Annotated in this window: 48 protein-coding genes and 1 pseudogene (1 of these 49 running past the window's edge); 24 read left to right on the top strand and 25 right to left on the bottom strand. The window is 41.7% G+C overall.

The features are described from left to right. A protein-coding gene (locus L4D78_RS23190; RefSeq protein ID WP_428469125.1) for a patatin-like phospholipase family protein crosses the window boundary here: on the bottom strand, positions 1 to 506 show its 5' portion. The gene continues 433 nt to the left of window position 1, outside the view; only the first 506 of its 939 coding nucleotides appear in the window; it begins with the start codon at positions 504 to 506; the stop codon falls past the left edge of the window. 244 nt (positions 507 to 750) lie between these two features. Between L4D78_RS23190 and L4D78_RS23185 the strand changes: the two genes are divergently transcribed. The 3 genes from L4D78_RS23185 to L4D78_RS23175 all read left to right on the top strand — a co-directional run bounded on the left by L4D78_RS23185 (position 751) and on the right by L4D78_RS23175 (position 7,337). Continuing rightward, positions 751 to 1,170, top strand: a complete 420-nt coding sequence (locus L4D78_RS23185; protein ID WP_428469124.1) for a hypothetical protein — start codon at positions 751 to 753, stop codon at positions 1,168 to 1,170. Between the two features lie 620 nt (positions 1,171 to 1,790). After that, positions 1,791 to 4,664 carry an Ig-like domain-containing protein gene (locus tag L4D78_RS23180; RefSeq protein WP_428469123.1) on the top strand — a complete coding sequence of 958 codons (2,874 nt, stop codon included), beginning with the start codon at positions 1,791 to 1,793 and terminating at the stop codon, positions 4,662 to 4,664. Positions 4,665 to 4,787: 123 nt separating this feature from the next. After that, the gene (locus L4D78_RS23175) at positions 4,788 to 7,337 is read left to right on the top strand and encodes an Ig-like domain-containing protein (RefSeq protein WP_428469122.1); all 2,550 of its coding nucleotides are present in this window, start codon (positions 4,788 to 4,790) and stop codon (positions 7,335 to 7,337) included. A gap of 246 nt (positions 7,338 to 7,583) precedes the next feature. Here L4D78_RS23175 and L4D78_RS23170 read toward each other — a convergent pair whose 3' ends face one another. After that, on the bottom strand, positions 7,584 to 7,913 hold the full coding sequence (locus L4D78_RS23170) for an SMR family transporter (protein WP_428469121.1): 330 nt from the start codon (positions 7,911 to 7,913) through the stop codon (positions 7,584 to 7,586). A 7-nt stretch (positions 7,914 to 7,920) separates the two neighbouring features. Beyond that, positions 7,921 to 8,856, bottom strand: coding sequence for a LysR substrate-binding domain-containing protein (locus L4D78_RS23165; RefSeq protein ID WP_428469120.1), 936 nt, complete (start codon positions 8,854 to 8,856; stop codon positions 7,921 to 7,923). A gap of 237 nt (positions 8,857 to 9,093) precedes the next feature. On the opposite strand from L4D78_RS23165, the gene L4D78_RS23160 reads away from it, so the two are divergent. From L4D78_RS23160 to tatA, 6 genes and pseudogenes are all read left to right on the top strand, one after another. Beyond that, positions 9,094 to 10,107: a putative 2-aminoethylphosphonate ABC transporter substrate-binding protein gene (locus L4D78_RS23160; RefSeq protein ID WP_428469119.1), complete on the top strand. Its 1,014-nt coding sequence runs from the start codon at positions 9,094 to 9,096 to the stop codon at positions 10,105 to 10,107. Between the two features lie 89 nt (positions 10,108 to 10,196). After that, a complete protein-coding gene (locus L4D78_RS23155; RefSeq protein ID WP_428469118.1) occupies positions 10,197 to 11,261 on the top strand; it encodes a putative 2-aminoethylphosphonate ABC transporter ATP-binding protein in 1,065 nt (354 codons plus the stop codon). After that, a complete protein-coding gene (locus L4D78_RS23150; protein ID WP_428469117.1) occupies positions 11,258 to 12,988 on the top strand; it encodes a putative 2-aminoethylphosphonate ABC transporter permease subunit in 1,731 nt (576 codons plus the stop codon). The genes L4D78_RS23155 and L4D78_RS23150 overlap by 4 nt, the downstream gene beginning before the upstream one ends. A gap of 105 nt (positions 12,989 to 13,093) precedes the next feature. Continuing rightward, positions 13,094 to 13,783: an HAD family hydrolase gene (locus tag L4D78_RS23145; RefSeq protein WP_428469116.1), complete on the top strand. Its 690-nt coding sequence runs from the start codon at positions 13,094 to 13,096 to the stop codon at positions 13,781 to 13,783. 167 nt (positions 13,784 to 13,950) lie between these two features. Beyond that, the gene (locus L4D78_RS23140) at positions 13,951 to 15,765 is read left to right on the top strand and encodes a metallophosphoesterase (RefSeq protein WP_428469115.1); all 1,815 of its coding nucleotides are present in this window, start codon (positions 13,951 to 13,953) and stop codon (positions 15,763 to 15,765) included. Positions 15,766 to 15,839: 74 nt separating this feature from the next. After that, positions 15,840 to 15,980, top strand: a pseudogene (tatA, locus tag L4D78_RS23135) (twin-arginine translocase TatA/TatE family subunit); the annotation flags it as partial. Between the two features lie 66 nt (positions 15,981 to 16,046). On the opposite strand, the gene L4D78_RS23130 reads toward tatA, so the two are convergent. Further along, on the bottom strand, positions 16,047 to 17,414 hold the full coding sequence (locus L4D78_RS23130; protein ID WP_428469114.1) for an FAD-binding oxidoreductase: 1,368 nt from the start codon (positions 17,412 to 17,414) through the stop codon (positions 16,047 to 16,049). Between the two features lie 162 nt (positions 17,415 to 17,576). After that, complete coding sequence (locus L4D78_RS23125; protein WP_428469113.1) at positions 17,577 to 17,978, bottom strand: cupin domain-containing protein; 402 nt, start codon at positions 17,976 to 17,978, stop codon at positions 17,577 to 17,579. 288 nt (positions 17,979 to 18,266) lie between these two features. Between L4D78_RS23125 and L4D78_RS23120 the strand changes: the two genes are divergently transcribed. Together L4D78_RS23120 and L4D78_RS23115 are read left to right on the top strand one after the other, a co-directional pair. Beyond that, a complete protein-coding gene (locus tag L4D78_RS23120) occupies positions 18,267 to 19,067 on the top strand; it encodes a PhzF family phenazine biosynthesis protein (RefSeq protein ID WP_428469112.1) in 801 nt (266 codons plus the stop codon). A gap of 104 nt (positions 19,068 to 19,171) precedes the next feature. Next, a complete protein-coding gene (locus L4D78_RS23115) occupies positions 19,172 to 19,768 on the top strand; it encodes a DJ-1/PfpI family protein (protein WP_428469111.1) in 597 nt (198 codons plus the stop codon). A 128-nt stretch (positions 19,769 to 19,896) separates the two neighbouring features. Here the strand turns inward: L4D78_RS23115 and L4D78_RS23110 are convergent, their stop codons facing one another. From L4D78_RS23110 to L4D78_RS23055, 12 genes are all read right to left on the bottom strand, one after another. Beyond that, positions 19,897 to 20,661, bottom strand: a complete 765-nt coding sequence (locus tag L4D78_RS23110) for an MBL fold metallo-hydrolase (RefSeq protein ID WP_428469110.1) — start codon at positions 20,659 to 20,661, stop codon at positions 19,897 to 19,899. A 262-nt stretch (positions 20,662 to 20,923) separates the two neighbouring features. Then, positions 20,924 to 21,529: an S-(hydroxymethyl)glutathione synthase gene (gfa, locus tag L4D78_RS23105; RefSeq protein WP_428469109.1), complete on the bottom strand. Its 606-nt coding sequence runs from the start codon at positions 21,527 to 21,529 to the stop codon at positions 20,924 to 20,926. A gap of 16 nt (positions 21,530 to 21,545) precedes the next feature. Continuing rightward, entirely contained in the window at positions 21,546 to 21,938 is a 393-nt protein-coding gene (locus L4D78_RS23100; RefSeq protein WP_428469108.1) for a hypothetical protein, read from the bottom strand. Between the two features lie 80 nt (positions 21,939 to 22,018). After that, the gene (locus L4D78_RS23095; RefSeq protein WP_428469107.1) at positions 22,019 to 22,330 is read right to left on the bottom strand and encodes a hypothetical protein; all 312 of its coding nucleotides are present in this window, start codon (positions 22,328 to 22,330) and stop codon (positions 22,019 to 22,021) included. A 561-nt stretch (positions 22,331 to 22,891) separates the two neighbouring features. Then, positions 22,892 to 24,343 (bottom strand): efflux transporter outer membrane subunit, encoded by a 1,452-nt coding sequence (locus tag L4D78_RS23090; RefSeq protein WP_428469106.1) that lies wholly within the window; start codon positions 24,341 to 24,343, stop codon positions 22,892 to 22,894. After that, complete coding sequence (locus tag L4D78_RS23085) at positions 24,330 to 27,410, bottom strand: efflux RND transporter permease subunit (protein WP_428469105.1); 3,081 nt, start codon at positions 27,408 to 27,410, stop codon at positions 24,330 to 24,332. Before L4D78_RS23085 ends, L4D78_RS23090 begins: the two co-directional genes overlap by 14 nt. Positions 27,411 to 27,419: 9 nt before the next feature. Beyond that, positions 27,420 to 28,589 (bottom strand): efflux RND transporter periplasmic adaptor subunit, encoded by a 1,170-nt coding sequence (locus L4D78_RS23080; RefSeq protein WP_428469104.1) that lies wholly within the window; start codon positions 28,587 to 28,589, stop codon positions 27,420 to 27,422. Between the two features lie 171 nt (positions 28,590 to 28,760). After that, positions 28,761 to 29,642, bottom strand: a complete 882-nt coding sequence (locus tag L4D78_RS23075; RefSeq protein ID WP_428469103.1) for a LysR family transcriptional regulator — start codon at positions 29,640 to 29,642, stop codon at positions 28,761 to 28,763. A 171-nt stretch (positions 29,643 to 29,813) separates the two neighbouring features. Continuing rightward, the gene (locus tag L4D78_RS23070) at positions 29,814 to 30,308 is read right to left on the bottom strand and encodes a copper chaperone PCu(A)C (RefSeq protein ID WP_428469102.1); all 495 of its coding nucleotides are present in this window, start codon (positions 30,306 to 30,308) and stop codon (positions 29,814 to 29,816) included. Between the two features lie 35 nt (positions 30,309 to 30,343). Further along, entirely contained in the window at positions 30,344 to 30,832 is a 489-nt protein-coding gene (locus L4D78_RS23065) for a hypothetical protein (protein WP_428469101.1), read from the bottom strand. Between the two features lie 292 nt (positions 30,833 to 31,124). After that, positions 31,125 to 31,913: a YMGG-like glycine zipper-containing protein gene (locus L4D78_RS23060; RefSeq protein WP_428469100.1), complete on the bottom strand. Its 789-nt coding sequence runs from the start codon at positions 31,911 to 31,913 to the stop codon at positions 31,125 to 31,127. Between the two features lie 254 nt (positions 31,914 to 32,167). Next, positions 32,168 to 32,746 carry a DUF3299 domain-containing protein gene (locus L4D78_RS23055; RefSeq protein WP_428469099.1) on the bottom strand — a complete coding sequence of 193 codons (579 nt, stop codon included), beginning with the start codon at positions 32,744 to 32,746 and terminating at the stop codon, positions 32,168 to 32,170. A 180-nt stretch (positions 32,747 to 32,926) separates the two neighbouring features. On the opposite strand from L4D78_RS23055, the gene L4D78_RS23050 reads away from it, so the two are divergent. Genes L4D78_RS23050 through L4D78_RS23040 form a run of 3 tightly spaced genes read left to right on the top strand, consistent with a single transcriptional unit; the run spans position 32,927 to position 37,468 of the window. Next, a complete protein-coding gene (locus tag L4D78_RS23050) occupies positions 32,927 to 35,146 on the top strand; it encodes a metallophosphoesterase (RefSeq protein ID WP_428469098.1) in 2,220 nt (739 codons plus the stop codon). A gap of 52 nt (positions 35,147 to 35,198) precedes the next feature. After that, a complete protein-coding gene (locus L4D78_RS23045; protein WP_428469097.1) occupies positions 35,199 to 35,771 on the top strand; it encodes a hypothetical protein in 573 nt (190 codons plus the stop codon). A gap of 20 nt (positions 35,772 to 35,791) precedes the next feature. Next, positions 35,792 to 37,468 (top strand): aryl-sulfate sulfotransferase, encoded by a 1,677-nt coding sequence (locus L4D78_RS23040; RefSeq protein WP_428469096.1) that lies wholly within the window; start codon positions 35,792 to 35,794, stop codon positions 37,466 to 37,468. An 88-nt stretch (positions 37,469 to 37,556) separates the two neighbouring features. Here the strand turns inward: L4D78_RS23040 and L4D78_RS23035 are convergent, their stop codons facing one another. From L4D78_RS23035 to L4D78_RS23025, 3 genes are all read right to left on the bottom strand, one after another. Continuing rightward, positions 37,557 to 38,543, bottom strand: coding sequence for a HupE/UreJ family protein (locus tag L4D78_RS23035; RefSeq protein ID WP_428469095.1), 987 nt, complete (start codon positions 38,541 to 38,543; stop codon positions 37,557 to 37,559). A gap of 10 nt (positions 38,544 to 38,553) precedes the next feature. Beyond that, positions 38,554 to 39,420, bottom strand: coding sequence for a peptidyl-prolyl cis-trans isomerase (locus L4D78_RS23030; RefSeq protein WP_428469094.1), 867 nt, complete (start codon positions 39,418 to 39,420; stop codon positions 38,554 to 38,556). Positions 39,421 to 39,646: 226 nt separating this feature from the next. Then, positions 39,647 to 40,531, bottom strand: coding sequence for an AraC family transcriptional regulator (locus tag L4D78_RS23025; protein WP_428469093.1), 885 nt, complete (start codon positions 40,529 to 40,531; stop codon positions 39,647 to 39,649). Between the two features lie 180 nt (positions 40,532 to 40,711). Between L4D78_RS23025 and L4D78_RS23020 the strand changes: the two genes are divergently transcribed. Then, on the top strand, positions 40,712 to 41,863 hold the full coding sequence (locus L4D78_RS23020; protein ID WP_428469092.1) for an iron-containing alcohol dehydrogenase: 1,152 nt from the start codon (positions 40,712 to 40,714) through the stop codon (positions 41,861 to 41,863). 119 nt (positions 41,864 to 41,982) lie between these two features. On the opposite strand, the gene L4D78_RS23015 is transcribed toward L4D78_RS23020, so the two are convergent. Then, positions 41,983 to 42,204, bottom strand: coding sequence for a hypothetical protein (locus tag L4D78_RS23015; RefSeq protein ID WP_428458388.1), 222 nt, complete (start codon positions 42,202 to 42,204; stop codon positions 41,983 to 41,985). Between the two features lie 17 nt (positions 42,205 to 42,221). Next, the gene (locus L4D78_RS23010; RefSeq protein ID WP_428458389.1) at positions 42,222 to 42,551 is read right to left on the bottom strand and encodes a DMT family transporter; all 330 of its coding nucleotides are present in this window, start codon (positions 42,549 to 42,551) and stop codon (positions 42,222 to 42,224) included. 323 nt (positions 42,552 to 42,874) lie between these two features. Here L4D78_RS23010 and L4D78_RS23005 point away from each other — a divergent pair, with 323 nt between their 5' ends. After that, entirely contained in the window at positions 42,875 to 43,801 is a 927-nt protein-coding gene (locus tag L4D78_RS23005) for a TAXI family TRAP transporter solute-binding subunit (protein ID WP_428469091.1), read from the top strand. A gap of 128 nt (positions 43,802 to 43,929) precedes the next feature. Next, positions 43,930 to 45,819 carry a TRAP transporter permease gene (locus L4D78_RS23000; protein ID WP_428469090.1) on the top strand — a complete coding sequence of 630 codons (1,890 nt, stop codon included), beginning with the start codon at positions 43,930 to 43,932 and terminating at the stop codon, positions 45,817 to 45,819. Positions 45,820 to 45,894: 75 nt separating this feature from the next. Here the strand turns inward: L4D78_RS23000 and L4D78_RS22995 are convergent, their stop codons facing one another. Further along, positions 45,895 to 46,605, bottom strand: a complete 711-nt coding sequence (locus L4D78_RS22995; RefSeq protein WP_428469089.1) for a response regulator — start codon at positions 46,603 to 46,605, stop codon at positions 45,895 to 45,897. Then, a complete protein-coding gene (locus L4D78_RS22990) occupies positions 46,605 to 48,242 on the bottom strand; it encodes an ATP-binding protein (RefSeq protein WP_428469088.1) in 1,638 nt (545 codons plus the stop codon). The genes L4D78_RS22995 and L4D78_RS22990 overlap by 1 nt, the downstream gene beginning before the upstream one ends. Positions 48,243 to 48,483: 241 nt before the next feature. On the opposite strand from L4D78_RS22990, the gene L4D78_RS22985 reads away from it, so the two are divergent. The 7 genes from L4D78_RS22985 (at position 48,484) to L4D78_RS22955 (ending at position 55,986) form a co-directional block, all read left to right on the top strand. Further along, positions 48,484 to 49,419, top strand: coding sequence for a tripartite tricarboxylate transporter substrate binding protein (locus L4D78_RS22985; protein WP_428469126.1), 936 nt, complete (start codon positions 48,484 to 48,486; stop codon positions 49,417 to 49,419). 121 nt (positions 49,420 to 49,540) lie between these two features. Continuing rightward, complete coding sequence (locus L4D78_RS22980; RefSeq protein ID WP_428469087.1) at positions 49,541 to 50,014, top strand: tripartite tricarboxylate transporter TctB family protein; 474 nt, start codon at positions 49,541 to 49,543, stop codon at positions 50,012 to 50,014. Between the two features lie 3 nt (positions 50,015 to 50,017). Beyond that, positions 50,018 to 51,541 (top strand): tripartite tricarboxylate transporter permease, encoded by a 1,524-nt coding sequence (locus tag L4D78_RS22975; RefSeq protein ID WP_428469086.1) that lies wholly within the window; start codon positions 50,018 to 50,020, stop codon positions 51,539 to 51,541. A 380-nt stretch (positions 51,542 to 51,921) separates the two neighbouring features. Further along, entirely contained in the window at positions 51,922 to 52,407 is a 486-nt protein-coding gene (locus L4D78_RS22970) for an ureidoglycolate lyase (RefSeq protein ID WP_428469085.1), read from the top strand. Positions 52,408 to 52,503: 96 nt separating this feature from the next. After that, positions 52,504 to 54,243, top strand: coding sequence for a glyoxylate carboligase (gene gcl / locus L4D78_RS22965; RefSeq protein WP_428469084.1), 1,740 nt, complete (start codon positions 52,504 to 52,506; stop codon positions 54,241 to 54,243). Positions 54,244 to 54,294: 51 nt separating this feature from the next. Beyond that, positions 54,295 to 55,077, top strand: coding sequence for a hydroxypyruvate isomerase (gene hyi / locus L4D78_RS22960; RefSeq protein ID WP_428469083.1), 783 nt, complete (start codon positions 54,295 to 54,297; stop codon positions 55,075 to 55,077). A 21-nt stretch (positions 55,078 to 55,098) separates the two neighbouring features. Continuing rightward, positions 55,099 to 55,986, top strand: a complete 888-nt coding sequence (locus L4D78_RS22955; RefSeq protein ID WP_428469082.1) for a 2-hydroxy-3-oxopropionate reductase — start codon at positions 55,099 to 55,101, stop codon at positions 55,984 to 55,986. A gap of 226 nt (positions 55,987 to 56,212) precedes the next feature. Here the strand turns inward: L4D78_RS22955 and L4D78_RS22950 are convergent, their stop codons facing one another. Continuing rightward, on the bottom strand, positions 56,213 to 57,433 hold the full coding sequence (locus tag L4D78_RS22950; RefSeq protein ID WP_428469081.1) for a pyridoxal-phosphate-dependent aminotransferase family protein: 1,221 nt from the start codon (positions 57,431 to 57,433) through the stop codon (positions 56,213 to 56,215). Positions 57,434 to 57,671: the final 238 nt, after the last annotated feature.

Raw genomic sequence — 57,671 nt, 5'->3', positions numbered from 1 at the left:
GTTTTAAAAGCGATAGGCAAGGCAGCAGTAGCAACCATTGCATTGTCGGCATTGTGCTCGTCAATACGGTAATAGTCCGCTTTCCCTGTTTCGATGTTGGTTACCGCAGCCCAGAAAGGGAGAGAGGTATAAAACTTATCTTTGTCTATTGGATAGCGCTGGTTTGATTGGTGCCATAGCCACTCGACATCAACCAGATCCCCACCTTTTAAAAAACGAGTCGGATTAAAAAACTCAGGGCTGGTGGCCAGTTTCGTGATCACGTCATAGCTGCGTTTAGGTGCACCGGCAATATAGCCGACCAAGTTGGAAGCACCTGCTGATACACCGATGGCAAAGTCATACGGTTTGAAATCATATTCCATAAATGCATCTAATACGCCACTGGCAAAGATCCCCCGCATCGCACCTCCTTCCACAATAAGCGCGCGTTGGTTATCTAAGGGGGGGGCTAAAAAATTGTTTTCTAAAAAATCGCTTTCTAAAGATTGGTTTTCAACAGACATATTTACCTCGAACTTGATTTACCAAGAGAGGATAACGCTCGTGGCCATTAAGCTGAAATGGGTAGTGCTAATTGATTTAGTAGGCGAAACCTATTGATAGAATTCGTCTCTTCTTTACACAAAATCAGCATATGTCGCAAAATGACCTATTTTGCTGTTGTTCTTTGATAGTAGCATTAAGCATTATTTTGCGTGGTGTCTTGCCTTACTTTCATTAAGACCCATATTGATTATCGGTTTGTGCATGTACATGCGATTATTTTTTAAGTTTGCGAAGGTCGCGAGTTATGTTTCTTTCATTTTGTTAATCGAAAAGACTGGAGGTGGCCATGCTTATAGCAACCAAGGTGACTGGTTGTCCCAGCCTGATGCTGTCGAACCTGTGGGGTTTGATGCGATAAACTCTCTGCAACCAGAGGTAAAAGAAATCGTAAAAGTCGAGAGTGTGTATTTAACTATTAAACTTGAGCAAACTTCTCAGCAGATAGTGAATACTGGTAGTTTACTTCATCAGCACATCCAGGATATTTCTAAATCTATTATAGATGAAATTTGTGAGCATCCTATTAATACACGTTTAGATAATCATAAGATAAATCGAACTTATCAAGTTAAGGCTAGTGATGATATAGCTTTGTTTGAGCTTAATATTGATTATTGCTAACAGTTAAAACATTCATTAAGAACAACTATCCCCATGTTACATATCATGTAATTATCATTCCTGCATCTAAGTAGTAGTTATTTTTATCGGTTTTATTTTCAAAACCTTGTCATTGCTTATCGTTATCTTCGTTAATTTTGTCAATTCCGTCAATATTGTCATTTTCATTCCTTTATTAGTTTTGAGATTTTTAAATATAACCAGTGATGTCGTATTGTGATCTTAGTATGTTGATTTCAAATGGTTTTTGTGTGTTTGGTGTAATATTTTAAACTAATGCGTGGTCTGACCTTTTGGGTGTTTAATTGATTTTTTCTTAGTGGATAGTATTTATTTTATATTATTTTTATTAAATGATATTTAATTTCTAATTGTGTGATCCTGATTCAACCATCTATACTTTAAATGTCTAGAAAGTTGGATATCATATATTTGCTTCTAAGGGGTTTTGAATATTATTTTCGAAGGGTAGAGAAATCGTTTAGTACGTGTACATTTAGTACCTTACTTACCTTTTGTATTAACCTTTTTCTCTGTTTAACGCTATTCGGATTATTTCAGTTGGTTTTCCCCTTAAGAGGTATTACTTAATCATAATAAAATAATAGTAGGGATAAACTATGCGTTTACCATTATTTAATAAACGTGTTAATAAAGTAACTGGCGCATTAATTGCAGCAGGATTAATGATTTCTCCAATGGGGATGGCAATTGCAAGTAATGTTGATATTGGTGTTACTCCACAAAGTGAAGGACAACACTGGAGTACGTACCAGATTAATGTCGAAAATGCTGATACCGATGGTGTAGAAGTAGATAAATCGACTTTAGAATTTGTATTAGATACCGCTGCATCGAGCATTAATTGGTCATCAACGGCATTGGCATATCCGGCATGGAGTTTGGTACATACGCCGACTTCAGATGGTAAAGTGCTTCATACGTTAACGTTTGACTTTCCTCAGCAAGATTGGGCAAATTCTGTTTTGTCGCAAGGGGATGACTTTGTCATTACGGTCAGCTTTGGCGGTATGATCGCCGATCTTGATGCATTTGAGCAGAGTGTGGAATTTAACGGTGAAGGTGGCGAGATACCGCCGTCCGGTGACGTTTCATTGTTGTCACCGCGAGATGGCGACCGACTAGAACTTGGCCTGCAAACAAATATTGTTGCTAACGTAGAGGGTGATGACGCCCATCAGATTGAGTTCTGGGCATTTAATCAAAAAGTGGGTATCCAGCAAGTTCAAGAAGACCAAGCAGAGTATGATATGGCTTGGACACCATCTCAGTTAGGCTCCGGATCCATAGAGGTTATCCTGTTTAATGAAGCTGGTACTCGCATAAAAGCCGATAATGCTTCAGTTGAAATTTACAATGATTCGAATGAGTTCCAACCACCGGAAGTCGAGTTTTTGAGCCCAGAAGAAGGGGGGGCATTCAAGCAGTCTGACACTGTTAACATTCAACTAAATGCCACTGATGCTGATGCTGATGATGATCTAGCCACGATTCAAGTGACAGCCAATAACCAAGAAGTGTGTGTGATTGATGCAACAACGACATCAGACTTTTCATGTGATTGGAACCCTGACGTTACTGGTAGCGTCGAGTTGAAAGCCGTTGCGACTGATGAGCAATCACTAACAGGTAATGCCAAAGTAAATATAACTGTGACCAAAGACTCTGGTAATCAGTGTGGTGATGTTCCGCTGTATCAAGATGGCACACCATATCAAGTGGGTGATCAGGTAACCAATGTTGGGTTTATCTATACCTGTAAAGTCTTTGGCTGGTGTGGTGACCCGGTATGGGCTCCAGGCACTGGTCATCCTAATTACCCTGATGCATGGAAAGATGCTTGGGATGTCGATGGTGAGTGCGATCCAACCCCAATTCCTCAAGTTGATCTTGTCTCTCCGGGCAACGGCGACCGATTCCGTCCGGGTGAAACTATTCCTGTTATTGTGAATGCTGCCGATGACGAAGCAAAAGTCACGCGAGTAGACGTTGAATTAAACGGTGAACTCGCAGGCTCGAGTACTGATCCGATCAATGGCGATGAGTACCATATCGTATTGCCAGCACAGAGCGAAGGTGTATATAACCTTACGGCTGTGGCGCACAATGATCAGGAAGGTTCGTCTGAAACTGCACCAATAACACTTGCAGTAACCGATCTTGATATCGTGGTAAGCCTAACTGCACCAACGAATGGCTCAACCTTCTATCAAGGGCGCAGTATCCGCTTGGCAGCTGAAGCTAAATCGTTTGAAGGTAATGTAACGAAAGTACAATTCCTTCTGAACGGCGATGTATTGGAAGAATTGACCCAAGCGCCATTTGAGTATCAATGGAATGGTGCGCAAGTTGGTGAGCATGTTATCACGGCGATAGCCTATAACTCTGAAGGACAGAAGCAAACCTCCGCACCGGCACAGATCGAAGTAAAGGAATCTGCGTCTGGACCTGAATTAGGCGATAACCCTGATCGTTCTATCACTTACCTCACTTCTTGGGGGTTATCAGATATTGAAGAGCTGCAAAACTCTAAAGGTGATGGTTACTTTTTGTCATTTGGTCAGTGGGATGCATCAGGTAAGGTGACAATCTCTGATGGTATGATCACGCCAGATTATGATTCTAGTTGGATTGCACCACAGTACCAGTCATGGACTCAGCTTAAACATGAACAGCCACACAAAGCAATGATGGTAGCAATGGGCGGTGCAGCGTATGACAGCATGTGGACTCACATGGGGACAGAAGGACAGCGTGAAGCGATTGCTGATGAGTTGGTATCTATCTTAAACACGCCATACCCAGTGTATAAAAAAGGTTTGAAGCCTGAAGAATTGGCTGGTGAGTGTTTGGCGTACGATTGGCAGGGTGACTGTGATTACAACGCATATCAATTAGCGGGTTACGCGACTATAGATGGTATCGATTTTGATTTTGAGCGTACTGTTCGTATTTCAGAACAAGATAACCGGAACCTAGAAGCATTGGTCGCTTTGCTGCGAGAGCGCATTGGTAATAGTAAGCTGTTGTCACTGACGACTTACCACGTAGGTGCTGATCCAGTCGAGTGTGCCAACCCATCGGTATACGAAGACTGTTCATTTGTAGAGCCTTCTCGCTCTGCACACCATGGTGAAGTGATCTCGTTACTTCAAAATACCCGCGATACGTTCGACTTCTTCAATGTGATGGCTTACGACGCAGGTCAAAACTTCAAATATGAAGTTGCAATGGCGAACTATGCACAGCATATCGGCGATAAGACCAAAGTTGTGCTTGGTAATACGATTAATAGCCAGTGGGGACCTGATGGCCGGTTTGTTGAAACTCGCGAGAATAATATCAAGCGTACCGAGTGGCAGAAGCTAAGTGGTTATGGTGGTTTCTTTATTTGGACCCTTGGTTCGAATACCGAAAGTTTGACTACCAAAGAGCAGGTTGAATACTTCAATGAGCTGATTGATAACAACTAATTGACTGTATTGATGTTATCACCAGTTGGTAACCAATGATGTTAAACCGAGAACTGGAAATCGTTCTCGGTTTTTCGGATGACTGCTGTCAATGGAAATAAAAATACATAAATAGGATCTTTAATGAGAAAGTTAACGCTTACAGGCATTATTGCCACATTAATTTCACCTCAGGTATTTGCTAGTGGGTATGACTGTACAGGGCTAGAAGTATGGAATAGCACTACAGTTTATAATGAAGGTGAGAGTATTCAGCACCTTGAGCATGCTTATCAAGCTAATTGGTGGTCTAAAGGTAATGCTCCTGACGAATTTTCAGGTCAGTGGCAGGAATGGAGCTTACTTGGTCAGTGTGATTCTGGCGAGCCACAACCACCTGCAATTACCATAACGTCCCCTCAAGATGGCGGCCAATTCGTTCTCGATAAACCCATTTTACTTGCGGCCCAAGTGAGCAGCCAAAACTCTGAGATAAAAGAAGTTGAGTTTATTGTAAATGGAGAGTCAGTAGCCATTATCCAACAAGAACCATTTTCTACGGAATGGACGCCAACTCAACTAGGCCAAACGGTAATTTCAGTAAAAGCTACCAACATCGACAACATGACTGAAACCAGTCAGGTGAATGTGGCTATTGTCGATGGTGATATTGCCTTACCGCCAGAAGTGACTCTAACTTCACCGAGTTCGGGCAGCACCTTCGATGAAGGTGACATCGTGACTATAGCTGCCGATGCCAGCAGCAACCATAGTAGCATTGACCGCGTAGATTTTTACCTTAACGATGCCCTTGTTGGCAGCGATAACAATGCACCATACGAACACCACTGGACTTCCACTGCAGGAAACCACGCTGTGTTTGCTCAAGCTATTGATAGCGAACAGCAGAGCACCAAAACAGAAGCGGTGAGTTTCACCGTTAACGGCAGTACACCTGGTGGTAGTTGTAAGGATCTCCCTGCCTATACAGAAGGCGAAAGCTATACCCAGGGCCAACTCGTTACTAACGTTGATAATCAATATAGCTGTCAGGTTGCTGGCTGGTGTGGTGGTGCCGCATGGGCATACGAACCAGGTGTTGGCCAACATTGGCAAGATGCTTGGAAGCATGAAGGCGACTGTGGTACAGCTCCTGAGCTTAGCTTTACCTCACCAACTGCTGGTGAAACGTTGTTAGCAGGTATTCCAACAAACCTCGTGGCGAATGCTACGGCAGGTGACTTTGCTATCACTAAAGTACAATTCTTCGCAGACAATCAGCTTATTGGTACTGGTATTGCTGATGGTAATAATTACCAGCTTGAATGGACTCCAGTAAATATCGGTAACACTTTGCTAAAAGCCATAGCAACTGATGAAGATAACGCTGAAGGTGAGACCACTCAGCAAGTGACTGTTACCGATCAAGCTCTAGTCGTTGACCTAACGAAGCCAACAGCCGGCTCACGCTTTAGCATTGGTACACCTGTTGCGATGCAGGCAGACGCGAAGTCGTTTACTTCAGATATTGATCGTGTTGAATTTCTTGTAAATGGTAAAGTTGTTGCTACGGTTCAACAAGCACCCTATAAAGCAACTTGGACTTCTGAAGCTGCGGGTGATTACCAGATCCAAGCAAAAGCAATTGATGGTAGTGGCGATGAAGAGTTTTCAAGTGCGGTACCAATCAGCGTGACATTGATTGAAGAAAGAAAGCACAAACTCGTTGGCTACTGGCATAATTTCGTAAACGGTTCTGTTTGCCCAATGAACCTAAGCGATATTCCTACCGAATGGGATGTGATCGACATTGCCTTTGCCGATACCAGCCACTCAGCACCAGGAAGTAACTACTTCAACCTATTCTCAGGTGATGGAGGCTGCCCAGCCATTGATGCAGAGCGTTTCAAGCAAGATATTCAGCTTTTACAAGCTGATGGTCGTAAGATTGTACTATCACTTGGTGGTGCTGAAGGCACGATTACCCTTAACAATGATGCTTCTGAGCAAGCCTTTGTTGAAAGTCTAACGGCAATTGTTCAAGAGTGGGGCTTTGATGGATTGGATGTGGACTACGAAAGTGGTTCGGGCCTAGTCAACGGTTCAGAAATTCAGAAACGTCTTCCTCGTGCGTTACGTAGTATTCAAGACAAACTTGGCAGGGATTTGTATCTCACCATGGCGCCAGAGCACCCGTATGTTCAAGGTGGTTATGTAAGCGTGGCAGATGGTAGCGTCTGGGGGGCTTACTTGCCGGTGATTAACGAAACCCGTGATATGCTCGATCTTCTACATGTTCAGCTATATAACAACGGTGGTTTAGAACATCCATATGGCGGTACAGCTCCTGCTGGCTCTGTTGATATGATGGTTGCAGCCCAGAAAATGTTGGTTGAAGGCTTTCAAACAGCATATGGTCAAGGTCCAAACTTTGAACCATTACGTGATGATCAGGTATCAATTGGCCTTCCATCAGGCGCTAAAGCCGCAGGCAGTGGTCAAGCTACAATAGCTGATACCAATAAGGCGTTAGATTGCCTCGTTCTTGGTACTCAATGTGATACCGTTGTTCCTGAAAAACGCTACGATAACTTTGGTGGTGTGATGTTCTGGTCTATCAACTGGGACGAGTATTATGATCGTGCCTATTCGCAAGGTGTTGGTGGTAAACTGAGTGAGCTAAATCAACGGTAGTTTTCCTCACATCTGTTGATGCTCATGTTTCCTAAGCTGAAACTCATCCTCGATGAGTTTCAGCTTACACATCGCAAAGGAGCAACGACGTACCCATCCACTTAATGCCAGTTCACCTTGGCGGTAGATTTAATGCTGAGTATGGTGGTGTTCACAAACAGATATCTAGCAAGTATGTGTTCTAGGTCGATATTATTGTACTGAGCTTACCCGAATGTACGCCTTTAGATTTATAAAAACAGGCGATTAGTGGGAGACTGAATTAGAAAAAAGATTAATTATAATGGTACCGGTTAAGATCAGACTAATACCGATGATTGCCGGCATATCAAGTTTTTGTTGGTAAAGCATCCAACCCAGTCCCGCGACTAACACAACACCTGCACCGCACCAAATAGCGTAGGCTATCCCAACAGGTATAATTTTCACAACTTGTGCCAGACAGGCAAAAGCGACGAAGTAGAAAAATAAGCAAGCGAGGGTAGGGGCCAGTTTAGTAAAGCCTGCTGTTTTGGCTAGGGCTGTAGTTGCTGCAACTTCAGCAATAATAGCGATAGTTAGGAGGATGTAATGCATTGTTTTCTCATGATACTTGTTGTTTAGATAGTTCGGGTATTGCGGAAAAAAACTGTTCGTCGGGACGCAGTGTCAGCAGCTTTTGTCTCAGCCACGCTGTAAAGAGGTTAACTTTCGGCGGCGCATTGTTTTTATCATATTGTAAATAATGACTATCTGTCGATGCAATAAGATGGTTATTTATCATTATTATACGGCCACTTTTCAGTTGTGGTATTGCATTAAGAGAGCGACATAGCATTAACCCAGCGCTTTGTGCCGCAAGTTCTAACCCCATTAAAGTACTATCGACTTCGTAGTGTTGAACCGGAGGAGATGAATTCTGCGTACTACTGGCCATCCATTCGTGCCAACCTTCAGCATAGCCACGTACATATATCCCTGGGAGTTCTTCAAACGCACCCGCAGCTATGGCTTCTTTATGCCTTTCTTTAAAAGCAGGGCTACAAACGGCAATCCAATATTCTTTACATAGCAGTTCAGTGTGTTGTTCTGGGTTTGGCTGACCATTAACGATCTCTATATCGACATTCGTTTGTGTTGCTTCTAGTTGAGGCCAGTCTTCTGAGTAAAGCTTAATACGAATATAGGGGTGTTGCTGGTAGAAATCGTCAAGTATTGGAATAAGCCAATGATAGGCAAACGAGGTATTCACTTTGACTGAAAGCAGCTGCGGTTCGTTTCTATGCGTTAACGCTTTGGTTTGAGTGCTAATAGCACGAAGAGACTGATGAACGGTTGGGTAATACTGTAAGCCTTGAATAGACAGCTTTAAGCGTCTTTTTTCACGGTTGAATAAAGGAAAACCAAGATAGTGCTCTAATGCTTTAATGTGTTGGCTGATAGCGGCTTGAGTAACGTGTAATTCCTCGGCAGCTTTGGTTATTGAGTTATGTCTTGCGCAAGCTTCAAAAGCGACCAGTGATTTTAATGGCGGTAGCATAAGTGTAGGTTTCCAATAAGGAGGGTAAATAGAAAATAATGCATATACATGACCATTATATGAATGATTGGTTATATTAGTTTTACTTAACACCATGACGAATTAATGAATGAGAACTTAAGTTTTACTTTGTTAATATCATGAAAATAATAAGGTTTATGTAACTTTTACTTAATCTTGCTTCATTAAGGTATGTAGTAACTTAATTGCTTATTCTTTAATGATACGGAGATTTCCATGAACAAACTGATACTCGCTACTGCTATTGCAGCTTCTTTAACAAGTGCTGCTGCGTTCGCAAAGCAAGAGTTGAATGTTTATACCGCTTTTGAAATTGAACAAATCAGAGAGCTTGAAACTGCATTTAAAGCTGCGCACCCTGAAATTCAGCTCAATTTTATGCGAGATTCAACGAGCGTAGTAACAGCACGTTTATTGGCAGAAAAAGCAAACCCTCAGGCTGATGTTATTTGGGGGCTAGCGGCGACATCTATGATGGTTTTGGATAATCAAAACGTATTGACGCCTTATGCACCTGTAGGCCTAGAAAAGCTAGACGAAAAATTCCGTGATAGCCGAGAAGTTCCACACTGGATTGGTATGGATGCATGGATTGCGGGTATTTGTTTTAACACCATTGAAGCTAAAAAGCATGGTCTTGAAAAACCAGAATCATGGGCTGATCTGACGAAGGCTGAATACCAAGGCCATATTGTTATGCCTAACCCAGCATCATCAGGTACAGGCTTCCTTGACGTATCAGCTTGGTTGCAACAATTTGGTGAAGATGCGGGCTGGGAGTACATGGAAGGGCTGCACAAGAATATTGCTCGTTATACACACTCTGGTTCAGCGCCTTGTAACCTAGCGGCAACAGGTGAAGCAACGATGGGTGTATCATTTGCATTCCGAGGTGCGACTCTAAAAGAGCAAGGTGCGCCAATCGATATGATCTTCCCGTCGGAAGGCGTTGGTTGGGACATGGAAGCTGCAGCTGTGGTAAATGGCACGAGTAACCTAAAGGCGGCTCAAACCCTAATCGACTTTGCTGCTTCTGAAGACGCAAACCGCGCTTACAACAAATTCTACCCAGTTATCGCAATCAGTGAATTGGCTAAACCTGTTGCACATTACCCTGATAACGCAACTGAACTGATGATAACGAATGACTTTGCATGGGCATCTGATAATTACAGCAACATCATTAAAGAGTGGACTAGCCGCTTTGATGGAAAATCAGACGCTAAATAACGCTCGCGAGTAATATCGATGTGGCCGCTGAATAAAAGCGGTCATATCGCTCATTATTTTCGTTTTGGTGCCATACAGAGTAATACGTAATGTTGAACAAAAAATATCTGCATATTGATAATTTGATAAAGAATTTTGGTGAGTTTTCTGCCCTGAAAGGGATATCGCTAGATATCAATGAAGGAGAGTTTGTCTGTTTCCTTGGGCCTTCAGGGTGCGGTAAAACCACCTTACTGCGTGCAATTGCAGGGCTTGAATTACCGACATCTGGTCAAATAAGCCAAAATAATCGTGATATCACTTTATTGCCGCCAGAGCAGCGTGATTTCGGTATTGTGTTCCAATCTTATGCCTTGTTTCCAAACCTAACGGTTGCAGACAATATCGCTTTTGGATTGATAAACCGAGGCCTTAAAAAAGCGGCTGCTTTAGAGAAAGTCAGTGAGTGGTTGTCACTGGTCGATCTTGATGGCTATGACGATCAATTTCCAGCTCAATTATCGGGTGGGCAACAACAACGTGTCGCTTTGTGTCGTGCTTTAGCACTATCTCCCGGTTTACTTCTTTTGGATGAGCCTCTGTCAGCGCTGGATGCGAAGGTGCGTACTCATTTACGCCATGAAATTTGCCAACTTCAACGCCAACTTGGTATTACCACGATCATGGTTACTCATGATCAAGAAGAAGCACTGACGATGGCAGATCGCATTGTAGTGATGAATCATGGTGTCGTTGAACAGGTGGGTACACCAGAAGAAATATATAACCACCCAGCATCAGAATTTGTTGCGAAGTTTGTTGGCACCATGAACTTTTTACCTGCACGCGTGATGGAAAAAGACACATTAAAAATTGACGACTTTACGTTCAAATCACCAAGAATGGTTGATTCAGAGTCGGTGAATTTAGCATTGCGTCCGGAAGAGATTCGCTTAGCAGAAGACGGACAATCAGGCTTGAATGCAACGGTAAATGCGTTGGAATTCATGGGTGCCTATGTACGACTAGAGTGCCAGCCAGACTCGACGTTACCGGTTGTTCAAGTTGATATCTCGTCAGAGCGGGCAAAAAAAGGATTGCCAGCGAAAGGAGAACGATGCCGTCTAATGTGGGATGCAAAGCACGCGCATGTGTTTGAAGGGGCACCAGCATGAGTTTAGAAGCGGCACTTCCACTTAAACGTCAATGGGTCGGACATCATAAATTTGGAAAGCTAATTAAACATGTGAGTACAGACCAACTGGTAATGGCTGCGGTATTAATTTTGGCTGCACTAATTATGTTGCTTGGGCTATTTGCTCCGCTGGGTGCGATGTTCGCAAAAAGTGTTCAAAATAGCGCAGGTGAATATGTTGGGTTTGTGAATTATGCGAATTACTTAACCAACCCTGCATTAACACACTCTATTTATAATACCTTATTCATCGGTGTTACCGTTTCAACAATTGTTGGGTTTTTGGCGTTCTTTTACTCGTACGCGCTAACTCGAACCTGTATGCCAGGAAAGCGACTATTTAAAATCATTGGCAGTTTGCCGATTCTTGCCCCTTCACTTTTACCCGCAATTTCTTTGGTTTACTTATTTGGTAATCAGGGAATATGGAAAGAGTGGCTAATGGGAAATAGCATTTATGGCCCAATAGGTATTGTATTAGGGCTAGTGTTTTGGTGTTTCCCACATGCGCTGTTAATTATGAGTACAGGCCTCTCAACAGCGGATGAAAGGTTATACGAAGCCGCGAGAGCAATGCGAACATCACCTATTCGAACTTTTTTCACGGTGACATTACCCGGTGCAAAGTATGGCCTAATGAGTGCCATGGTGGTTATTTTTACCCTTGTTGTTTGCGATTTCGGGGTAGCAAAGGTTATTGGTGGACAATATAACGTACTAGCGACTGATATCTACAAGCAAGTGATTGGTCAGCATAACTTTGCAATGGGTGCGGTTACATCCGTTGTACTACTACTACCGGCTTTACTTTCTTTTGCGATTGAAACACGTATTCGTAAAAAACAGCAAAATATGATGAGCGCGAGCTCTGTTATTTATCAGCCTAAACCGCATAAAATACGTGATAGCATCTCGTTTGTATTTTGCAGCATGATTGCTATCTCAATTATGGTGGTGATTGGGATGGCTGTTTATGGTTCGGTTGTCAGCTTTTGGCCTTACAATACAGCATTAACACTGAATAACTACGATTTTAGCCGTTTTATCAGTTACGGGTGGGCACCGTTTTATAACTCAGTCGTGATGTCATTGCTAGTTGCCGTTATCGGTACGGCGATTACATTTATCGTTGCTTATTGTGTTGGTAAAGGCCGTACTATGGGGCCGTTGCGTAATACGCTTCATCTTGCTGCGATGATGCCAATGGCTGTACCTGGAATGGTCTTAGGCTTGGGGTATATATTTTTCTTTAATGCGCCGTCTAATCCATTGAACAGTATCTATGGCACGATGACAATATTGGTTGTTTGTACGGTAGTTCACTTATATACCGTCGGACATATGACAGCGTTAACAGCATTACGACAGATCCCAGCTGAAATTGAAGCGGTGGCTGCTTCGTTGAAAATCCCGCAATACAAAGCATTTTTAAAAATATCTGTGCCTGTTGCATTACCAGCAGTGTTAGATATTGGCAGTTATTTGTTTGTGAATGCAATGACAACGACGTCAGGGGTCATCTTCTTATATACGACAGAAAATGCTCTAGCCTCAATTGCGGTCATGCACCTTGATGAGATGGGCTATACCGCTGCCGCTGCTGCAATGGCGGTCATGATCATGCTGACATCAGCAGTTGCTCGAATTATACATGGGGTGATTAGTTACTTACTGCTAAAAAGAACCCAAAGCTGGCGTATTCGCTAACGCCATAGGTCACCCAAACCGCACAACAATTCTATCCATTAAATAACTCTATTCATTAAATAATACAGGCTGTAATAAATACAGCCTGTATACAGGTATACCTCAATGTTAGTAAAAGAAATAAACCAACCCTATGAATTGGCCATCTTTGACATGGATGAAACGTTAATTGCTAATGATTTATCCATGCTATGGCATCAATTTTTGGTTGAAGAGCTAGGCCTTGTCGATAAAGAATTTTTGAAAGAAGACAAGCGCATGATGGCGCTTTATTATGAAGGGAAAATGGACTTAGATGCTTATATCGAATTTAGTCTCTCGCCATTAAAAGGGTATTCAGCTTTAGAGATCGATACGATGGCTGACAATTATGTTCAGTCGTCAGCAGCAAAATATATATTTCCTCAAGCAAAAGCATTGTTACAAGAGCTTAAGCAGAAAGAGATCACCTGTATGATCATATCTGCAAGCGTTACGTTTCTGGTTAAAGCAATGGCCCGATACTTGAATATACCGCATGCCGAAGGTGTCGATCTAGTGATTAAAGACGGTTGTTATACTGGGAAAATACAAGGCACCCCAAGCTATCAATCGGGTAAAGTGATACGTCTTGAACAATGGGTTGAAAGCCGTGGAGAGCAGTATACCCCTATTCATTTTTACTCAGACTCAATTAATGATTTACCCCTGTTATTAGAGGTAGATTACCCTGTGGTCGTTAACGGCTGTGAGCGATTAAGGTATGAGGCGAATAATAAAGGCTGGTTACAGTTACATTGGTATTTTGATAATTAATTTTTCATATTAACACACAAGTTTCTATTGGATTATATGAGTTTTTAATAATTACATTAGTAAAGTTTTAATTGTGTCTGTTCAAATCAAAACTAAACAAACATCACGAATAAAAGTCATGTTTATCGTTTAATTTGTATCTATCTTATTCTATATGGAAGTCGAAAATGAAAGTTTCAGAAAATGGTGAAAGCATAAATAAATCGCGCCGACGTTTTTTTGGTAAGGCAAGTAGTACTGTTGTCCTCACAGCTGTGCCAACATTATTGATGGGATGTAACACAACGAGTTCTGATGGGAAAATTGAAACTGTGCCTGAAGAACCAACATTACCTACGCTTCCTTTTTTCGATAGACCTCGGGCGATAACCAAGCCCGGTAGGTATCAAGATACAGTGACCGTTTTTTTTGAAAAAACAGGTTCTGAAACTGCTATTTATTATTCACTTGATGGTTTCGACCCTGATCAGAGTGATGTGATGTACGATGCGAATACGGGGATTACATTAACTCAATCAACCACGATACATGCACGCGCGTTTCGTGATGGAGAGAAAAGTGAAGTTGCTATATACACGTATCTAGTGAAAAAGGGCACACCGATATTTTCAATGGTTGCATTCTCTGATTCTGAATTCAAAGATATTTATCAGAGTCGCTTTGGTGAGTCGTGGATTTCTCATTTCGACGTACTTAAAACCTATATGCCTAACCCTGATTTGATTATAGGGGTGGGGGATCTTATTGGTGATAATGATAAAACAACGGGTTGGACTCACTCCCTTGCTCATGAAGTATTACGTTCTAACTTGTCACGCACTGGAATGATGGATACCGAAGTACTTTTGAGCCGCGGTAACCATGACGCATATGTTATGGATATGGTTCATGCATATCCGAAAGCATGGTTTCCAATTGTACAGGAAGATGAGCAGGACGGTTATTACCATAAAAAAGTGAAAAATATTCATGTGATTGGCTACGATTCTATGCTTGGTAGAAATAGTGATGCAGGTAAAGCGCAAGCTCTATTTGTACGTAATGCTTTAGAGGGTATTAAGCAATTAAGTGATTATAACAATGAACCTATTATTGTTCATGGTCATCACCCTTTACCTGGTAGTGTGAATAATGGTGCTTATAATGGCGGTCAGCATGACATTAAAGCAGTATTAAAGGAACACCCAGAAGTCATTCATTTTTCAGGTCATTCACATTATACTCATACTGACGAGCGCTCTGTATTGCAGGACGGATTTACCGCATTTAACTGTGGAAGTATAAATTATCAATGGGTCGATGCTAATGCCACCATTAGTGATAATGATGAGTTAGTGCGCTCTGTCGAAGTGCCAGTGTGGTCTTTATTACTTATTGAAATTTATGATGATCGTGTTGAAGTAGAGCGTATTGCTTTGGCTGCTGATGAATATTATATGCGTCGTAATGGTGGTTGGTACAGGCCTGAACCAGACTACACAGATAATGAATTGTCGCCGAATAGCTTCCGTTCCGCAGGCGCGCTATGTGGCCCTACTTGGGTATACGGGCATAATAATAGTAATGTGGAGTTGAATAAATATGACCATGCTTATTTGGATAACATTAAACAGACCGAGATGCCATTTTCACACAATTTGGACTTGGTGATAACGGAAGATAAGTTACGTGTCCAGTTTGATAATATCCGAGGCCATATTGTTCCAGCATTGTATTATTTAATTCAGCTAAATGAATTAAATACTCATGGGGAACGCTCAGCATTAATTAATCAACGTTTTGGCGCTGAAACCGTTTATGCATCAACCACAAAAAGATTTAATGTGCCATTACGTGATATATCGGAACTTGACTCAAATATTCAATATGAATTAGTTATTACACCTATTGATGCCGCATTAGGGGTTCATAATGAAAGTAAGGTAACGACGTTATTCACGTTAGACGAACTAAATGAAGGTGATTATAAAACCATTCAGTAAGGTGCTTTCAGTTTGTTTAGATAATTATTTATCTTATTAACGCTTGTCAATGATCTATTTTATGGTTGTAAGTTATGGGTGGAATCAGCGTTTGGCAATTAGTGATCATTGCACTTATTGCAATACTATTATTTGGGACCAGCAAGTTAAAAAACCTAGGGGTTGACCTTGGAGAGTCAATTAAAGGTTTTAAAAATTCGGTGAGTGACGAAGATTAAAAACGTAAAATAATATCATTGTGAGACAGTTTCAGGCCGCTATAAAGCGGCCTGAAATCGTATTTAAGGCTTAATGTTTTGATTATGGTGAAAGAAATTGTCTGGGTCGTACTTGCGTTTTATATCGACTAACCGTTGGTAATTACAGTCGTAAGCTGCAGAGACTCGGCTTGATTCATCATCGGTCATGAAGTTGACGTATACACCGGCGGATGCATAAGGTTTTGTCGCATAGAAGAAGTCTCTTGCCCAATCAATGGTCTTTTCATCCTCGTCGGGTGTTTCCCAGCGAGCATGCACATTGATGACAAACTTAGCATCACGGCTACTGTAGGCCATGGCAGTAGAATCGACATTGTTTGCGACACCTGCAAGCTGGCCAATGAAGATTTCACATTGTGGAGATGGAAGATCACCGACGTAGTGTAGTAGGTGAGCAAACACTTCATCGCCAAGGTCTGTGAAATTATGTGATTTCCAGTAATTACGTTGACCTGCGGTGAGTAATGGGTCAAATGCTTGCTGCCAAGCGGTATAAGGTTGCGCACCTATATGTTCGCCATAAGGTGTGCCGAATTGGCGAAGAGGTTCAATTAGCTTGTCAGCTGCTTCAGTTTCACCAGCATAAAAAATGGCTAATACAATCACTTCTTTTCCATGCACCTCTTCAGGTAAGAAAGGTAGAGGAGGCGCTTGGCGCATGACGACCCAAACATTAAGATCTTCAGGGGCGGTTTGGGTGAATTCACGATAAGAGGTAAGCACTTGCTTAGCCTGATCGAAAGGATAAACAATCAAACCCGCAACAATTTCTGGCCCCACATGGTGAAGTTTAAACTCAAACTCTGTGACAATCCCAAAGTTGCCACCACCACCACGGATAGCCCAGAAGAGATCGCTATTTTCGTTTTCAGATGCAGTTAATTGACGGCCATCTGCAGTAGTGACTTGAGCAGAGAGTAAGTTGTCAATGGTCATACCGTATTTACGGGTTAACCAGCCAAAACCGCCTCCGAGTGTTAACCCAGCTATGCCCGTTGTTGAATTAATACCGACAGGGGTGGCGAGCCCATGTTGTTGTGCTGCGGCGTCGAAATCCGCTAAGGTGACACCGGGTTGAACATAAGCACGTTGGCTATTGGCATCTATACGAACACCTTTCATTTCCGAAAGGTCAATCATGACCCCATCGTCACAAATCGCATTACCTGCAATATTGTGTCCCGCTCCACGAATAGTCACTTCAGCTTGATTATCCTTGGCATAATTTAGCGCGTGGAGTACATCAGAAGCATTGCTGCATTGAATGATAACCGCTGGGCGCTTATCAATCATGGCATTCCAGATCTGTCTTTTTTCGTCGTAATCTGGATCATTAGGTACGATCACTCGCCCCTGTATTTGGTTTCTAAGCTTAGAAAAGGTGTTCATAATGTCAGCCTATATGGCTTTGCCATATTGTAATGATGCTAGACATTACTGTAGTCGCATGGGGGGCATTTTCCAGTGCATAATAGCGATATACTAACGTAAGAGTAACTACCCCCTTAACCGTTAAAGAACATTAGAACCTGAATTTATGTTTAATCTAGCCTAGTGATCTAACACTGTCACTTTTGTCCCTTTTTCTGCAAAGTAAAAGACAATAATTTTTGCTGGTTCACTGCCATTATTTTCACCGTAATGTGAGGTGTTCATGACTTCGACCAGTGTATCCCCAGCTTTAATCGTGACGCTCTTGTCTTTTGTGTGAACAGTTAACTCACCCGTTAATAATATGCCGGTATTTATCACTGGGTGTTGATGCAAAGGGAGTTTCTCGCCGGGTGCAATGATGATTTTTTTGATGGTTATTTCAGGTTGCTTTAGATTGTAACTGGGAAGTGGTTGCCCGTCCCAAGATGTTGTCGTTTTGGCTAAATCGCGCGATGTCGCTGCATTCGCCTGAAGGCATGCTATAAAAAATGTCAGCAAGGCCCATACCCACTTAGTCATGTTATATTCCCTTTTCTTTTTTGCTCATCATGGCGTGATATTTATTCGAATCATTAACGCTCAGAAAGTGAGAACTAAATCTAATTATAAGCATTAGCACATTTTTACTTGGCTATAGGTGTATTAAAGGTATTACCGATTAAGATGGGATCGGGTTCTATATTTTTAATGTTGGTTCGTTTTTATACTTGGCAGTTTTGGTATGAAAGTTGTGGGTATTGAAAGATAAGTGGGTGTGTTGCTTATCTTAGCTTTATGCAACCGTAAAATTTACATATGAGGGTGGTTATGGATTTAGAAATCTACCAAGTTGACTCTTTTACATCGGAGCCATTTAAGGGAAATCCTGCGGGTGTTTGTATCTCAGAAAATCCTCTGACTGAAGAGCTAATGTTTTCGATTGCGGAGGAGATGGCAGTATCAGAGACTGCCTTCTTAACGTTAAACAATATGAGTTTGCGTTGGTTTACACCGAAAGTAGAGGTGAAGTTATGTGGTCATGGAACACTAGCGGTAGCACACGTATTAAAAGGTAAGGGCTTAGCGCAAGTTGGGGATATACTAACCTTCAACACATTATCGGGTTCTTTGTCCGCTAGAATTTGCGAATCGACAATTGAACTGGATTTTCCAAGCACGGAACTCTTATTGGATTTACCAAGAAATAAAATATTGATTCAGTCGCTTGGTCTTAGTGATGAACAGGTAGTTTCGTTTGGTGGCTTCGACTCAAAAAACATTATCGAAGTAGTTAGCGACGATATAGTGTTTAATTTGTCACCTAACTTTAATGCATTGAAGAAAATAGAAGGGCGTGGTGTTGTTGTAACAGCACTGTCAACTGGTCAAAACTTGGATTTTGTGTCTCGATATTTTGCACCATGGGTTGGTGTAGATGAAGATCCAGTTACGGGCTCTGCTCACTGCGCTTTAACTCAATACTGGGGGCAGAAGCTGAAGAAATCCAGATTCAATGCGTATCAAGCCTCTTCGAGAGGAGGGTATATATGTACAGAACTTCTACCAAACAAACGCATTAAACTTATTGGCTCGGCTAGGACGGTTATTAGTGGAGTTCTGTGGGTATAAGTTGCGTTATAAATGCTTCAAGGCAGCATTTTTAGAGTTAGCCGTTTTGATTGATATTCAGTAGGGCGTGCTATATGGCTGGCGTTAAGCAAAAGGAATTGGATATGAATATTGCAGTACTGACCTTTGAAGGCTTTAATGAGTTGGACTCATTTATTGCTTCAAGCATTATAAATCGAATGAAAGAGTTTGGCTGGAATGTACAAATAACATGCCCCTCTGAATTTGTAACATCAATGAATGGCGTTGTTGTTAAAGCTCAGCAACCACTTGAGTTTGCAAATAGCGCAGATGCTGTATTATTCGGTAGTGGTGTATTAACACGCGCTATAGCAGAAGATGAAAATATTCTTTCTCGACTAACATTGAATCCTAATCGGCAACTAATCGGAGGGCAGTGTTCTGGAACCCTTTTATTGTCCGCTCTAGGCTTGCTTAAAAATATACCTGCATGTACTGACTTAACAACAACGCCCTGGGTGCTTGAATCTGGTGTCACTGTTTTGAATCAGCCGTTTTTTTCAAAGGGTAATATTGCGACAGCAGGCGGTTGCATGTCGTCTCAGTACTTAGCTGCATGGTGTATTAGTAAACTTGCAAATAAAGCTTCAGCAGAATCAGCGATTCATTATGTAGCTCCTGTGGGTGAAAAAGAAGAAACGGTTAATCGCTGTATGTCAGTTATATCGACATATCTATAGCTTTAAGTTCAGGCTTTGGTGCAAACCAAAGCCGTATTGAGTTTTTTTAAATCGTGGAACGTTTCTTTTATTTGAATACCTTTGGTGTAGAGTCTAACGGTACATCGAGGTGTGGTCGATCCAACATATTAACGTTGTTTGGTGAATGCTTTCTTTACTTTCATTTTAACCGATCGCCAATGCGTTATTGGTTTGGTTGGGGTGCGATCAAGTAAGTATTGAAATTCTTCATCAGAGGGCTGAATTTCACCACCATGAGCAAGAATGAGAGAGCTTGCTTTCAAATCGATAATTTTATGTAAAGAACGGCGGTAGCGGTTGGGGTAGAACACAGGAAATGGCGGAATATACCGACCTTTTACTTTCACCATTAAATCAGCCACATAAATACGGTTACTTGGCTGGTGGTGTAACGAAATATCTCGATCAGTATGGCCTTGTGTTTCTATGGTTATCCATTCTGGGAAGCCGGGTAAGGGTTCATTATCATCAAGACGATAATCGGGCTTTAAAATGCTGGAGTACCACACTTTTTGTGACGGCTTTTTCATTCGTTTAGCGACCCATTTTGCCAAGTAAATATCAGCCAAATGCATTAACTTACCATCTACGCCACTATACCAATCGCCGCCGACATTGGCCGCTGCAATTTTACACCCTGAGATTTTTCTAAGCTGGTGAGCAGCACCTGCATGGTCGGGGTGCATGTGGGTTACCACAACCAGCGAAAGATCCGTCAATGGACGATGGAGTGTACCCGTGATGAATGCCTTGATATAGGGGATGTCGGCACGGCTACAGCCGTCGAGTAGCAGCAGACCGTGAGGGTATTCAGCAAGGTAAATTGACTGTATATACCCGTCAAGTTTGTGCAGCTTTAGCATTGAAGACATAGTTGCTCTTATTATTTTGATTTTCACGTTAATAATTAAACGCGTGTTTGAAAATCATTATTGATTAAATGTTAGACACAATCAAGAGGGAATAATGAGCAGAAAAAGAGAAGGTGGCCAGTGAGCCCGGGTGTATCTCTGCGGTGTCACTACGATTTTGTCGCAATATGGTGCAGTGTCAATGTTGGAATGGTGGTCATAAATAGCACTTTCTTAGGTAGGTTAATGACCATTTGAAAAAAGGCTCCGAAGAGCCTTTTTGTTATTTGTTACTTGCGATATGTGCCGCGATTGCATCCATTAATACAGGAGAAAGACAATCATAAGGTTCTAAGCCGAGTGACTTTAGTTGCTTACGTATTGCCCCCATATCTTCAGGGTTTGTTCCTGTTTCAATAATTGAGGATACAAATGCTGCGAATTCAGGTGCTGACCAACCTTTTTCTTTTGATAACTCAGTATGAATAAAGTCTAAGCCAAAGAATGGGTGATCGGTATTGTCAATTCGACCGTACATATGGACACCACAATCCTGACAAGCAAATCGTTTAATAGCTGCACTGTCGTCAATAACCTGAAGTTTTGACTCATTGTTTGTTACTTTCAGGTTATCTCTTGGTACCACTGCTACTTGTGAGAACAGACTATCGCTAGGCTTCCAACATTTAGAGCAGCCACAAACATGGTTATGAGCACTTTGCCCTTTGATCTCTACAGTAACTGCATTTGAACGACAATGGCATTTTAAAACGCCGCCTTCAAAATTATCTGCTGTTGGTTGAATACCATTATCAACATTAGGGTGAATGTGTACACCATTAGAAGGACAGAATACCGCTTTATATTTATTAACAATTTGACTAATCATGCTAATACCTTAAATATTATGCTTGTGGCTCAAATTCAGGCGCTGCTTTTCGGTGAGCAGTATAAATAGCTTCACCATCACTTTCAGCATCAAAAATCACGGTGACATTAGGTGAAAATAAAATGACATCACCAACTTCAGCAATATATTTATTACCTTGTTTGTCACGCATTACAATTTTACCTTTGGTGATCACTTTATATTCTACAGAATCATAAAGATATTCAAATTCAACGCCTGGTTCCATGGTGAAGTGACCAATGGTTAATGCATTTGAATTATTTGTCACCGCAACTTCAGCCATATGGCTTTTCAAACCTTCGACTTCAAGAAGTTGACTTAAATCATTTAACTTAAATGAGCCAGATTTTAATAGAGTGATACCTGGCTTATCAGATAGAGTCGTCATTTTCTTTTCCTTGGTTTATAGTCTATAAAAATCATGGAGATAAACTATAATATTATGTGGTTGATGTTTTATTAAGGCGGTTAGCGCTTACTTACGCTGTGGAAGCCACTGCGTGATAATTCTACACCATCAGATGTTATGGCTTTATATTGAACAGAACGTGAACTATTTAATGATAGTGGAATGAATACACGTCCATTCGAATTAGTTTTAAATGATTGAGTTACTTGTGGAAGATTTGAAACCGTAACTGATGCATTCTCTTCTACAGCACCGTTATTAGATACCGTTATCCACGAACCATTTTTTGTATCTGCAATATTAATATCTGCTAATGTTGCGGCTGAAAATAAAACTAACAACGTAGTAATAGAAACGTTTAATTTTTTCACTTCTTACCTTCATTTATTATGGCATCTAGTACTAAATGCATCACTAATCATATTTAGTTAAATAACCATACCTGTAGAGAGATTGAAATAATTCAACATTACAACCAACAGAGGTAACGATTATATAACACAGAATTAAGTTAACATCAGAGCCTTGATTTAGGCTCTTCGTTTGTTGGAGGCAGTATGCTCCATTCCGTGACATGTGATAATCTAGGTTTTTCATAAATGACTTTTACCACTGTGTAATAATGGCGATAAATATTTTAATAAACAAAGGGTTGATCTGTGTGGGAGAATGAGAAAAAAGTAAAAGTTATTAATTGATATCATTATTAGCTGTTACGGTTAAGAAAAATATGACTTCATATATGTAATATAACTCATATAAATATCGGACTGGATTCGTAATACCGCTGAATTAATCTCGAGTAAATAAAAAGCCAGCAGTCTTACCTGCTGGCCTTCATTACGTTTTAGTGCCGGTAATTTAGCTTAGATATTTTTGCTACCACATTATGTTGAAGAACATAACGTGGTAGCACATTCGTCATTCAATGATTAAATAGCCCAGTTTCCACCGAGCGCTTTATTTAACCCAACGGCCATATTGGCTGTTTGTAAACGAGCAGCAATGACACGGTCTTGCAATACATGTTGCTGACGCTGTGCATCAAGAACCGAGAGGTAATCGATCAATCCAGCACGATAGAGAGACTTGGCCTTTTTAACGGCGATATCCGTTTCAGTTTGAGATTCCGTTATCAGCATCTGGTATTGCTGACTATTACCGTAGCCATTAAGCAAGGTCTCCACTTCACCGATAGCACCGTTTACAGCATGCTGATAAGCAAGAGCACTGCTTCTAAAGCGCGTTTCTTGCAGATCGATCATGGCTTCAGTCCGCCCACCATCAAAAATATTCCAGCTGACGCCAATATTGGCTATCCAGGCTGTTGAGTTATTGCTGAACAAGTCATCAAAGTCTTTCGCCAGAAACCCTGGTGCACCAGTAAGGTAGAACTTAGGGTATTGGTTAGCGACAGCAGCCCCCAACTCGGCATTAATGGCCGCCATTTCTCGTTCGGCAATTTGCAGATCTGGCCGACGTTTTAATAAATCAGATGGAAGACCTGTTGGGATCAACCCTTCGAATGTTGGAATTGTTTTTGGCAATGAAAAACGCACCTGCATTTGTGACGGTGTTTCGCCAAGTAATATCGCCAGCCTCTGGCGGTGTGCGTTTTCAGCCGTATCTAATTGTGGAATTATGGATTTTGTCGCAGCGAGCATTGCTTTTGCTCTCGCTACATCAAGATCTGAACCGTAGCCACTTTTGGCTACTTTCTTTACTAATTCAAGCGTTTCCTCTTGGTCATCAACCATGTCTTTCGCAATCACTTTACGCGCTTGTGCACCGCGAAGCTGAAGGTAATTATGAATAACATCAGAGGTGATCATAGTTGTCAGCCCTTGACGATATATCTCGACTTGCTCTTTTCGGATCTCAGCGGCTTGGGCTTGCTTGTCAATGCGGCCAAATAAATCCAGTTCCCAAGCAATAGTTGCTCCCATAGTGAAAGCTTGCTGGTTACTATCAATGAGTGATGTACCCAATGGATTATTTGCTGACACCAGCGGCCCCATTAATGGGTCATTATCACTGAGTCCTAAAGATGAATATCCAGCACCTAAGCTGACTGTAGGCACCTTAAATGACTCAACAATATTTTGGTAAGCTTGTGCTGTCTTAATACGTTCTGCCGCTATTTTTAACGGAATATTTTGCTGTTGTGCATCGGCAACCAGTTGATTGAGTGTACTGTCGTTAAATTGATACCACCACGTTGAGTAAACTGTTTCATTTGATTGAAGTACGTTTGATGTGCCGTCAGCACCTTGGTTGAGGTAATTGCTAATAAGTACATCGTTAGGAGCTGAATAATCAGGTGCTGTTGCACAGCCAGTCATGATTAATGCTAAAGCGATAGGGCAGAGTTTAGCTAAGTTCATTGGTTAGCTCCTCATTTTTCATCGTGTTCGTGTCAGGCGTCTTATGTAAATCAGCACGATAAAAGAGCCTATATAAAGCTGGCATAATAAACAGTGATAAGACGGTTGCAGCCGCTAAACCACCAATAATAGTTGCAGCCATCTGATCAAATAGCACATCAGAAAGTAATGGTATCATCCCCATTGCTGTCGTTAATGCCCCCATTGAAATTGCCATTGTGCGGTTCAGTGTTGCCTCTTTAATGGCATCTTCTAATGTTCGACCGTTTGCACGTTCTAACTCAATTTGATCCATTAGTACGATACCGTTTTTAATGATCATACCTGAAAGTGCAATTGCACCGATGAGCGCCATAAAACCAAAGGGCTTATCCATTATCAATAAGAACCAGCTGGCACCTGTTGCTGCGAGCGGAACTGTTGTGAGAATAATAATGGGTTGTTTGAAGCCATTGAATAAAGCGACAAGAATAACCACCATAACGAGTAATGCTTTAGGCATTTGTTTTAGCGTATCAACGATTGACCTATGTTCATCGTAATATTCACCTCCCCATTCAAACTGGTAGCCATAAGGCAGTTCTATTTCTTCGATTTGAGCAGCAATTTGCTTGCGAACGTCAGATGCCGTCATGCCATCAACGCCAGCCTGAACAGTGATTGCTGGAAGGCGATTACGTCGCCAAATCATGCTTTCTTCGGTTTTCAACTCAAAGCCATCCACGACTTGTCCAAGCGGAACAGTATGTACTCCCAATAGAGAGCGAACGGGTAGGGTGTCTAATGAACTGATGTCGGCATTCGAACTTCGGATTTTAATTGGTATTAGCTCGTCACCTTGATGCAGCTGGCTTAATGTAACCCCTTCGGTAGCTCGTTTAATCGCTAGTGCGATATCTGTGCGGTTAACCCCTGCGCGACGTGCTTGCTCTTGGTTCAGCAGCGGGACAATGACCTTACTTGGTTGACGCCAGTCATCACGCACATATTTGGTGTAAGGGTTGGCTGCCAAAATATCTTGAGCTTGTGCCGAAAGCGCATGAAGCACTTTTGGATCTGGTCCGATAAAACGCGCTTCAATACTGAACTTATCTTTTGTTGCCAGTTTTAGCGCTCGAAAACGCGGTTCTGCATGAGGGAAATTTGTTCTAAGCCATGCATCTCCTCGCTGAACTAATGCACCTATCGAATCAAAGTCGTGTGTATTAATTAATATTTGCCCGTAACTTGGGTCAAATGGTTCAGGTTCTACTGTCACAGAGAAACGAGGGGCGCTTGCGCCAACAAACGTTGTAATATTTTTGACTTCGGGTTGCTCTAATAACCACTTTTCAATATGGGTCATATCTTGCGATGTACGCTCTATTTGGGCGCCATTAGGTAACCAATAATCCAAAAATACCATTGGTCTATCTGAGCTTGGCATAAAGTTGATCGCAATATTTGGAATGACGAATGCGGTAATCGCCAACAACGGCCCTAAAAGACTAATCGCTTTTAATGGGTGAGCCACCGTATATGAGATCGCTTTTTGATAAATGGATGGTTTGGAATTTTGTTGCCCCTCTTGAGCTATTTTAGGATTTATAAACAGCCAACACATGAGTGGCGTGACCGTCATAGCAACAAACCATGATAGCAGTAGGGATGAACACATCACCCAAAACACTGAGATAGCAAATTCAGCAGAGTCTGTTTGCGAGAATAAAACCGGGCTTGCACCCATGATGGCAATAATCGTTGCAGCTAAAAGCGGTTTTGCCGTTTCATCAATGGTTTCTTTCGTTGCTTTAAGTTTATTAACCCCTTTGTTGAACTTATTAATAATCATGTCGGTCACAACAATGGCATTATCAACGAGCATTCCCAAAGCAAGAATAAACGTACCTAGAGAAACACGTTGTAAGTCAATTGCTTGAAATTTCATGTATACCAAAGTCAATAAGATGGTAAGCATCAAGCTGCTGCCAACAATCATTGCACTCTTAAAGCCCATAAACAGCCATAGAATGACAACAACAATGGCCACACTCTCAATTAAATTAGTTACGAAGTTATTAATTGATTTCTGAACTTCTTCAGGTTGGAAAGCAACCGTGTTTATTTCAACACCCAGAGGAAGTATTTGTTGGTATTCAGCAATGACTTGGTTGAGGGTTTCGCCTAAAGAGACAACATTAATACCGTTGTTAGGACTAACCGCAAGGGTAATCGCATCTGTGCCATTAAATCGGCTTTCTGTTAATGCGGGTGTTTGATAGCCCATTGAAACCGTTGCGATATCGCCAAGGCGAATAAGCCCTGAACTAAAGTCACCGATACCACTCTTAATGGTTAAATTACGAATGTCATCTAAGCTTTTGAATTCGCTGCCTTGATCTACACGAATACGTTCTATGCCAGCTTTAAACTGCCCAGCATCATAGGTCATGTTATGACTGGCTAATTGATTAATCACCTGAGCTGATGACAATCCATATTCAGCAAGGCGTTCATCAGGAAGGTCAATATTCACAACTTGATTGCGAACACCGTGGAGTTCAATTTTCTTAATGCCTTCAACCGCTTTTATGCGGCGTTGAAGTTCTTTGGCATACAAACGAAGATCGCTAGGTTCAATACCATCACCAGTAACAGCGAAAAGCATGCCATAGACTTCAGAGAACTCGTCTTGAACAATACTTATCTGAGCTGTTGCTGGTAGATTAAGCTTAATGTCATTAACCTTTCTACGCAGTAAATCCCATTCTTGAGGGAGATCTTGCGAGCGGGTTGATTCTTTAAGATCAATAAAGATCATTGAACTACCAGGCCGAGACAAAGAACGAAGTTTCCACAAGGACTCCATTTCTTGGAGCTTTGTTTCGATTTTATCGGTTACTTGTTCTTCTACTTCCAGAGCTGATGCCCCGGGGTAAAGCGTAACTACAACGGCACTTTTAACGGTAAATGTTGGGTCTTCTAATTTACCCAGTTTGAAATAGGACGTTAGGCCAGCAACAACGCACAATGCACAAAAGAAAATGACAAAGGTGCGTTGTCGGATGGCAAATTCTGCAAGGTTCATGAATGTTGCCTATTGGGTGCGTGATTGAGAAGATGACTGAAGAGCAATTTGCTCACTTTGGCTAACGTTGGTTGGTGTGGGATAAATTGAAGCGATAATATTGATGTTACCCAGTACGGTGTCGGGTTTGATGTAATGTGTGCCTGCGATAATAACAACGTCGCCTGATGCGATATTACCTGAGACGCACACATCTTGGCCTTGTATCGTATTAACGGTAATTGGTTTAGGTTGTGCTATACCATTATCGATCGTAAATATCGCAGTTCCACCTGTAGGATCGACAAAAATTGCCGAATAGGGGATACAATATTGCCCCGTTTCTTGCTTGAGCTTGATTGCTACTTTTACGGCTTTACCTGGCAATACTCGCGCGTTGTTGGCGAGAAGAGCTTCTGTATCAAGTGTATAAACAAGAGTGTAGGTTTGTTTAATGATGTCCGGTAGGGTGCTGATTTCTTTTATCGTTGCTGGGATATTGTGCTCAAAGCCATACCAACTGACCGACGCTGGTGCGTTTGGGTTAAAATTAGACATTATGCTCTCTGGCATATCGAGACTAGCTTGCAGTTGGTTCGGTTGGTGTACGATAAAGACCGGTATACCGGGTACTGCTTGTTCGAATTCGTCGGTAAATCGCTTGCCGATAACGCCATTAAATGGGGCTGTTAATGATGTGTATTCCAGCGCATCTTGTGCTTTTTGCAAGTTTTGCGTAACGACTTCGACCATGGCGGCACTGCGTTTATAACCAGCTTGAGCTCGGTCAAGGTTGACGCTAGCAATCGCATTGTCGTCGGAGGCTTGTTTTACTCGCTTTAATTCAATGGCCGCAAGTGCATGTGCTGCTTGAGCCTCATCGAGGCGTGCCTCTAATTCGAGTACAGTAACCTGATAACCATGGGGATCAAGGCGTGCAATAACTTGCCCTTTAACAACCGAGTCACCGGTTTTAACCAGAATTTCTTCAATTGTCCCAGGTACTTTAAAGGCGAGGTTGGCGCTATCTTTTGCCTCTAAAACGCCAGCAAACTGTTTAACACTGAGCTGATCCATGTCTCCCAGCTTTATTGCTTGTACTGGTCTTGGTGTTTTTTCAGCTAATTCTGTTGGTGCATCACTGCACGCTGTTAATAGCAGTATTGCAATTGGTGCGAGCACAAACGTTGTTGATTTCATAATAGATTCCCACTGTTTCTGTAGGCATCATTTTATGATGATTGGTGGAAGTGATAATCGGACCCTAGCAGGAAATACTGTCATGAAAATCATGACAATAAAGTTAGGATGTTGCCTAAAGATAGATCATGGTTGATATGTTTAGATAAATTGGTATGAAAATCGTAACAATTAGAATACGGCTGGTAACTTGTCCAATATGTAGTCGATAAGAGTACGAGTTGCTTTGCTTACGCCGAGTCTATCAGGGTAGATTAGCCAAAGATCATCACTTTTTGACTGATACTCTGGTAATACGCGTATTAACTCGCCTGATTCCATAGCATTAATTGCGAGCAGCAAAGGTAAAAAACTAATGCCTTGACCTGCAATCATAGAGCGGCGTATAAAGTTAGTACTGTTACTGCTGAGTTTCGGCGAGACAGATACTTGGGAGTCAGTAAATCGCCATGTATCTTCAACTCGTCCATCAGGCCAACGGTAACAAATACAACGGTGATGGGTCAGTTCTTCAATACTGCGCGGCTCACCATATTGTTCAATATAGCTTGGACTCGCTAACAAAAAGCGATTAATACTCGCAATATGGCGGGCTACAAGGCTTGAGTCTTGTAAAGTACCTGCGTGGAATGCAATGTCTAACCCTTTTTCATATAAATCTTGGAAGCCATTACTACTGAATCGAACATCTAGCTCAATCTCAGGGTACTTGTGCTGGAACTCGGTCAAAATAGGCTGTACGACTTCATCGCTATCAGGCAGTACACCAATCTTAACTTTACCCACGGGACTGTCATCGAGTTGGTGAATTGCATCTTGTGCCTTATCTATACCCTCTATGACTTTTAGAAGCTCTTGATAATAGATTTCACCATGTTGAGTCAGGCGTAATTTTCGAGTTGTACGAAAGAACAACTGAGCATTAAGGTGTTTTTCGAGCTCCCCAATACGTCGGCTGACGTTGGCGCGGGGAAGATCTAACGCGTTTGCTGCTGCTGTAAAGCTACCAAGTTGAACGACGGTGATAAAGAGTTTGAGATCGTCAAGACGCATAATGTTGATGTGCTTATATATGTGTTACACATAAGGTTGCGTGAAAAAATGAGAATAAACAACCTTAATACTCAGCAATATTGATTTGGATTAGCATCGATCAAATAAAAAGCCAGCAGTTTTAGCCTGCTGGCCTTAATTACGCATTAGCGCTGTGATTATTTTTTGTTATTAGTGGTTCGAATGATCCATCGCTTGCTCAGATTTCCCGCTCTCAGGCATGTATGTCGCCTTCTCAACTTTTACATCTATATTTACTTTGCCTGCATTTTTAAAATTAAGAGTGACTGGGAATTTATCACCAAGCTTTGGTACTTCATTTATGTTGAAGAACATAATGTGGTAGCCACCAGGCTTAAGTGATTGTGTGTCATTGGCAGGAATTTCAATTTGCTCAACCTCACGCATTTTCATCATACCATCTTCATGCATGTGAGCATGAAGCTCGGTCTTTTCAGCAATAGGTGAAGATGCGCCGAGTAAAATATCATTTTGGTCGCCGTGGTTCATTACATTGAAAAAACCAGCGATAACAGAAGAGGTTGGAGGCACTTGCTTCGACCATGGATGATCAATATGCAGTGTGTCAGCCTTGTATTCGTGAGCAAAAGCTAAGCTACTAAATGCAAACATTGAGGTCATTATCAGTGATAGAATTTTTTTCATTACTTTCTCCATGAGCACACGCTTTTTCTAGCGAGTTATTTTTGAATTTTATATTTGGGTGAGTATTTCGCTAGATAAGGTGGAGAGTGCTTTGGCGCATAATCGTAATAAAGCCGAGTAATAATCGGTATATAGTTGAGCTTTATTTCAGCTGGCAACTGCGCCGACAGTGTAACAAACGCTAAAAAAGGCCCAGAAAAGTCGTTGAGTGCCACTTGTTGCAACTTGAATATTGGGCAGTGAAATTTAACAAGTGACTGGTGCTCGGCTGAATGGTTCTCTGAGTCGTGATGATTATTTTTTCCTTTAAGAGTATTGATATTTATCCACTGTAAGCCTTCACTTGTGCAGATTAAAACTTTGTCTCCGGTTAACCAGTTACGCGCAATGTTGTTTTGGTCAGGGTTTAATACAACGAGAGATGAGAGCACATTAGACACGATCAGTGAGACAATAATGGTTAAAGTAACCATTAGCCTCATTTGGTGGTACGTCAGTGTCTTATTCGTTGTATTTGCAGCCATTTTTAGTTGTTTATCCTTAAACAGTAGCGCGATACTATCAATAAAAGCGGTTATTTGTAATGTTAGATGTTAATTTTATGTTTTTGAATTGAGATGTTGATACCAATGCACGATATTCTTCAATGAAATGATTGGCGTTTGATTGGCGTTTGATTGGCGTTTGATTGGCGTTTGATTGGCGTTTGATTGGCGATGATAGGAGAGAAGAATTGTCTAAAAGTAAAAACGCCGTACCTTCCTGAGCCTTTGGAAGATACAGCGCCGTATTTTTTAACGTTTTAATCGATGAGCATTAGCTTTTTGTGAAGCGATACGTTTGTACTTTCTCTTCTTTGCCATCAACTTGTGCATAAGCATCAATCATGATTACATTTGAGCCAGCGAAGCCAAGTTCGACGCGTACCGTTGAAGAGTCGATACCTTCAAAGATACTTGCTTGAGTGTTTGTTGGGTAGTAGTTATAGCGGTTCATACCTTGCTGATATTCACCAGCAAAATTGACAGGAATATTGTTGGCATTGTTATTTAGCGATAGTGTGTAGCCAGCTTCAGGGGTATAGGCAAAGTTTGCAGTTAACTCAAGAGATTGTTTCGCGCCTTGTACCTGAAGATTGTTGATCTTAAGGCTTGCTTCAGTGGTTTTCGCTAGAGAACCAGAAGCACTTGCTGTGCCTGTAACTGGCTGTGATACTACACCACTCCAGATATTAACATTCCAGTCACCAGTAAAGTTATCAAGCTGGTCCCAGTTTTGTGGCGTTGCTGTGTTAGCTGAGCCTGCGTTACCGTTACCAATTTGAGACAGAGAGTCATTTCGGCTGTCATGACGAATGTTGTCACGATTACTTTGAAGATCTACCGATGAACCAGCAACACCACCGGCAACACCGCCAGCAACAGCACCTTTCATAGCAAGTTCAGCATCACCAGTTAGTGCACCTAGTGTTAGGCCAAGTAATGCACCGCCAGCAGCACCTTGTTTGGTCGCTGCATTAGCGTCATCTTCACCTGGGTTTACACAGCCAGTCAGTAAAGTAAGACCAATAACTGAAACGATAGAAGCTTTGCCGAAAGAGTTCATAATAAGTACCTGCTGCCTGTTAAATAGAGTGCTAAGTTCGTGCTGTTTATTTTATGGAGTAGATTCTATGCGTATCTTCCTGAACCAATGCTGTATCAAATGAACAGTGTTTTATTTGTGTCTAAGTGTAACAATCTGCTCGTACATCTAGTCAGCTTAACGACAGATCGTGATTCTATATACTAGAAATTAGTATGCCCTATGCGCATATTTGATTCATGTGGTAGTCAAACAGGATACTTTGTATGTTGTGTTTAATTAAATACTGAATCAATTACCCCATCATAAAATGAAATCGTTGATATACCTTTTCCATACTCTTGTTGGCCTGCGTCATATAAAAAGGCATTATCTAATGAAAAGGTGTATCCCACTTGTGCTACATCGAAATCAAGTGCTGCAGTTCTTACTTGCCCTTCGATCCAAATAGGATCGTTAGTAAACTCTAAACTCATTCCTTCTTCGGTATAAACATGAATTAATTGATTCGCTGGTGGTGGCGGTACATGCACGCATGCGCCGTGATAGGGAACCAACAAAAATTGATAAACCTTTTCATGGTCTAATTCTAATGGGACCACAAAACCAGGGATGCGTACGTGTTGATCGCTAAGATCAGTCCGCATTTGTACCTGAGATAAGCCCATCTGTGGTCCAGCTAAAGCTTGATGCTCAAAGGTGGTTAAACTCTGTTGATAGCTTTGCTGATCTTCAGGAATTAAGTCAGACCAGCCAAGGCTATTATATACTTGTTGTTCTGAAGACGGACTACAACCAGCAATGACGATAAGCATTAGCCCTGCGGGAAGATACCGTATTTTATTCAATTTCATAATGACACTTATATAGACGAATAAAGAGGTGCCACTTTACTTGGTAAAAATGATGTTTATTCAAGATGTAATATTAGTTTTACTTAACGAACTATTAAGAATAAATGGCTGATTTTGTCACTTTCCTTAACTATTAAAGGTCTATTTTATGTCTCAGTTACTTCTAACTAGGACATGGAAATGAACAAAAAAGTTATCATACCTCTATTGCTGTCAAGCATTATAGCTGGTTGTAATTCAGGTAGTGACGATATAACGGCTAAACCAGAAAATGGACAACCCGGTGTACCAGGAAATCCAGGGACCTCACCAGGAGCTCCTGGTATTCCAGGTGTTGGCGTTATTCCTTTTGATGTTTCACCTTATGTACAGCGCCCTAAAACAGACAGTATGACAGTAAGGTTTGAAATAAAGTCAGATGTTAGGAATGTCTACTATAGACAAAAAGTTGAAGAAAATTCAGATGCCAATGAATGGGTTAAGCATGAAGCTACTCCTGTTCCTATTATTCATAATGCTTATCATTTGGAAAATCTTGTTGAAGCCGAGTTGAATGAATTAGATTCACATACAATCTATGAATACTTTGTTGAAACGGATTTTGGCCAAACACCGGTTTACCAGTTTAAAACTTGGCCAAAGAAAACGGATGTAGAGGATGGGCATGTCTATAAGTTTGCCCACTATGCCGATACTCATGCGAATAATTATATATCTAAGCTAGTGGAAGGCCTTATTCAAGGTGAATGTGATAGCCTGCCTGAAAATTGTGTTGATGAATTAGCATCTATTTATATCGCGGGTGATATTGCTGGATATTTAGGGCACGATCATATCGCAACACGAAAAACACTTAATCTTTTCTCAGCAATTGCACCTTATGTGCCTGTCAGTATCAGTTTTGGTAACCATGACAAAGATAAATTTTGGGAAACACCCAAAATGTATTTCAAATTACCTGAAATTAGTGACTCAGATAGCGTTGATAAAGATGTACATTGGTGGGAAGACCGCTATTTAGATACATGGCTTGTAGGCCATAACTCAGAAATAGAACGTACAGATCCTCAAGATATTGAGCGTCAGGCGAATCATTGGGAGACGCGAATTAGAGCACACTCAAATGATTACCATGCTGAAGAACATTCAGGTGTTGCTTACGATTTGATCAACTATTCGGTCATGATGACTCACTTTTCTTGTGAGTCTGAAACATGGCAAGACAAGAAACAAACAATTTGTGATTGGATCGATTTGAATGATCTCCATTCTGCAGGAGATACAATTCATGGCGGTGGGGAGCGGAACCGTTGGTTAGGTTTGCATATTTATGGACATAACCATGGTGGTTTCAATATAGGTCAATCGCAAGGCGCTCCGACTATTTGGGCTGGACTACCATCAGCTACGCGTGCTTGTCGTAATTGTTATGGTCACGTTGAATTTGACCGTTATGAATCACGTTGGGCTGGCCGTGGTGTCATGATTTCTGAAATGACATACGTCGATTTCAAGCATGAAGATGGGCGTGATCGTCGTAATATGACCGTTCGAATTCTTGATGCCACTGGTGGATATGACACAACAAATGAAATAAAAACGGTAAAGAATACTGTTAAGCCACAAAAGCCTGTTCTTGGTGACGTTGCTGATAGTATTAATATGCTAAACCCTCCTCAGCAGCTAGTCGTTTCTACATCGGATTTTGTTGATTCTGAAGACTATGCGCATCATGAAACATGGTGGCAGCTAGAATATGTTGGTGCGTCAGGCAAAAAAGAATTCGAGCATATCTGGGGTAAGAAAACGCGAGCACGATACTGGATGTATGATGAAGATCGTAATGAAGGTAACAATATTACTGAACATGACATCATAAATAGCCTTTCAGATATTTACCAAAAGGTGAATGATGGAGTAGGTGACGCTCAAGATGTAACCGTGACACTCAAGGCTAAACATCGTAATGAGTTCTTTGTTTGGTCTAACTGGTCTGAAGGAAAGAATATTGTCCTTACGTCGGGGATGCCAGATATTAGTGTTCCTATGCTGGGTATGAATACGCTCGGTGGCGAAACATTCTCACTTGATGATCGCATTGAACTTGAATGGTTTGGTGGCCTTGGACACAGTAGCCAGTGGGTAGGCGTTTATGCTCCTGAAGCGTCAAGCTATATGACTTGGCTTTACACTCAGGCAGATACAACGACAGGTGATCCTGATGATTGGCGTAAAGGTCATGCACCGAACCCTGAGTCGGGGACAATGGTGATGCCAAGTTTAAGAGAGATTCTTACGCATTATGGCCCAGAGCCAGCTGCCGGTAAATATAGAATAACGATGCATCAAGGTGGCAGTAATCAGCTCTTTGGTGAGGTATTTATAAACATTACCGAATGATAATGATTAAAAGGCCTGTTTACAGGCCTTTTAATCAATTGAGATAAAAACAATGAAAAAGAAAGTATTTTTTTTATTCTTGATGGCCGTATCTTTAGGGTTAGTGTCTTATCTGATCTGGCTCTTCATCAGTTTCAATAATGATATTCATAAGTTATCTGTATTGTCTCATTCGTTGAGTAGCAAAAGTGATGTTGAATATATTGATGAAAAAATCACTTCATTTGAATTTGAAGAAAATGAAATTAGTTATATTCAACACTCATCTGTTAAAGAAAATTCAGCGAAATATCAACTTAATAATGAGATTACTGGTGAGCCGTTAAAAAACATTGAGTATAAGCTGCAAATGGACGAGCTGATTTTCTTTGCTCCTAAAACGAACGCGAATGGTGAGCTTATTGGTGCGGAATTTGGCCCAAGCTCCGAGCTATTATTTGAATTAGGAATTCAAAGAGAAGACACCATTATTTACGTTGATCACTTTGATATGAGTGATGAAGCGCAGAGCGTTGAACTGATACATCAACTTCCAAGTATGCGCAGGTTAACGATGATAGTTGATAGGCCTGATGGGTTAGAAACATTTTATATTGATCTCGATGATTTCGAAGAAAAGCGATAATAAAGAAGAGAATGGAAGATATGAAAAAGATAGTTACTATCACACTGGTGTTACTTGCATTAGTTGGCTGTAAAGGTAACGAAGAAGCACCACCTGAGATACCAGAAGACCTACCTAAAGTGGATAACCCCAAAGAAATACAGCCTGAACAACCAATAAATCAACTACTACCGAGTTATACTCTTAATCCAATACTTCGTACGCTAAATAGCCAGCCAGTAAACCGTAGTGAAGTCTTTGATGTTAATTTTCAGCAACATGTAGCTGATGAAATCGACGATATATTGAGCCATGAGCATCGATTTGATAGTCCGTTACTTATCATGGACCCCTTTCATACCAATACGCTGTCATTGTATGTTGCTTTTTTTCTTCCCATCGAAGCGAATGTTAGCTACAGCATCAATACCCAACATAGTGAACCATTAAGCCATTCGTTGACTATATTACCTAACGGTGAAGAAGGTATGCGTACCGATCATCAATTTAGTTTGATGGGCTTGGTACCTGGGACAAATAATACGGTCAGAATACATCTTAGTGATGAAAACGGCGCTCACGTTAGTGAAGTTACCTTTTCTTTGTATGTGAGTGATGAATTGCTTACAGGCTTTCCAACACACTTAGATCGTGATTTTGGTGAGGCTCAAGATAGGTTATCTGAGGGATACACTTTGTTGCAAGGCAATAATTTTGTGAACAACGGGTTTAGCTTTTGGCTAGACAATGCAGGTACTGTTCGTGGTCAAGTTATTGGTTTGAGTGATATGTGGAGTTACATACGCCGCGATGGTTATGCTTACTACAATCCTGATAATCGCCGTATTGTGAAGCAAAATTTGTTGACCGGGCAAATTGAACAGAGTTTTGAACACTCGGGGTTTGTACAGCATCATGACCACCAATTATTACCTAATGGTAACTTAATTGTTCTTGTGTCTAATGAAGATGATAGTTTTGTTGAAGATCACATTATAGAAATCGATGTCAGCAAAAATGAAGTTATTAAGGTTATGAACTTAAGGGATTTACTGGTTGATTACCCCCATAGTAATAATAACAATGACTGGTTACATGTTAATTCTTTGCACTACCAGCCTGACGATAATGGGTCATTGTTTATTAGTGGTCGTGAGGTTTCCTCAATTATCAAAGTAGCAAACTACCACTCTGAACCATTTGTGGATTGGATGATCAATCATCAAGGCCGTATATGGCAATATAGTGAACACCATAATTTGTTACTTCAAGAGTCGGGTAATACAATAGCTACATTGGGGCAGCATACTGTCGGCGTACTACCTAATAACGCTAAAGATGACGTTAATAGCGGTAACTATCGGCTTTATTCTTTCAATAATATGTTTGCTAATAATAATGGTGGTTCTAACGGCCACCCAGTTGATTATAGCGATATAGAAAGTGAAAATTCGTCGTACCTTTCGGTGTATCAAATCGATGAGACAACGCGTCAATATCAACAGGCACTCGCAATTGAAGTGACGCCAAAATCACAGATAAGAAGTAGCGCTCAATTTTATGCTAGCAACTACCTTATTGGCAGTCTTAATATTGGAATGAATGTAGCAACATGGTACGGGCGTATTGATGAATACACGAGCGATGGAAGGCATGTACAGAGCACGCATATCCCTGATGCTTCATACCGTGCCACGAAGTTTCCGACACTCCAATAATGTTCGACTCGAAGATAGCTTGGTAGAGTGAGCGTTTATTCTGATAAAAAGTGATCCAAGCGGATCACTTTTTTGTTTTCTATTGTAGTTAATATAGAGGAGATAACCAGAGGATACTGCGATCTATCAGCCAATAGACACTGAGTCCACCAATCGCTGTAAGTGCAACAGTGTGATGTTGCTTAACCATGGTCAAATCAAATTGCAGCTTTCTAGAGAGGGTTAGTATCATAAACCAAGTGATAATAATCGTTAATTGCGCCAATTCGACCCCGGCATTGAAAAATAACAATCCGATAAAATGGTGTTCTTGTGGAAGGCCAACATTAATTAATACTGTCGCAAAGCCCATTCCATGCAACAAACCAAAGAGTGACGATACAATAAAGGGGTAGCGCTGAATTAAGCTTTGTTTGTTATTGTTGATTATTTCAATTGCCATCATTAATAAGCTGAGGGAAATAATAACTTCAACAGCGTTTATAGGAACTTGTATCCACTTATAGGCCGCTAAATATAGAGTTAACGAATGGGATAATGTAAACCCTGTAAGCATGATTGCAGTCTTCCTAAAACCATTTGATAACATGAGTAGGCAGAATATAAATAAGACATGATCAAAGCCTGCAAAAATATGCTCAAACCCTAGTTGAGTGTATCGTTTATAGACACTCCATTGGTCGAGTTGTTCAGGGCGTTGCCAATAGTTGCTTCCATCAAGCTCTTGGAGTTCAGTGCTACCTTGTAAATCATGGTAATGGATCATTGTGGGACCAGATGGCTGGGCGATAGGGTAGGTGATTTCGAGGGATGTTATTAAGGCATTATTGCATTGAAGTATACCGTCGATGTCAGACAGCCAGCGTATATCGCATTCGTGATTAGCTGTGATATTCGGGTAATTATCACGGTCAAATAAGGTAGGCATGGCTAAATTGACCCGTAATTCGTCTTTTTCTATCTCGTAAATAGAGATAAAAATAGGCTCAAGGTTATGAGCAATAATGGGCTGCGACCATAGAGAAAGTACGACAATAATGCAGAAGGCTTGAACGTGGGCAAAGAGTAATTTCATGTGATTAACTTCATTCCATGATGTTAAATGGCTGTTGAATCGTACTTGATTGGCGCAGGTGCGCTAATTGCTGCTGATAGCTTAGCTGTTGTTTCTGTAGCAGTAACTCCTGGCGGATGGGGGCTGATACGGCGTCGAGAGTCGTGATTTTTTTAGGCGTGTATGCGGTTAATTTAACTAAGTGAAGGCTGTTTTTCCCTTTAATCGGGCCGAACCATGTTTGTGTTGGTTCAAGTTTGCGCTTTTGAAGCTGATTTACAAAGCCTTCTGAATATCGTTGGTTTAATCGATCATGGGTTTGATTGTATTCTATGAAGGGTAAATCTATTCCTTCATGCCGCTGTAATGGCACATGCCCGCCTTTATTCAAGGCGATTTTTTCTTGCTGCGCAATAGCGGATGATGATAGAGGGTAGTGCCGGACTTCGAAATTGTACCGAGCTTCACTGGCATACCGATTAAAATTCTGGTGGTAATATTGCTCTACCTCCTCTTCAGAGACAGGAGAAACTTGGCCATTGGCCACTATTTTTAATAGTTCTTGACCTTTTTCCGAAATAAACGATTTAATTTGCCCATCACTTTTTTCTAGTTGGTTAGATAGCGCAAACTGATAAAGTAATTGCTCATCAATGAAGCTATTAATTAACGATTTCTTTTCACTCTCAGATAATTGATGAAGGTAATTGTCGGCTTGTTTTTTTTCATGTAATTCAAATTTGTCGTTTAAATATGAGTATATATTTCGCTCGTTGATAATGATGTTTTTGGGGTTTTCATTAGTGAATAATACACTATCAATCGTAAATATAGCGATACCAAGAATAAAAAATCGGAAAACCATATCAGAAAATAATATGTGAATGTTTTTTAACACTATAGCCTCATCAGAAAATAATAAAGTGAATTACCACTATTTTCAATGATGATGATGACAACTGAGTAAAGCAGAGGTTAGAAATAATTAAGGCTTTAGTTAGTTTTTCTTAAGTTTCTCTTTTATGTAAGAAATGGGTAGATATTAACTACCTATTAGCAGCCTAGTTTGGTTTAGGGCTCAAGACTCACCCGCCTCGTAGCTGCGATACAAAAGTCTCGACGTACTAATCAAAAATCACCTGAGATGGTGAATGGTTATAGCGACGCTTAAACTCTCGAAAGAATTGAGATTTACTGCTGTAGCCGACTAAATTTGCTGCGTCACTCGAACGTTTTCCTTCTAATTGAATTAAATCTTTAGCTTTAGCTAGTCGTAACTTCTTGATGTATTGTATCGGAGATTCCATTGTTACTTCTTTAAATGCACGATGAAATGACGATACGCTCATATTGGCTTCTTGAGACAAAGATTCAACAGTGATGGGGTTAGCGACATTTGCATGAACTGCATCTAATACCTGTGCGATTTTCGCATAGTGACTTTCTTGCTGTACTAGCCCAATTAGCGTGTCCGCTTGAGGACCGTTCAATACCCTATAAATGATTTCCTTTACAATATCCTTACCTAATACTCTCATGTCTGTTTCATCGAGTAAGCAATTTAATAAACGTATGCATGAATCTTCAATTGTATTGTCGAGTTTACAAAGCTGTAGCCCGCAGTTGTTTTTAGGCTTATCGATAGGCTTCAATTTATTAATATTTAGCTCTTTGACCAGAGTGCGCAGTAAAGGTAAGTCAACATCTATACATAAACTAAGTAATGGCTTTCCGTCATCAGCTATGGCCTCGCACTCCAGCGGCAGTGGTACGCCAATAACAAGATAGTCGCCAGCAGAGTACTTCACGTTATGCTCTGATAGGTGAATACTCTTATGACCTTGGCCCATGATAATAATGCCAGATTGATACAGTAGTGGACGACGAGCACTTGAATGACGAGAGTGGTAAAAGCTGACACCTTGGAGTTTTGTGTCTGTCAGACCATCTGTATGACCCAAGCCTTCTGCATCAACAAAGGCCTGCATTGCTGTTGATAATTTATCCATTTATTAGTTCTACTCCTCTGTTGTGTGAACAAAAATACGAAAGCACCATAACGTCCACACGGTAAATAAGCAGGAATAGGCACTATAATTCGATGATCTGACCTTAATGTCGACACTTTGTCACAGTAATATGCACATTACTAGCTTGGGAAACATAATTTCAATTGTTTAGGTGATTAGATGCAATTTACATACTTGAATTCGACAAAAATACATTTCGGTCAGGGACAGATAGAAACGATCGCACAAGAAATAGGAATAGATAAAAAAGTACTTCTAATTTATGGCGGAGGCTCAATAAAGAAGAATGGCGTATACGACCAATTAAGTCGCGCATTACAGAATCACAAATGGATTGAGTTTTCAGGTGTTGAACCAAACCCTAAAATGGAGACTTTAGACAGGGCGACTCACCTAGCACGAGAAGAGCATGTAGATTACATTTTAGCTGTTGGTGGGGGGAGCGTTATTGACGGGGCAAAATATATAGCAGCCGCAACCTTATATCATGGAGATGGTTGGGATATTCCATCGGGCAAGCATGTTATATCTCAAGCGTTACCGATTGGCTGCATATTAACACTTCCAGCGACAGGGTCTGAATCTAACACTGGTGCAGTTATTTCGAAACAGAGTACCCGAGAAAAGTTGGTGTTCTTCTCTGAATATGTTCAGCCTCAGTTTGCCGTACTTGATCCCGATGTAATGAAAACATTACCAGAGAGGCAGCTAATTAATGGTGTTGTTGATGCGTGGGTACATGTGTGCGAGCAGTATTTGACAGTGAAAGAGGGTGCCTATGTTCAAGATGGATATGCTGAAGTACTGCTGCGTAGTTTATTAAAATTAGGTGGTGATTTTGAATGTCGTGATAGCACTCATTGGCGTGAAAATTTGATGTGGGTAGCAAATCAGGCACTAAACGGGTTGATTGGTGTCGGTGTAAGTCAGGATTGGTCAACGCACTCAATTGGACATGAATTGACTGCTTTGTTTGGGGTTGATCATGCTCGGTCATTGGCAATTGTCCAGCCTGCTATGTTAAGAAACCAGATGGCCTTGAAGCGTGGAAAATTAGAGCAAATGGGTAAGCAGGTCTTCTTATTAACAGACAGTGAGGATTTGGCTGAAAGAACCATTATAGCAATTGAACACTTCTATTGGAGTTTAGGAGTAGAAACTACGCTTAAAGTTGATGACAAAACGAATGCAGTTCAGTCGTTATGCGAACAACTTGAAATACATGGAATGGTTGCATTAGGTGAAAGCCAGAAAATCACGTTGGATGAAAGTAAAGAAATACTGAAGTTAGCGATAGAATCACGCGCTTAGTTAATTTCCGAGTGAAGTATTTAACCCACCGACCTTATAGGGTAGAGGTGGGTTTTCTACTTTGAGCAAGTGAATAACATGAATGAGCATTGGATCGTTACACAGAAACTATTTGGCAACTACCCATTTAGCTGCCGTGTTTGGTTTAAGGTTCTAGATCCGCCAGCACCGTAGCTGTTGATATCGAACCTATTTTGATTTCGAGGTCTTTTTCGATCTAACCGGGTTAGATCGATATGATGCTGTTCTGCTAATAGTTTTAACACCGCATTGATGTCTTTTTGTGGTGCCTTGTTGTTCACTAGATAGTAATAAAGGTTAATAGCCCTTTGTTCATTCATGCAATTACCCCCATGTATTAGTGAGTGTGCGACGCTCCTGAAAGATTGATGATGGCAATGCCGATGGCGACAACGATCATACCTAGCCAGACTTTGGCATCTAAATGCTGTTTATAGATGATACTCGACATCGCGGTAACAATAACAATGGCCATGCCTGCCCACATAGCGTGAACGATACCGACAGGTAATGACTTCATGGCTTGCCCAAGGAATAGAAAGGCAAGAAGGTGGCCGAGAACAACAATAATGCTGGGAAATAGATTAGTGAAGCCGTTGGTTGAACGAAGGGCAACGTGAGAAGTCGCTTCTGCCAATACTCCCAGAGTAAGAAATAGCCAGCCCATATAAAATCCTTAATGTTTTGTACTTGTCGTTGGTATGGGATGTAGTTTATCTGTTTACAAAATAATGATAATAGAGTTTAAATGGAAATAACTTTTACTAGCTGGTAATAATGTAAGAAGAAACAGAAATTGTAGGGTGAAATAGCAAAAGTGTAGTTATTGATGTAGTTAACACTGCTGATATCTCATTTTCACAAATTTCACAAATTTAACATTTAAAAGCGATTTCTTTTGATGCAACATCGATAGAACAATACGACGAAGTACTTTTAAGTTGTATTCGAAACCTACAATTTAGCGTTCTGAATGAGAAGGAATACTCAATGCGTTCAATGATCAAAAAAGGGATAATTTCTCTTGCTTTAGCTGTTTCATTACCTGTTGCTGCAAACAATTACACTATCGGTACAGGAAGTCAAAGTGGTACCTATTATCCTTTAGGTGGGTTACTAGCGAAGGTGTGGAACGAAAATATTGATGATTTTAATATGCGTGCGGAAGTAACGGCTGCATCAGTAGAAAACGTCATTAAGGTGTCGACAAAGCAGCAGTTGGCTGGGATTGCCATGGGTAACGTTGTTCAGCAAGCTTACCAAGGCACAGAGCCTTTCCCACGTAAGATGGACGTTTCAGTTTTGTTCGCGCTTTATCCTAACGTTGTGCAATTTATCGTACCTGCGAATTCAGACATTAAGTCTGTAGCGGATCTAAAAGGTAAGCGAGTTGCCCTTGGTGCTCCTGGTTCTGGTACGCGTGTTAGTGCATTGAATATTTTGAAAACATTGGGTATTGAAGAGAGTGACATGCGTGGGCAGGCACTGAACTATACGGCAACCACTGAAGCATTGGGTAACGGTCAAATCGATGCCGGAGTGATTGTTGGTAGCTTAGGCGTCGGTGCTATTACGGAGCTAGCGCTTACTCGTGATATTCGTATTCTTTCATTCACTGAAGACGAGTTGGCCATGATTAATGAGGCGAATGCATCATACAGTGGCTTAGATGTTGAAGCGGGTAGCTATCGAAATGTTCCTGCATTCCAAGCGCCGGCAGTATGGAATGTATTGGTTGTTAAAGGTGATTTGGATAAAGACCTAGCTTATGAAATGACTAAGGCTGCTTTTGATAATATCGATCAGATCCGCCAGGCGATCGGCGTAACAAAATTCACTACCGTTGAAAATATGAATAAGCTTGCGGGTATTCCACTGCACCCGGGATCACAGCAGTTTATGAGTGAACAAAAGTAAATAATCCGAAGTGTCACTTATCTTAATCGATAGGTGAAGTAGTACCCCCCGAAGTATATCGGGGGGATATACCCAAGTACTTTGAAGTTACATGGGTATATAACATTGCAGTAAACAAGGAGTTCGCAATGACCAATTCTTCGGCGTTAAATCACAGGGTAACTGAACGTTTAATGCAACTGGCGGCTGTTGCTGCATTCGCTTTATCAGTATTTCAAATTTGGCAGGGTATTACTGCCAACCTTTCTGCACCTGTATTTCGTCCTATACACCTTAGCTGGATACTCGCGCTGGTGTTTCTCGTTAAGCCAGTATTAAAAGTGGACAATCCACTTTACCTTCCCGCGAGGCTTGTTGATTTAGCAATTGTTGTAGCCACATTGTGGGCCGTTCAGCATATTATTCGATTTGATTACGATGACATCGGTTTTTTACTTGACGGGTTAAGTACTCATGATGTGCTTGCCGGTTCAATCTTGATTGTGGCGCTATTGGAAGCAACAAGGCGAACCGTTGGTATGGTGATGGTTGTCATCGCTGGACTCTTCTTGTTGTATGCCATGTTTGGTGATCTTTTGCCGGCCAGTGTTGCTAGCAAAGGGTTTGCCCTTGATGAAATAATTCGTTTTCATATTTATTCAACCAATGGGGTGTTTGGGGCGCCATTGGCGATCGCTGCGGGCGTGGTGTTTATCTTCGTATTGTTCGGCGCCTTTCTTCAAGTAACAGGTGCAGGGCAGTTCTTCATTGATGCCGCATTTGCGGTTGCGGGGAAATATCGAGGGGGCCCAGCTAAAGCCAGTGTAATCGCTTCGGCGGCATTAGGCTCGATATCAGGATCGGCTATAGCTAACACAGTAACCACTGGTGCACTGACTATTCCGATGATGAAGAAGCTTGGTTATAAGCCAGAGCAAGCTGCGGGCATTGAAGCGGCGGCCTCAACTGGCGGGCAAATTATGCCGCCAGTAATGGGGGCGGGGGCTTTTGTTATGGCCCAGTTTACAGGCATTGCTTACAGTGAAATTCTGCTTGTCTCTATTGCGCCTGCTATTTTGTATTTCGGGTGTACATTGTTATACGTGCATTTAATGGCGTGTAAGCTTGGCCTTAAGGGAATGGATAATGTCACCCAACTGAAAGTGGTGATGAAACAAGGTTGGCACTTTGTTGTGCCATTGGTGTTGATCACCAGCTTACTGTTAATGAGCTATTCTCCTGTGCTAGTCGGTATTGCTGGGTGTAGCGCCGTGTTGGTTGCTGCAATGTGCCGTAAGCATAGCCGCATTAGTTTCCGCGTGTTTCTTGAGGGAATGAAAGAAGGCGCCCTGTTAGCACTGCCTATTTCAGTTGCCTGTGCAACGGCGGGGATTGTCGTCGGGGTAGTTGGCCAAACGGGCATCGGTTTACAGTTTACTCAGTTCCTTATGGCATTGTCTGGTGGCTATTTATGGTCCGTCATGGCCTTAATTGCAGTGGCAGCAGTGATCCTTGGAATGGGTTTACCCGTAACCGCAGCCTATATTGTACTATCGATCATGGCCGTACCCGCCTTAACTGAGCTTGGTTTGGGTATTCTTACTGCCCACATGATTGTGTTCTGGTTATCACAAACCTCGAATGTGACTCCGCCGATTGCACTAGCAGCATTTGCTGGGGCAGGGATTGCAGGCGCGTCACCGATGCAGTCGGCAGTGCAGGCTTTCAAGTTGGCGCAAGGTTTCTTCCTTATTCCGCTGATGATGGCATTTTCACCATTAATTTTTGATGGCGAAAACTGGTTAGGGTTCATGTTTGCGATAGTAACGACCATTACTCTTATTGTTGCCTTTGCTGGTGCTATTGAAGGGCGATTGGCTAAATTACTGTCAATACCTGAGCGTTTGGTCTTGTTTTTAGTTCCTTTTGCTTTGATCTTTAGTGGGTTGACTATTCAGCTTACCGCTATTGCGGTTGTTGTGGTGATTATTTTCCTTAATGTATTTCGGAACAAAGAGCCAAGCATAACGTCCGCTTAGCGATGTTCCGTTTTCTGGTTATATCGTTCAAGTAAGCAAAAAAGGGGAGGCCAATCGGCTTCCCCTTATTTTTTATTACGCACAGGGCTTATATCGACGCTCTGGGCGTCCCACTGTACCGTATGAAACTTCGGCTGTGAGTTCATCCGTAGCGACCATAAATTCGAGGTAGCGCCTCGCTGTCGTTCGGCTTGCCCCAATTTCTTGCCCGACTTGTTCTGCGTTTAGGGTGAGGTGTTGTTGACTAAATACTGCCCTTATTTTATCAAGCGTTAAACTGTCAATTCCCTTCGGTAATCTATTGGTGGCTTTATTGTTGGATAATACTTGAGCTTGTTTGGTTGCAGGTGGTGCTTGAAAAAGCTTATCAACATCACTCTGTAGCAGAGAGTCTATATCTGAGAGTTTACTTAGGTGAGCTCGGTACTTGGCCAGTGAAGCTTGTAGTCGTTCAAAAATTAATGGTTTTAGAATGTAATCAAAAATACCGCTATGCATAGCAGTTCGTAGGGTCTCTACTTCTTTCGCCGCAGTGACTAGAATGACGTCACTGTGGCAATGTTCCGCTCGCAATGTACGAAGTAGGTCTAATCCCGTACCCGTTGGAAACTGGTTATCGAGCAAGATTAATTGTGGCTTGAGTACTTCGATGAGATCTCGTGCTTCTTCTAGGCCATGGGCAATACCGACAACCTCAAACCCTTCAATTTTTTCGACAAAGCGGCGTTGAATTTCCGCTATCTGTTGGTCATCTTCTGCAATAACGATGCTGATCGCGTCTGACATTAGTCTTCCTCTGCTTTTGTCTGTTTCTCTTTTGGTAAATAGAGGGTAAATCGGCTGCCATAAGGCTCAATGGGCTCAATGGTAATTAGGCCATCAAGGTGATCTGTTAGCTTTTTAACGAGATCAAGTCCTATACCATGCCCCTGTTGATTTTTTGTACTGTAGCCGCGTGTAAAGATGACGTCGACTTCTTCATTCGATAGCCCTCGACCTTGATCCTCTATTTCAAAAATTACTTCCTTACCGTAATCGGAAAGGCTGAGTGTGATCTGTCCTCCTCGGCCATGGTGCGCTAATGTTGCTTCCAAAGCATTATCGAGTAGGTTGCCAAGAATACTGACTAATTGCTCCCTCGGTAGATCGGTGGGTAGGTGTGTCATTTGGCTTGCTTCATCAAGGTGAAGTTTTAACCCGAGCTCTTTTGCTCGATTGTACTTGCCCAGTAAGCAGCCCGCGAGAATGCTGTCAGAAGTGACATCCATGAGTTGTTGAATAAATGCCTGATGGCTTGATGTTTCTTGACCAATAACGGCCAATGCCTCATCTGTTGCGTCTATTTGTATTAGGCCAGCGATAGTATGTAGCTTGTTATTATATTCATGTGACTGACTGCGTAGACTTTCAGCATATTGTTTTATTCGCGTTAGTTTACGGCTGACTAAATCAACTTCGTTTTTTAACCGAAAGCTAGATACAACGCCATTAACTGTACCGCCCTGTATTAAGGGGATCCTATTCACGATTAAAAGCTGATCATGTATCCATACTTCTTGATCGTATTGAGGGGAGCCGTTTCTGAGCACACGTAAAAGGCCGCTATCAGGCAGTACCTCTTGTATATGTTGACCGATATAGGTATTGGTTTCAGGTAGTTGTAGGGTCTTTATCGCAGCATGATTAAAAGTGGTAATCATTCCCTCTTGGTTAATGGCCACGATTCCTTCACGTACCGTTTCGAGTGTGGCATTTCGTTCTTGGAACATTCGACCAATTTCTTCGGGTTCAAGATTAAAAATGGCTTTTTTGAAGTGGTGAGCAAACCAGATTGCGGTGATAACACTAAATAGGAAAGCCGCTGCAATGGCAATAAACATAGAAGTGCGATGATTACTGACTAATACTTGAACCGTATCAAGCAAATACCCGACAGAGACAATACCGATAATCTCAGTACCTTGCTGATTAAAAATCGGGGCTTTACCACGGACAGATTGCCCGACACTTCCATGGGCTTTGGAAATATACGGCAGGCCCTCAACCAGCGCTATTTCGTTCATATCCCCTTCGTCGTCATGCATGGGTTTGCCTATCCGTGCTTTATTAGGGTGGGCTAGCCTGATGCCATTTTTATCGCCAAAGACAACGAAACGCGCTTCTGCAGATTTAGCAAGTTTGTAACTTAATGGTTGCAGAACTGATGTATTTCGAGCATCTACAGCTCTAATAACATCGGGGGAAACAGAGATCGCAAGGGCAACCCGCATGGCTTGCTGGCCAATTTGCTCATCAAGCACGCTATCAAGATAGCGGATTGCAAAATGACCGAGAATTCCCGTTTGTAATACAGCAATAATCCCTAAGATCAATACCATACGTGTATTTAAGCGTAAAAAACGTAATGACAAAAATGCCGTCATTGTTTGGCGATTCCTTCCACCGAGTGCTTTGTTACACACACCTTACCTTTTTATTACTCATTGTGCTGTGAACAATATGAACAAAATCGCCAATAAGTATCTTATTCACATTAAATTTACAAACTTCTCATGGCGCTATGATTGGCATAAGTTTATGACGTAGGAACACATAACAATTAAATAAGGACACAATATGCTTACTCGGTTTTTGTCTTGTAAACGTGTAACAGTACTGGCGACCATGATGGCCGCTTCGATGAGTATGGGTGTAGCTCAGGCTAAAGTGGATGAAGTGCACTTTCTAGTACCTGGAGGTGCAGGTGGTGGCTGGGATAGTACAGCGCGTGGCACTGGTGAAGCGTTGTCGAAATCTAACCTCGTCGAAAAAGTATCATATGAAAACATGTCTGGTGGCGGTGGTGGTAAAGCAATTGCGTACCTGATAAAAACATCTGCCCAGTCGAAAGATACATTAATGGTTAATTCAACACCGATTGTGATCCGCTCTTTATCAAACGTTTTCCCACAGTCTTTCCGTGATCTAACACCGGTTGCTGCGACCATTGGTGATTATGCCGCATTTGTTGTAGCGAAAGATTCAAAATATCAAAGCTTTACTGAAATTGTTGATGATTATAAGAAGAACCCTCGCTCAGTGTCGGTTGCTGGTGGTTCAGCACGAGGCAGTATGGATCACCTTGTAGCGGCGATGGTATTTAAAGCTGCAGGTGGTGAACCTCGTAAATTGAAATACTTGGCTTATGATGCTGGTGGTAAGGCAATGGCTGGCTTGCTATCGGGTGAAACCCAAGTGCTATCAACGGGCTTAAGTGAAGCACTGAGTTTAGCTGAAGCGGGCGAAGTTCGTATTCTAGCGATGACAGGGCCTGAACGTTCAAAGGTTGCACCGAATGTACCGACGATTCAAGAGCTAGGTTATGACGCCACCTTCGTTAACTGGCGTGGTTTCTTTGGAGCGCCGGGCTTGAGCGATGAGAAGGTTGCTGAGTACGCTGATGTATTAAAGAAAATGTATGAAACTGACGAATGGGCAGCCGTTCGTGACCGCTACGGTTGGACTGAAATCTATAAGCCAGGTACTGAATTTGAAGCCTTCCTTGCTCAGCAAGAGCAAGAGATGGGTAGTCTCATGAGAGAGCTTGGTTTCTTAAATTAAATAAAACCTAAAGCGTGGTACTGCTCCCTATGTTAAGCAGGCTGCGCTTTTTTATTACCGCTAAAACATTTATTACCGTTAAAGCAGTATGTAAACAAACGTTGTATGTGAAGGAGCACCCATGACGATAACCAAAGATCATATCGGTGGTTTGGTATTTTTATGTTTTTCCGTAGCCTACGGTTATTACGCCAATATTATTACGTTATTCCCTGGCGATGAATATGAACCGTTCCACGCTAAATCTATGCCAATCGCTTTGGCTGCACTTGGCATTTTATTCTCACTTTGCCAGCTTATTCTTGCGAGTAAAAAAGATAAAGATCGCTTGAGCCTAACGGGTTATGACTTTGTGCTAATGGGCAAGTTGCTTGTGTTGATGGTGCTGTTTGCACTGTCTTTAGATTGGATGGGCTTTTTAGTTTCGACCGCACTTTTCCTTATAGGGGGGTACTGGCTGCTAGGTGAACGTAGACCAAAAATACTCTTTTTGGCCTCTGTGCCTTTTGCCATAGGGTTCTGGTATGTCTTAACCCAATTACTTGATATTTACCTTGCACCGGGACAGGTGTGGACCAGCCTATTAGGGAGTTAAACCATGTTTGATGGAATGATGTCAGGGCTGAGCACAGCGATAATGCCCTTTAATTTAATGATGGTTGTGGTGGGCTGTTTTGCTGGCACATTCATTGGTATGTTGCCCGGCTTAGGACCTATTTCTGCTATTGCTTTAATGATCCCAATTACCTACGGGCTTGATCCTTCGTCAGGCATTATTTTAATGGCAGGCGTTTACTACGGTGCTATTTTTGGTGGTTCTACTTCGTCTATCCTGATCAATGCACCCGGCTGTGCGAGTACGGTTGTAACAGCCTTTGATGGTTATCCGCTAGCTCAGCAAAAGCAAGCAGGTAAGGCGTTAGCCCTTGCAGCTTACTCTTCATTTACTGGCGGAACCATTGGTGCAATTATCCTATTGTTTGCAGCGCCAGCATTGGCAAAAGTCTCGTTAAGTTTTCAGTCGAGCGACTACTTTGCACTTATGGTATTAGGCTTAACGGCAGTGGCAGCTTTCTCAGGAAAAGGCCAAGTATTAAAAGCACTCATGATGACGGTGTTTGGCTTGATGATTGCGATGGTCGGTAACGATGTAATGTCGGGTATCCCTCGTTTTACTTTTGGTAACATTAACCTGATTGATGGGATCAGCTTCTTGTTACTTGCGATGGCAACTTTTGCTTTGACTGAGGTTGTAATGACGGTATTGCGCGGTGAGCACAAAGAGAAAGAGCCGCAAATGGACATGGATTCTTTGGGCAGCATGAAGCTAAGTAAAGAAGAAGTAAAACATGTCGCACCAACGGTTGGCCGTTCATCGGTATTTGGTTTTCTAGTTGGGGTTTTACCTGGTGCAGGGGCAACCATTGCGTCGTTCCTGAGCTACGGTATGGAACGTAATCTTGCTTCTAAGGAAGAAAAAGCAAAATTTGGTAAAGGTGCGCTGCGAGGTTTAGCCGCGCCTGAATCTGCAAACAATGCAGCCTCTACGGGCTCTTTCGTACCATTACTAACACTGGGTATTCCGGGGTCTGGTACAACGGCAATTATGCTTGGTGCGCTTATCGCATACGGTATTCAACCTGGACCACGTTTGTTTGTCGATAATCCAGATGTTTTTTGGTCGGTGATAATCTCAATGTACTTTGGTAACTTGGTGCTGCTGATTCTAAACTTGCCACTAATCCCTTATATTTCGCGGCTGTTGGCTATCCCACGTCCTATTTTGATCCCATTGATTTTGTTCTTCTCGATCACAGGCGTTTACTTAGTCAGCTTTAATAGTTTTGATATTCATATGATGGTGATCATCACGATCATTGCGACGTTCTTGAAGCTATTGAGCTTTCCAATGGCGCCGATGCTGCTGGGATTCATTCTTGGGGATATTCTTGAAAAAAATCTGAGCCGCTCATTGACGTTATCTGATGGGAGTTACTCCTTCCTATGGGAGCGTCCACTTACGTTGGCTATCATGATTTGTGCTGTGCTAGCTTTGATGTTGCCGCTAGTGAGTGCAATACGAGAGAAAAAATCAGCTGAAAAAGTAGCAGATTCAATCTAGACTCGCTTAGCTTCAACAAATTAAAAACAGCTTTAGTCAGCGAATGGCTTAAGCTGTTTTCTTACCTCTATTCCTTCCGTATTTTAACCTCAACTATACCTATCTGTTGATTCAATAATTATTTTATCTAAAACTAAATTCATTATATGAAAAAAATCACTATAAAATGAAGTGTGCTGTAGGTCATGTTTTCCTTATCTATTTTTTGTGTATGATTAGTTTCAACAAAGAGGATAAGAAATATATACCGATAACTAAAAGATAAAAACAAAGTATTAAGCATTATCTCTACAATACATTATGCCTTCTTATTCTTGGCCAAATTCAATTGGTAGATATTATCTGCTAAAAAATTATCTAGAAATTAAAAAAGGTTTTATATGAAAACATTAAGAGTTGAACCGCTAACAAAAGACGCGTTTAAGCCTTTTGGTGATGTGTTAGAAGTTGAAAATTCCGACTCGTTTTATATTAATGACAAGTCTTGTCAACGGTTTAATGCATTAGGTAACGTAACGGTAACAGATGATGCCAATCCATCTTTCAGTATCATTAAAGCGGTGGCCTTTACGGAAAAGCTTACATTTTCATTACTTGAAAAGCACCCATTAGGTAGCCAAGCATTTTATCCACTTGATGGTAAAAAGTTTATTGTCATTGTCGCTGAAGGCGATGATGAAATTGATGAGACAACGTTGAGGGCCTTCATGACGAATGGTGAACAAGGCGTTAACTATTATAAAAATGTTTGGCACTATTTATTATTTGCTTGGAATGAAGATACTGACTTTATAACGATTGATAGAGCCGGTAAAGATAATTGCATTGTTAATAATTTATCAAAAGAATACACCGTATTATTGTAATTTGTTTAATTAATTCAGATGAGCGATAAGTCACGGCAATAACATTGATTATTGTGGCTGGTTGATGTCGTTTATAGAAAGTATTGGAGATATAAAATGGCTAAAATGCGTGCGATAGAAGCTGCAGTTTTAATTCTAAAAAAAGAAGGTGTTTCTTGCGCCTTTGGTGTACCAGGCGCTGCAATTAACCCAATGTATGCTGCGTTAAAAAAACTAGGCGGTATTGAACATATTCTTGCTCGTCATGTGGAAGGTGCTTCTCACATGGCAGAAGGTTATACCCGTGCAGAAGCTGGCAACATTGGTGTCTGTATTGGTACATCAGGCCCTGCTGGTACTGATATGATCACGGGGTTGTATTCTGCCTCTGCTGATTCAGTTCCAATACTATGTATTACAGGTCAAGCGCCTGTTGCCAAGCTACATAAGGAAGATTTCCAAGCGGTAGATATTGAGTCTATTGCTAAACCAGTAACTAAAATGTCGGTTACTATCCGCGAAGCGGGTCAAATGCCAGGTACATTCCAAAAAGCGTTCTATGAAATGCGTTCTGGTCGCCCGGGTCCTGTATTGCTTGATTTACCTATCGACGTACAGATGACTGAAATCGAATTCGATATCGATCTTTATGAGCCACTAACGCCAAGCAAAACAGCGGCAACAAAAGCGCAAGCAGAACGTGCGGTTGCTATGCTAAACGAATCTGAAAAGCCATTGCTTGTTGCTGGTGGCGGCATCGTAAACGCAGATGCAGCAGCGTTGTTTAAAGAGTTTGCAGAGCTAGTTAACGTTCCTGTTATTCAAACGCTACGTGGCTGGGGAACAATTTCAGACGAGCACCCACTGATGAGTGGCCGTATGGGCTGCCAGGCTAACCACCGTTGTGGAAATGCTACTTACTTAGAATCTGACTTTGTGTTCGGTATTGGTAACCGTTGGGCAAACCGTCACACTGGCGATTTGAATACGTATACTAAAGGTCGTAAGTTTATCCACGTTGATATCGAGCCAACGCAAATCGGCCGTGTATTCTCACCCGATTTAGGTATTACTTCAGATGCTGGTGAAGCATTGAAAGTATTTATTGAAGCGGCGAAAGAACTAAAAGCTCGTGGCGATATGAAAGACCGTACACAGTGGGTTGCAGAGTGTGCAGAGCGTAAGCGTACTATGTTACGTCGTGAAGATTTTGATTGCTCACCAATCAAACCACAACGTATCTACCACGAAATGAACAAAGCATTTGGCCCTGAAACACGCTATGTAAGTACAATTGGTCTAGCACAAATTGCGGCTAACCAATTCCTACACGTACATGAGCCTCGCCACTGGATCAATGCATGTCAAGCGGGTCCATTAGGTTGGACAATGCCAGCAGCACTCGGTGTCGTTAAAGCGGATCCAGTGAAGCCTGTTGTTGCTATTTCTGGTGACTACGACTTCCAATTCATGATGGAAGAACTAGCCGTTGGTGCACAGTTTAACTTGCCTTACATTCACGTTCTTATCAATAACGCATACCTTGGCCTTATTCGTCAGGCTCAAAAAGCGTTTGATATTGACCACTGTGTACAGTTGTCGTTTGAAAACATCAATGCACCAGAAGTTAAGGAATACGGTGTCGATCATAAGAGCGTTGTTGAAGGTCTTGGTTGTAAAGCAATTCGTGTATTCGAACCTGAAGATATTGCCCCCGCACTTGAAGAAGCTAAGAAGCTAATGAAAGAGCATAAAGTTCCTGTTGTTGTTGAAGTGCTTACTGAGCGCGTGACAAATATCGCGATGGGCCCAGATATCGATAAAGTGAACGAATTCGAAGATATTATCGACCTTTAATTAAGACATTCATGAGGTGGCTGCATATGCCACCTCAACAAGGAGTTTATTATGCCAAAGTTTGCGGCAAACCTTTCAATGTTATTCACTGAATATGAATTTATGGCACGTTTTGATGCAGCGGCGAAAGCTGGTTTTCAAGGCGTAGAATATCTATTTCCTTATGATTTTCCTGCGGCAGATATTGCTGCTGAACTTGAAAAAAATAACCTCACTCAAGTGCTATTTAATCTGCCTGCAGGTGATTGGGCGGCGGGCGAACGTGGTATTGCTTGTTTACCTGAGCGCATCGAAGAGTTTCGTTCGGGTGTTGATAAAGCGATTGAATATGCAGGTGTATTGGGCTGTAAGCAAGTGAATTGCCTAGCAGGGATCAAGCCAGAACAAGTCACTGATACCGATGCTTATCAAGTATTAGTCGATAACCTAAAATTTGCCGCTGAAAAACTTGCGGCTGCCGGTATAGCCCTCGTTGTTGAGGCCATTAATACCCGAGATATTCCCGGCTTTTTTGTTTCGTCAACACAGATGGTCAAAGATCTGATTGAAGATGTAGGCAGCCAGAATCTTACTTACCAATACGATATTTATCACATGCAAATCATGGAAGGTGATTTAGCAGCCACGGTTAAGAATAACCTCTCGATTATCGGTCATGTTCAGCTTGCAGATAACCCTGGGCGACATGAGCCGGGCACCGGTGAAATTAACTATAGCTTCATGTTTAAGCACCTAGATGAAGTGGGTTATGACGGTTGGATCGGGTGTGAGTATGTACCAAAAAATGGTACAGAAGCAGGTTTAGTTTGGCTTAAAGAATACAACGTCATTTAATTAATGGTTAAGGAAAAAATTATGTTGAATATCGGTTTTATTGGCACTGGCATTATGGGTAAACCAATGGCTAAGAACTTGCAAAATGCAGGTTATAGCGTTTACTTTTCGGACCACTATGAATCAGTTCCTTCGGAGTTATTAGGTGAAAAAGGGTTTGCATGTCCTAACCCTGCTGCCGTTGCTGAAGCTGCAGACATTATTATTACGATGGTACCAGACACGCCACATGTCGCGGATGTTTTGTTCTCTGATGAAGGGATCATGAAAGGTCTATCAGCTGATAAAGTTGTGGTTGATATGAGTTCAATCTCTCCAATCGAAACGAAAGTGTTCGCTGAAAAAGTCGAAGCAGCAGGCGCATGGTATATCGATGCACCAGTATCGGGCGGTGAGGTTGGCGCTGTCGCGGGGACGCTATCTATCATGGCGGGTGGCCGTGATGAAATTTTCGAACGTGTAAAACCGTTGCTGGATGTTATGGGTAAAAATATTACGCTAGTAGGCGGTAATGGCGACGGTCAAACATGTAAGGTCGCAAACCAGATTATTGTTGCATTGAACATTGAAGCGGTTGCTGAAGCCTTACTGTTTGCATCAAAAGCCGGTGCAGATCCAGCGAAAATTCGCCAAGCGCTAATGGGGGGGTTTGCATCATCTAAAATTCTTGAAGTTCACGGTGAGCGTATGGTGAAAGGCACGTTTGATCCGGGTTTCCGTATTTCCCTACATCAAAAAGATTTGAACCTAGCCCTAACGGGTGCACGTGAATTGAAATTGAACTTGCCTAACACAGCAACGGCGCAAGAATTGTTTAATACATGTGCAGCACTCGACGGCAGCAATTGGGATCATTCTGCAATGCTAAAAGCACTTGAGCATATGAGTAATCACAGCATCCGTGACTAATACGGTATACAAGAAGTAACAGACATAAAAACGGGCACATCAGTGCCCGTTTTTGTATGTGTAGAGTAGGGAACTTACACCAGATTGGTATTACTCTGGGTAACATTAATTTTAGTAGAAGAATATTGATCGCTGTTGATGAATATACAGAGGTAAAAAAGCCTTTAATGCGTTCTTGATTGAAGCATAAAAGGCCGTTGTTGTCGGTGGGTATATTAGTTGATAATTATGCGTAGCATGCCATTGCTGCAATGACAGCCTGACTTGGTTGAATAGCCGCTTTGTGGCTAATTAATACCGCTTCAAGTGCTGCTAGCGTATGTAAAACCGCTTCTTGTCTAGCATTGTAGCCCATCGTACCAATACGCCAGATTTTTCCTTGTAGTGGGCCAAATGATGTACCGATTTCAATGCCAAAGCGAAGCAGTAATTCTTTGCGGATCACTTCACCGTCGACATTATCGGGAATATAGACACCAACAACGTTATTCATTTTGTAGGCTTGGTTGCCAAATAGCCGTAGCCCCATCGCTTTTAGGCCTGTCGCTAAGGCGTCACCCGCTTGTTTATGACGAGCAATAACGTGAGTCGGGCCTTCTTCGAGGTACAAGCGAGCACATTCGCGTGCTGCATATAACATGGATGTAGCTTCAGTGTGGTGGTTAAGGCGTTCTTCACCCCAGTAATCCAAAATCATAGGTAAATCAAAATAATTCGACTGGATCATTGGCTCAATACCATCTTCATGATGGTCTGCCCGAATGCCTTTCTCCACGTGCTTACGTTTATTAATCTGTTTTACAAATGCATCACTTAACGTAAGAGGTGCGCTGCCAGATGGGCCACCCAGGCATTTTTGTAAACCGACTGACACGGCATCCAACTTCCACTCATCAACATTCAGTTCGTTCCCTGCAACCGACGCCGTTGCATCGCAATAGAAAAGTACACCGTGACGTTGGCAGATATCACCAATTTCAGCAAGTGGCTGGTTCATCGTGGTTGATGTATCTCCTTGCACTGTTGCAAGTAGCTTAGGTTGAATTCGCTTAATCTCTTTTTCAATAAGCGCAGGATCGCAAACTTCACCCCACTCAATATCAATGGTGTATATTTCTGCACCTGTGCGGTGTGCAATTTCACACAAAAGATGGCCAAAGCGTCCCATTACAGGGATCAGTACTTTGTCACCAGGTTTAATGATTGAAACGAGTACAGCTTCGATGCCAGCCCGAGCTGTTCCGTCAATGAGCAATGTTGCTTCATTATTGGTATGAAAGACTTGTTGGTAAAGACGTTGTGTTTGCTTCATGTAACCTGTCATCACCGGATCGTATTGGCCGATAAGTTGATTCGAGATAGCTTGAAGTACGCGAGGGTAAGCGTTGATTGGTCCTGGACCCATGAGTAATCGTTGGGGAGGATTAAGAACTTCAAATAATTCCATGCTTGATTGTCTCCATGCTGGTTCTAATTTACGGCAAAGTTAGTTCCCTATGTCAGTATAAGGCTGCTAACGTTGCAAATTCTTGAGGCTAGAGAAGGCCGATACTTTGATTCTAATTGAGAAAAAAAGCGAAAGAAACAAAGAGGGGTTCAATTGGTGATTCCGCAGCAGTTATGAAAATATATTTAACAAAGAACGTGGAATAATTAAAATTTTTAGAATGGATATTGTTAATAAT

The organism is Photobacterium minamisatsumaniensis, from assembly GCF_050336695.1.
GTDB lineage: Bacteria > Pseudomonadota > Gammaproteobacteria > Enterobacterales > Vibrionaceae > Photobacterium > Photobacterium minamisatsumaniensis.
Note: the sequence above shows the minus strand (reverse complement) of the source record. Positions and strands in the feature narration are given on the sequence as shown.

Excerpts from the sequence above, each read along its gene's own strand:
- L4D78_RS23185 (WP_428469124.1), top strand. The coding sequence starts at position 751 with ATGTACATGCGATTATTTTTTAAGTTTGCGAAGGTCGCGAGTTATGTT.
- L4D78_RS23180 (WP_428469123.1), top strand. The coding sequence starts at position 1,791 with ATGCGTTTACCATTATTTAATAAACGTGTTAATAAAGTAACTGGCGCA.
- L4D78_RS23175 (WP_428469122.1), top strand. The coding sequence starts at position 4,788 with ATGAGAAAGTTAACGCTTACAGGCATTATTGCCACATTAATTTCACCT.
- L4D78_RS23170 (WP_428469121.1), bottom strand. The coding sequence starts at position 7,913 with ATGCATTACATCCTCCTAACTATCGCTATTATTGCTGAAGTTGCAGCA.
- L4D78_RS23165 (WP_428469120.1), bottom strand. The coding sequence starts at position 8,856 with ATGCTACCGCCATTAAAATCACTGGTCGCTTTTGAAGCTTGCGCAAGA.
- L4D78_RS23160 (WP_428469119.1), top strand. The coding sequence starts at position 9,094 with ATGAACAAACTGATACTCGCTACTGCTATTGCAGCTTCTTTAACAAGT.
- L4D78_RS23155 (WP_428469118.1), top strand. The coding sequence starts at position 10,197 with ATGTTGAACAAAAAATATCTGCATATTGATAATTTGATAAAGAATTTT.
- L4D78_RS23150 (WP_428469117.1), top strand. The coding sequence starts at position 11,258 with ATGAGTTTAGAAGCGGCACTTCCACTTAAACGTCAATGGGTCGGACAT.
- L4D78_RS23145 (WP_428469116.1), top strand. The coding sequence starts at position 13,094 with ATGTTAGTAAAAGAAATAAACCAACCCTATGAATTGGCCATCTTTGAC.
- L4D78_RS23140 (WP_428469115.1), top strand. The coding sequence starts at position 13,951 with ATGAAAGTTTCAGAAAATGGTGAAAGCATAAATAAATCGCGCCGACGT.
- L4D78_RS23130 (WP_428469114.1), bottom strand. The coding sequence starts at position 17,414 with ATGAACACCTTTTCTAAGCTTAGAAACCAAATACAGGGGCGAGTGATC.
- L4D78_RS23125 (WP_428469113.1), bottom strand. The coding sequence starts at position 17,978 with ATGACTAAGTGGGTATGGGCCTTGCTGACATTTTTTATAGCATGCCTT.
- L4D78_RS23120 (WP_428469112.1), top strand. The coding sequence starts at position 18,267 with ATGGATTTAGAAATCTACCAAGTTGACTCTTTTACATCGGAGCCATTT.
- L4D78_RS23115 (WP_428469111.1), top strand. The coding sequence starts at position 19,172 with ATGAATATTGCAGTACTGACCTTTGAAGGCTTTAATGAGTTGGACTCA.
- L4D78_RS23110 (WP_428469110.1), bottom strand. The coding sequence starts at position 20,661 with ATGTCTTCAATGCTAAAGCTGCACAAACTTGACGGGTATATACAGTCA.
- gfa (WP_428469109.1), bottom strand. The coding sequence starts at position 21,529 with ATGATTAGTCAAATTGTTAATAAATATAAAGCGGTATTCTGTCCTTCT.
- L4D78_RS23100 (WP_428469108.1), bottom strand. The coding sequence starts at position 21,938 with ATGACGACTCTATCTGATAAGCCAGGTATCACTCTATTAAAATCTGGC.
- L4D78_RS23090 (WP_428469106.1), bottom strand. The coding sequence starts at position 24,343 with ATGAACTTAGCTAAACTCTGCCCTATCGCTTTAGCATTAATCATGACT.
- L4D78_RS23085 (WP_428469105.1), bottom strand. The coding sequence starts at position 27,410 with ATGAACCTTGCAGAATTTGCCATCCGACAACGCACCTTTGTCATTTTC.
- L4D78_RS23080 (WP_428469104.1), bottom strand. The coding sequence starts at position 28,589 with ATGAAATCAACAACGTTTGTGCTCGCACCAATTGCAATACTGCTATTA.
- L4D78_RS23075 (WP_428469103.1), bottom strand. The coding sequence starts at position 29,642 with ATGCGTCTTGACGATCTCAAACTCTTTATCACCGTCGTTCAACTTGGT.
- L4D78_RS23070 (WP_428469102.1), bottom strand. The coding sequence starts at position 30,308 with ATGAAAAAAATTCTATCACTGATAATGACCTCAATGTTTGCATTTAGT.
- L4D78_RS23065 (WP_428469101.1), bottom strand. The coding sequence starts at position 30,832 with ATGGCTGCAAATACAACGAATAAGACACTGACGTACCACCAAATGAGG.
- L4D78_RS23060 (WP_428469100.1), bottom strand. The coding sequence starts at position 31,913 with ATGAACTCTTTCGGCAAAGCTTCTATCGTTTCAGTTATTGGTCTTACT.
- L4D78_RS23055 (WP_428469099.1), bottom strand. The coding sequence starts at position 32,746 with ATGAAATTGAATAAAATACGGTATCTTCCCGCAGGGCTAATGCTTATC.
- L4D78_RS23050 (WP_428469098.1), top strand. The coding sequence starts at position 32,927 with ATGAACAAAAAAGTTATCATACCTCTATTGCTGTCAAGCATTATAGCT.
- L4D78_RS23045 (WP_428469097.1), top strand. The coding sequence starts at position 35,199 with ATGAAAAAGAAAGTATTTTTTTTATTCTTGATGGCCGTATCTTTAGGG.
- L4D78_RS23040 (WP_428469096.1), top strand. The coding sequence starts at position 35,792 with ATGAAAAAGATAGTTACTATCACACTGGTGTTACTTGCATTAGTTGGC.
- L4D78_RS23035 (WP_428469095.1), bottom strand. The coding sequence starts at position 38,543 with ATGAAATTACTCTTTGCCCACGTTCAAGCCTTCTGCATTATTGTCGTA.
- L4D78_RS23025 (WP_428469093.1), bottom strand. The coding sequence starts at position 40,531 with ATGGATAAATTATCAACAGCAATGCAGGCCTTTGTTGATGCAGAAGGC.
- L4D78_RS23020 (WP_428469092.1), top strand. The coding sequence starts at position 40,712 with ATGCAATTTACATACTTGAATTCGACAAAAATACATTTCGGTCAGGGA.
- L4D78_RS23015 (WP_428458388.1), bottom strand. The coding sequence starts at position 42,204 with ATGAATGAACAAAGGGCTATTAACCTTTATTACTATCTAGTGAACAAC.
- L4D78_RS23010 (WP_428458389.1), bottom strand. The coding sequence starts at position 42,551 with ATGGGCTGGCTATTTCTTACTCTGGGAGTATTGGCAGAAGCGACTTCT.
- L4D78_RS23005 (WP_428469091.1), top strand. The coding sequence starts at position 42,875 with ATGCGTTCAATGATCAAAAAAGGGATAATTTCTCTTGCTTTAGCTGTT.
- L4D78_RS23000 (WP_428469090.1), top strand. The coding sequence starts at position 43,930 with ATGACCAATTCTTCGGCGTTAAATCACAGGGTAACTGAACGTTTAATG.
- L4D78_RS22995 (WP_428469089.1), bottom strand. The coding sequence starts at position 46,605 with ATGTCAGACGCGATCAGCATCGTTATTGCAGAAGATGACCAACAGATA.
- L4D78_RS22990 (WP_428469088.1), bottom strand. The coding sequence starts at position 48,242 with ATGACGGCATTTTTGTCATTACGTTTTTTACGCTTAAATACACGTATG.
- L4D78_RS22985 (WP_428469126.1), top strand. The coding sequence starts at position 48,484 with ATGATGGCCGCTTCGATGAGTATGGGTGTAGCTCAGGCTAAAGTGGAT.
- L4D78_RS22980 (WP_428469087.1), top strand. The coding sequence starts at position 49,541 with ATGACGATAACCAAAGATCATATCGGTGGTTTGGTATTTTTATGTTTT.
- L4D78_RS22975 (WP_428469086.1), top strand. The coding sequence starts at position 50,018 with ATGTTTGATGGAATGATGTCAGGGCTGAGCACAGCGATAATGCCCTTT.
- L4D78_RS22970 (WP_428469085.1), top strand. The coding sequence starts at position 51,922 with ATGAAAACATTAAGAGTTGAACCGCTAACAAAAGACGCGTTTAAGCCT.
- gcl (WP_428469084.1), top strand. The coding sequence starts at position 52,504 with ATGGCTAAAATGCGTGCGATAGAAGCTGCAGTTTTAATTCTAAAAAAA.
- hyi (WP_428469083.1), top strand. The coding sequence starts at position 54,295 with ATGCCAAAGTTTGCGGCAAACCTTTCAATGTTATTCACTGAATATGAA.
- L4D78_RS22955 (WP_428469082.1), top strand. The coding sequence starts at position 55,099 with ATGTTGAATATCGGTTTTATTGGCACTGGCATTATGGGTAAACCAATG.
- L4D78_RS22950 (WP_428469081.1), bottom strand. The coding sequence starts at position 57,433 with ATGGAATTATTTGAAGTTCTTAATCCTCCCCAACGATTACTCATGGGT.